Annotated in this window: 43 protein-coding genes (1 of these 43 running past the window's edge); 20 read left to right on the top strand and 23 right to left on the bottom strand. The window is 72.8% G+C overall.

The genetic code is table 11. The annotated features are described in order from the left end of the window. The 5 genes from ACGFMK_RS30365 to ACGFMK_RS30385 form a co-directional block, all read right to left on the bottom strand. Window positions 1–749, bottom strand: a 749-nt coding sequence (locus ACGFMK_RS30365) for a wax ester/triacylglycerol synthase domain-containing protein (RefSeq protein ID WP_392770287.1), incomplete at its 3' end; no start/stop codon positions are given. Between the two features lie 9 nt (window positions 750–758). Further along, window positions 759–1,448, bottom strand: coding sequence for a hypothetical protein (locus tag ACGFMK_RS30370; RefSeq protein ID WP_392770290.1), 690 nt, complete (start codon window positions 1,446–1,448; stop codon window positions 759–761). Window positions 1,449–1,450: 2 nt separating this feature from the next. Continuing rightward, a complete protein-coding gene (locus tag ACGFMK_RS30375) occupies window positions 1,451–1,690 on the bottom strand; it encodes an SHOCT domain-containing protein (protein ID WP_392770293.1) in 240 nt (79 codons plus the stop codon). A 13-nt stretch (window positions 1,691–1,703) separates the two neighbouring features. Next, on the bottom strand, window positions 1,704–2,723 hold the full coding sequence (locus ACGFMK_RS30380) for an Acg family FMN-binding oxidoreductase (RefSeq protein ID WP_392770430.1): 1,020 nt from the start codon (window positions 2,721–2,723) through the stop codon (window positions 1,704–1,706). 2 nt (window positions 2,724–2,725) lie between these two features. Next, on the bottom strand, window positions 2,726–4,279 hold the full coding sequence (locus ACGFMK_RS30385; protein ID WP_392770295.1) for an AAA family ATPase: 1,554 nt from the start codon (window positions 4,277–4,279) through the stop codon (window positions 2,726–2,728). Window positions 4,280–4,448: 169 nt separating this feature from the next. Here ACGFMK_RS30385 and ACGFMK_RS30390 point away from each other — a divergent pair, with 169 nt between their 5' ends. The 5 genes from ACGFMK_RS30390 to ACGFMK_RS30410 all read left to right on the top strand — a co-directional run bounded on the left by ACGFMK_RS30390 (window position 4,449) and on the right by ACGFMK_RS30410 (window position 8,133). Then, entirely contained in the window at window positions 4,449–5,174 is a 726-nt protein-coding gene (locus ACGFMK_RS30390; protein WP_392770298.1) for an ABC transporter ATP-binding protein, read from the top strand. After that, complete coding sequence (locus ACGFMK_RS30395) at window positions 5,171–5,905, top strand: ABC transporter permease (protein WP_392770300.1); 735 nt, start codon at window positions 5,171–5,173, stop codon at window positions 5,903–5,905. Before ACGFMK_RS30390 ends, ACGFMK_RS30395 begins: the two co-directional genes overlap by 4 nt. A gap of 107 nt (window positions 5,906–6,012) precedes the next feature. Beyond that, complete coding sequence (locus ACGFMK_RS30400) at window positions 6,013–6,420, top strand: Hsp20/alpha crystallin family protein (RefSeq protein ID WP_392770302.1); 408 nt, start codon at window positions 6,013–6,015, stop codon at window positions 6,418–6,420. A gap of 243 nt (window positions 6,421–6,663) precedes the next feature. Beyond that, window positions 6,664–7,128 (top strand): DUF6292 family protein, encoded by a 465-nt coding sequence (locus tag ACGFMK_RS30405; protein WP_392770305.1) that lies wholly within the window; start codon window positions 6,664–6,666, stop codon window positions 7,126–7,128. A 27-nt stretch (window positions 7,129–7,155) separates the two neighbouring features. Next, entirely contained in the window at window positions 7,156–8,133 is a 978-nt protein-coding gene (locus tag ACGFMK_RS30410) for an Acg family FMN-binding oxidoreductase (protein ID WP_392770307.1), read from the top strand. Here ACGFMK_RS30410 and ACGFMK_RS30415 read toward each other — a convergent pair. Then, window positions 8,067–9,056: a galactose-1-phosphate uridylyltransferase gene (locus tag ACGFMK_RS30415; RefSeq protein ID WP_392770310.1), complete on the bottom strand. Its 990-nt coding sequence runs from the start codon at window positions 9,054–9,056 to the stop codon at window positions 8,067–8,069. The genes ACGFMK_RS30410 and ACGFMK_RS30415 overlap by 67 nt on opposite strands. Beyond that, window positions 9,053–10,462, bottom strand: coding sequence for a glycosyltransferase (locus ACGFMK_RS30420; RefSeq protein WP_392770313.1), 1,410 nt, complete (start codon window positions 10,460–10,462; stop codon window positions 9,053–9,055). The genes ACGFMK_RS30415 and ACGFMK_RS30420 overlap by 4 nt, the downstream gene beginning before the upstream one ends. Before the next feature lie 194 nt (window positions 10,463–10,656). Between ACGFMK_RS30420 and ACGFMK_RS30425 the strand changes: the two genes are divergently transcribed. Then, the gene (locus ACGFMK_RS30425) at window positions 10,657–11,280 is read left to right on the top strand and encodes a hypothetical protein (protein WP_392770315.1); all 624 of its coding nucleotides are present in this window, start codon (window positions 10,657–10,659) and stop codon (window positions 11,278–11,280) included. A 239-nt stretch (window positions 11,281–11,519) separates the two neighbouring features. Here ACGFMK_RS30425 and ACGFMK_RS30430 read toward each other — a convergent pair whose 3' ends face one another. After that, window positions 11,520–12,605, bottom strand: coding sequence for a DUF1648 domain-containing protein (locus ACGFMK_RS30430; protein WP_392770318.1), 1,086 nt, complete (start codon window positions 12,603–12,605; stop codon window positions 11,520–11,522). Then, a complete protein-coding gene (locus ACGFMK_RS30435; protein WP_392770321.1) occupies window positions 12,602–12,994 on the bottom strand; it encodes a GntR family transcriptional regulator in 393 nt (130 codons plus the stop codon). Before ACGFMK_RS30435 ends, ACGFMK_RS30430 begins: the two co-directional genes overlap by 4 nt. A 176-nt stretch (window positions 12,995–13,170) precedes the next feature. Here ACGFMK_RS30435 and ACGFMK_RS30440 point away from each other — a divergent pair, with 176 nt between their 5' ends. The 3 genes from ACGFMK_RS30440 (at window position 13,171) to ACGFMK_RS30450 (ending at window position 15,812) form a co-directional block, all read left to right on the top strand. Further along, complete coding sequence (locus ACGFMK_RS30440) at window positions 13,171–14,193, top strand: FG-GAP repeat domain-containing protein (protein WP_392770322.1); 1,023 nt, start codon at window positions 13,171–13,173, stop codon at window positions 14,191–14,193. 225 nt (window positions 14,194–14,418) lie between these two features. Continuing rightward, a complete protein-coding gene (locus ACGFMK_RS30445; protein ID WP_392770325.1) occupies window positions 14,419–14,817 on the top strand; it encodes a MerR family transcriptional regulator in 399 nt (132 codons plus the stop codon). 71 nt (window positions 14,818–14,888) lie between these two features. Beyond that, a complete protein-coding gene (locus ACGFMK_RS30450) occupies window positions 14,889–15,812 on the top strand; it encodes an NADP-dependent oxidoreductase (protein ID WP_392770328.1) in 924 nt (307 codons plus the stop codon). Between the two features lie 80 nt (window positions 15,813–15,892). Here the strand turns inward: ACGFMK_RS30450 and ACGFMK_RS30455 are convergent, their stop codons facing one another. Next, complete coding sequence (locus ACGFMK_RS30455) at window positions 15,893–16,570, bottom strand: GntR family transcriptional regulator (RefSeq protein WP_392770330.1); 678 nt, start codon at window positions 16,568–16,570, stop codon at window positions 15,893–15,895. 86 nt (window positions 16,571–16,656) lie between these two features. On the opposite strand from ACGFMK_RS30455, the gene ACGFMK_RS30460 reads away from it, so the two are divergent. Continuing rightward, window positions 16,657–17,172, top strand: a complete 516-nt coding sequence (locus ACGFMK_RS30460) for a YbhB/YbcL family Raf kinase inhibitor-like protein (RefSeq protein ID WP_392770333.1) — start codon at window positions 16,657–16,659, stop codon at window positions 17,170–17,172. Next, complete coding sequence (locus ACGFMK_RS30465; protein WP_392770433.1) at window positions 17,169–18,008, top strand: hypothetical protein; 840 nt, start codon at window positions 17,169–17,171, stop codon at window positions 18,006–18,008. Before ACGFMK_RS30460 ends, ACGFMK_RS30465 begins: the two co-directional genes overlap by 4 nt. A gap of 180 nt (window positions 18,009–18,188) precedes the next feature. Here the strand turns inward: ACGFMK_RS30465 and ACGFMK_RS30470 are convergent, their stop codons facing one another. Then, window positions 18,189–21,323: a LamG-like jellyroll fold domain-containing protein gene (locus ACGFMK_RS30470; RefSeq protein WP_392770335.1), complete on the bottom strand. Its 3,135-nt coding sequence runs from the start codon at window positions 21,321–21,323 to the stop codon at window positions 18,189–18,191. Between the two features lie 608 nt (window positions 21,324–21,931). On the opposite strand from ACGFMK_RS30470, the gene ACGFMK_RS30475 reads away from it, so the two are divergent. After that, a complete protein-coding gene (locus ACGFMK_RS30475; protein ID WP_392770338.1) occupies window positions 21,932–22,768 on the top strand; it encodes a carbohydrate-binding protein in 837 nt (278 codons plus the stop codon). Between the two features lie 29 nt (window positions 22,769–22,797). Here the strand turns inward: ACGFMK_RS30475 and ACGFMK_RS30480 are convergent, their stop codons facing one another. The 10 genes from ACGFMK_RS30480 to ACGFMK_RS30525 all read right to left on the bottom strand — a co-directional run bounded on the left by ACGFMK_RS30480 (window position 22,798) and on the right by ACGFMK_RS30525 (window position 42,847). Next, entirely contained in the window at window positions 22,798–22,974 is a 177-nt protein-coding gene (locus tag ACGFMK_RS30480) for a hypothetical protein (RefSeq protein WP_392770341.1), read from the bottom strand. Between the two features lie 37 nt (window positions 22,975–23,011). After that, window positions 23,012–24,217: a glycosyltransferase gene (locus ACGFMK_RS30485; protein ID WP_392770343.1), complete on the bottom strand. Its 1,206-nt coding sequence runs from the start codon at window positions 24,215–24,217 to the stop codon at window positions 23,012–23,014. Between the two features lie 11 nt (window positions 24,218–24,228). After that, window positions 24,229–25,716 carry a serine hydrolase gene (locus ACGFMK_RS30490; protein ID WP_392770346.1) on the bottom strand — a complete coding sequence of 496 codons (1,488 nt, stop codon included), beginning with the start codon at window positions 25,714–25,716 and terminating at the stop codon, window positions 24,229–24,231. Beyond that, window positions 25,713–26,399, bottom strand: a complete 687-nt coding sequence (locus tag ACGFMK_RS30495; RefSeq protein WP_392770349.1) for a hypothetical protein — start codon at window positions 26,397–26,399, stop codon at window positions 25,713–25,715. Before ACGFMK_RS30495 ends, ACGFMK_RS30490 begins: the two co-directional genes overlap by 4 nt. Beyond that, the gene (locus ACGFMK_RS30500; RefSeq protein WP_392770352.1) at window positions 26,396–27,616 is read right to left on the bottom strand and encodes a cytochrome P450; all 1,221 of its coding nucleotides are present in this window, start codon (window positions 27,614–27,616) and stop codon (window positions 26,396–26,398) included. The genes ACGFMK_RS30495 and ACGFMK_RS30500 overlap by 4 nt, the downstream gene beginning before the upstream one ends. Window positions 27,617–27,629: 13 nt before the next feature. Beyond that, window positions 27,630–28,502 (bottom strand): TauD/TfdA dioxygenase family protein, encoded by an 873-nt coding sequence (locus tag ACGFMK_RS30505; protein WP_392770354.1) that lies wholly within the window; start codon window positions 28,500–28,502, stop codon window positions 27,630–27,632. A 24-nt stretch (window positions 28,503–28,526) separates the two neighbouring features. After that, window positions 28,527–37,007 carry an amino acid adenylation domain-containing protein gene (locus ACGFMK_RS30510; protein ID WP_392770356.1) on the bottom strand — a complete coding sequence of 2,827 codons (8,481 nt, stop codon included), beginning with the start codon at window positions 37,005–37,007 and terminating at the stop codon, window positions 28,527–28,529. Next, window positions 37,004–40,780, bottom strand: coding sequence for an amino acid adenylation domain-containing protein (locus ACGFMK_RS30515; protein ID WP_392770358.1), 3,777 nt, complete (start codon window positions 40,778–40,780; stop codon window positions 37,004–37,006). Before ACGFMK_RS30515 ends, ACGFMK_RS30510 begins: the two co-directional genes overlap by 4 nt. A gap of 217 nt (window positions 40,781–40,997) precedes the next feature. After that, window positions 40,998–41,945 (bottom strand): SMP-30/gluconolactonase/LRE family protein, encoded by a 948-nt coding sequence (locus tag ACGFMK_RS30520; protein WP_392770361.1) that lies wholly within the window; start codon window positions 41,943–41,945, stop codon window positions 40,998–41,000. Window positions 41,946–41,986: 41 nt separating this feature from the next. Beyond that, window positions 41,987–42,847, bottom strand: a complete 861-nt coding sequence (locus ACGFMK_RS30525; RefSeq protein WP_392770362.1) for an SDR family oxidoreductase — start codon at window positions 42,845–42,847, stop codon at window positions 41,987–41,989. Window positions 42,848–42,974: 127 nt separating this feature from the next. On the opposite strand from ACGFMK_RS30525, the gene ACGFMK_RS30530 reads away from it, so the two are divergent. The 4 genes from ACGFMK_RS30530 to ACGFMK_RS30545 all read left to right on the top strand — a co-directional run bounded on the left by ACGFMK_RS30530 (window position 42,975) and on the right by ACGFMK_RS30545 (window position 50,854). After that, entirely contained in the window at window positions 42,975–43,370 is a 396-nt protein-coding gene (locus ACGFMK_RS30530) for a winged helix-turn-helix transcriptional regulator (RefSeq protein ID WP_392770365.1), read from the top strand. A gap of 230 nt (window positions 43,371–43,600) precedes the next feature. Beyond that, complete coding sequence (locus tag ACGFMK_RS30535) at window positions 43,601–48,223, top strand: DUF6531 domain-containing protein (RefSeq protein WP_392770367.1); 4,623 nt, start codon at window positions 43,601–43,603, stop codon at window positions 48,221–48,223. A 326-nt stretch (window positions 48,224–48,549) separates the two neighbouring features. Then, a complete protein-coding gene (locus ACGFMK_RS30540; RefSeq protein ID WP_392770370.1) occupies window positions 48,550–49,572 on the top strand; it encodes a S1 family peptidase in 1,023 nt (340 codons plus the stop codon). Between the two features lie 112 nt (window positions 49,573–49,684). Next, window positions 49,685–50,854, top strand: a complete 1,170-nt coding sequence (locus ACGFMK_RS30545; RefSeq protein WP_392770373.1) for a TetR/AcrR family transcriptional regulator — start codon at window positions 49,685–49,687, stop codon at window positions 50,852–50,854. A gap of 8 nt (window positions 50,855–50,862) precedes the next feature. Here ACGFMK_RS30545 and ACGFMK_RS30550 read toward each other — a convergent pair whose 3' ends face one another. Further along, a complete protein-coding gene (locus ACGFMK_RS30550; protein WP_392770377.1) occupies window positions 50,863–52,074 on the bottom strand; it encodes an oxygenase MpaB family protein in 1,212 nt (403 codons plus the stop codon). A 181-nt stretch (window positions 52,075–52,255) separates the two neighbouring features. On the opposite strand from ACGFMK_RS30550, the gene ACGFMK_RS30555 reads away from it, so the two are divergent. Next, window positions 52,256–53,419, top strand: a complete 1,164-nt coding sequence (locus tag ACGFMK_RS30555) for an acyl-CoA dehydrogenase family protein (RefSeq protein ID WP_392770380.1) — start codon at window positions 52,256–52,258, stop codon at window positions 53,417–53,419. Here ACGFMK_RS30555 and ACGFMK_RS30560 read toward each other — a convergent pair. Continuing rightward, window positions 53,416–53,877, bottom strand: coding sequence for a MarR family winged helix-turn-helix transcriptional regulator (locus tag ACGFMK_RS30560; RefSeq protein ID WP_392770383.1), 462 nt, complete (start codon window positions 53,875–53,877; stop codon window positions 53,416–53,418). The two genes, ACGFMK_RS30555 and ACGFMK_RS30560, sit on opposite strands and share 4 nt — an antisense overlap. A gap of 88 nt (window positions 53,878–53,965) precedes the next feature. Between ACGFMK_RS30560 and ACGFMK_RS30565 the strand changes: the two genes are divergently transcribed. From ACGFMK_RS30565 to ACGFMK_RS30575, 3 genes are all read left to right on the top strand, one after another. Further along, the gene (locus tag ACGFMK_RS30565) at window positions 53,966–54,529 is read left to right on the top strand and encodes an NADPH-dependent FMN reductase (RefSeq protein ID WP_392770386.1); all 564 of its coding nucleotides are present in this window, start codon (window positions 53,966–53,968) and stop codon (window positions 54,527–54,529) included. Window positions 54,530–54,535: 6 nt separating this feature from the next. Then, window positions 54,536–55,525: an amidohydrolase family protein gene (locus ACGFMK_RS30570; protein WP_392770388.1), complete on the top strand. Its 990-nt coding sequence runs from the start codon at window positions 54,536–54,538 to the stop codon at window positions 55,523–55,525. A 92-nt stretch (window positions 55,526–55,617) separates the two neighbouring features. After that, window positions 55,618–57,671 carry the 5' portion of a DUF6351 family protein gene (locus tag ACGFMK_RS30575; RefSeq protein WP_392770390.1) on the top strand. The gene runs 91 nt beyond the window's last position, so only the first 2,054 of its 2,145 coding nucleotides appear in the window; the start codon lies at window positions 55,618–55,620; its stop codon lies off the right edge, out of view.

Raw genomic sequence — 57,671 nt, forward strand, 5'->3', positions numbered from 1 at the left:
ACGTCGGTCAGGGCCACCGAGGCGATCGAATACCGGCGGTCGTGGCCCAGCGGCCCGGTCAGCGGCGTCGGAGAAGCGGGCAGCAGCGCCGAGGTCAGGGCGGCGAGCCCGCGCGCGGCGTCGCTCACGCGGCGGGCCAGCACGTTCGGGTGCCGCAGCTGCTTCGCCAGCAGGCCGGCCTGGTCCCACGGGTTCCGGAGCAGCGTGCCGACCGAGTCGAGCAGCAGCTTCGCCGCGCCGGGGTCGACGGCCTCTTCGAACGGAGCCGGCGGCCCGTCGGGCGGGTCCCCGAACAGGGTGGTCTGCAGTTCGGTCGCCGCCAGCCCGTCGGCCAGCGCGTGGTGCACCTTGGACAGGATCGCCCAGCGCCCGTCGGGCAGTCCTTCGACGACCCAGAACTCCCACAGCGGCCGGTCGCGCTCGAGGCGTTCGCCCATGAGCAGCGCGACGAGGTCGCACAACGCCTGTTCGTCGTGCGGCGGCGGGAGCGCGATCCGGCCGAAGTGCGCGGCGGGGTCGAAGTCCGGGTCGTCCACCCAGACCGGCGCCCCGAGGTCGAACGGGACCGTCCGGACCTTCTGGTGGTAGCGCGGGATCGCGTCCAGCCGCCCGGTGACGGCGGCGACGAACTCCTCCTGCGTGGGTGCGGGCCCCTCGACGACGGCCACCGAAGCGATGGCGAGTGACGCGTGGGGGTCTTCGTCCTCGATCTCGAGGAAGGCCGCGTCGAGCGGGCTCAGCCGGTCCATGACGTCCTCTCAGTGTGCGATGTCGACGACCACCCGGCGGATCCGGTCGGCGCCGAACTGGGTGAAGAGGCGGAACGGGACCTTCGCGCGCACGCCGACGGCGAACGTGGTCTCGCCTTCGAAGGAGCCGCCGAAGCGCACTCCGCGCAGGGAAGGCCAGCCGGCCACCTGAGCCGCCGGGACGACGTAGTCGCCGGTCGCGGCGAGCACCCGGCCGGGCTGGTGGCCCGCGTCGTCGCTGCCGAGCGCGGGCGCCCGGACGATGAGCTCGAGCGTCGCGCCGCCCGGGACGGGCAGGCGGTCGCCCTTGGGGTCGGTGATCACGACCGGCGCGTAGCGGATGGCGAAGCCGACGGCGGCCGAGCCGTTGAGGGCGAAGACGACGCGGTCGTAACACGCGTGCCGCCCCGCCCGGACCAGGTAGAGCGCGTCGCGGCTCATCGGGCCGCCGCTGCGGTCGTCGGTGCCCCAGCGTGCCGTCTCCGCCCCGCAGGAGGCGGCCGGGACGCGGGGCGTGGTCGTGGCGGGCATGGTGCGCGGCGGTGCCGAGGGCCGTGTCGCCGAGGGCGCCGTGGTCGACGGCAGGGCCGTCGTCGCCGCGGGGGTGCTGCTCGCGGCCGGTGCCGCGGCCTGGTCGTTCCCGCAGCTCGCGAGGGCCAGGCCGCACACCAGCGTCACGAGGATCGTCCTGGCACGCACGGCTACCTCGACCGGCTCAGCGCTTCGCGGCGGCTTTCGTATTCTTCCCGGTCGATCTCACCGCGCGCGAAGCGCTCGTCGAGGATCCGCCGGGCGGTGTCGTCCGAGGTGGGTGGCTGCTGCCACCGGCGTGCGAGCACGACCGCGACGACGATCAGGGCGGTCAGCAGGAGACCCATCAGCACCAGCATCCCGAGGCCGCCCACCCAGCCGAAGTTTCCCATGTGGTTCCAGTACGGCATGACACGATCCCTTCTAGTGGCTCTGGTAGCGGAACTGGTGCTGCGGCGCCGCTTCCAGCGGCTGCAGGACCTCGGCGAGGTCACGCCGCGGCGTCGCCGGCAGCGGGTCGGCGTTGGCCGGTGCCCAGCCGATGCGCAGCACCATCTGCGGGTACGAGCCGCCGGTCACGTGCTCGGTGACGGACTCGCGGACGTCGGCGATCTCCAGCGGCTCGGTCAGCGGGCACGACGAGAGGCCGAAGGCGGTGGCGGTCAGCAGGACCGCGCTCGTCGCCTCGCCCGCGCGCAGCCGCGACATCCGGTCGTCGGAAGCGGTGCTCAGCACCAGCAGCACGGTCTCGTCGTCCTCGGCCTTGGCCTCGGGCGGCTGGGGCAGCATCGGGTCGGCGAACGGCCGGGCCCGCAGCGCGCCCGGGGTGTCGTCCGCCGCCGGGGTGTTGCGCGACGGGACGCCGTCGGGCGCGACGTGGCGCCCGCTCCAGGCCGCGAGTTCGGTGCGGTAGGCGGGGTCGTCGGCGTGCCGGTGGGACGCCTCTTCGATCGCGGTCGCCAAGTGGTAGCGGGACGAGTCACCGGCCGCCTGCAGGACGGTGCCCTCCAGCGCCGCGGCCCGGGCCATCGCCTCGACGTGCCCACGCGGCACGGCCCACGAGCTGTGGCGGCGCCGGTCGGTGCGCCGGCGGGGGATCGCCGCGGCCATCGCGACCTCGTCCTGCGACGGCTCGTGCTGCCGCAGGGTGATGGCGGCGAGGTGGTCCGGTTCGTCCGGGTTGGGCAGCCGGTGCACCTCGGCGGTCCAGCCGAGGGCGGCGAAGCCGACGCGGAGGTGGTGCAGGGCCGCGCCGCAGCTGAGCATCAGGTCGCGGCCGTCCGGGTCGGTCTGGGGCAGCTGCCGGGCCGGGTCGGCGTAGAGGTGCAGCGTGCTGTGGCCGATCCGCCAGTACCAGGGCTGGGTGTTGTGCACGGAGGGGGCGCGGACGGCCATGGCCACCGCGGTCTTGACGGTGAACTCGTCCGGGAATCCTCGGTCCATCATCAGCCTGCCTCGCGATCGGTGTCGATTTCTTCTGACGGCTCGACCGTCGCACCGGAAGCACCCGGGCGGGGAGGGCCGGAGGGCCTCTGGGCGGGGGACTTTCGGTGCTCGGGCACCAGGCACGCCACCGCCAGGGCGATCGACTCCCATGGTGTGCCGGTGGTGGTCAGCGGGTGCGCTTCGGGCCACGGGTCGGCGTCGGCGGCCAGCCGGTGCGCGATCTCCGGGGTGGCGTCCGACAGCTCCGCCTTCCGGGTCTCGATCCGTTGCGCCGCGACGGTTTCCGGCGCCTCGCAGCAGAGGGCCTGCATCGGGCTGCTCGCGCGTTCGGCGGCGTCGGCGGCGAGCCGGCGATGCCGGGCGAAGGACCACGAAGCGTCCAGCACGACGGTCTCGCCCAGCGCCAGCAGCGCACCCGCGCGGCGCACGAGCTCGGTGTAGGTCGCCTCCGTGTGCGTGTCGTCGTAGAGGCCTCGCCGGTAGGGCTCGGCGGGCCGCGGCGCCGGCTCGAGCCCGGCGAGTTCCTTGCGCAGCCGGTCCGACTGCAGCAGCGTCGCGCCCAGCCAGTCGGCCAGCCCGCCGGCGATCGTGGACTTGCCGGTGCCGGGCGCGCCGCCGACGAGGATCAGCCGGACCCGGCCGAGCCGCAGGTGCCGCAACGCGATGCCGGCGTACTCGCGAGCCAGGTCGGCGGCCGCGGCGTCGCCCTGGGCCGAGCGCAGGCAGGCGACCTTGACCCGGACGAACGCGCGGTAGGCCAGGTAGTGGTGCAGCAAAGCCGGGGGAGCGGGGTCGCCGGCGAACTCGCGGTAGTCGCCCACGAGCCGGCCGGCGAGTTCCGGGGCGCCGAGCCGCTCGAGGTCCATCGCGAGGAAGGCGACGTCGTCGAGCACGTCGACGTGGCGCAGGTGGTCGTCGAACTCCAGGCAGTCGAGCACGCGCGGGCCGTCGTCGAGGCAGAAGATGTCGTCGGCGAGCAGGTCGCCGTGCCCGTCGACGACGTGCCCTTCGGCGATCCGCCGGTCGAACAACGCCTTCCGGCCGGCGAGGAAGTCTTCGGCCAGCGCCTCGATCTCGATCGCGGTGGCCGCGTCGAGCACGGTGCCGTGGAAGGGCCGGACCTGCTCGAAGCTGTCGCGCCACCGGGCCCGGACGGCGTCACGGGTCTCGTCGGCGTCGATCGCGGGCCCGCGATCGGCTCCCGCGTGGAACGCGGCGAGCTGCCGGGCCAGCCGCCGGATCGTCGGGTGCAGGGGCGTGCCGCGCCGGACGAGAGCGGAGAGGCGGCGGTCCTCCGGCATCCGGCGCATGACGATCAGGTGGTCGCACACCGCGCCGTCCGGCCCGGTGACGTCGGAGACGCCGAGGTAGACGTCCGGGGCCAACCGCCGGTTGAGCTCCACCTCGCGGTGGCACACGCGTTCACGGGTCTCCCGGGCGGAGAAGTCGAGAAACCCGAGATCGACCGGCTTCTTGAGCTTGTACGCGAGGTCTCCGAGCAGGAAGACGACGCCGATGTGGGTCTCGTGCACAGCGGCCCAGGGTGCGTCCATGCCTCGAGGGTCCGCCGCCGTCGGAGCGCGGCGAAGGGCGTTAGGTCCCCGGCCGCGTGCCGGAAGTCCCCGGCCGGGGACCTAAGTCATCACGAAGCGGGACCGCGGGCACCTGCCCCGGCGGCGGGGAACGCCCACGATGGGCCGACGGGTGCGGAAGGAGCGTGTCGTGGACGAACCGGCGATCGTGGTCGAGGACCTGCGGGTCCGCCGCGGCGGACGAGAGGTGCTGCGCGACATCGGGTGCGCCGTCCGGCGCGGCACGGTCACCGGCCTGCTCGGCCCCAACGGGTGCGGCAAGAGCACGCTGATGCGCTCCATCGTCGGTGTCCAGGTCGTCGAGTCGGGCTCGGTGACCGTGCTCGGACGGCCCGCCGGCCACCCGGACCTGCGGCGCCGGATCGGGTACGCGACGCAGGAGCCGGCGATCTACGCGGATCTCACGGTGACCGAGGCCCTGCGCTACTTCGCCGCGGTGCTCGGCACGCGTCCGTCCGATGTGGACCGGGTGATCGCGGAGACCGGCCTCGGGTCCTCGGCCCGCACCCTGGTCGGCCGGCTCTCCGGCGGCCAGCGCGGCCGGGCCAACCTGGCCGTCGCCCTGCTCGGCACCCCCGAACTGCTGGTACTCGACGAGCCGACCGTCGGCTCCGACCCGGAACTGCGCGACGAGCTCTGGAGCCTCTTCCACGGCCTGGCCGCGGCCGGCGTCACGGTGCTGATCTCCAGCCACGTCATGGACGAGGCCGCCCGCTGCGACGAACTCCTCCTGCTGCACCAAGGAAAACTGCTCGCCCAGGACACCCCGGAGGGCTTGCGGTCCCGCACCGGCGCCCCCGATCTCGAGCAGGCGTTCCTGCGGCTGATCAAGGGCCGGGAAGGAGCGAAGCGATGAGCGCCGCGATCACTTTTGCCACCACCCGCCGGATCCTCACCCAGCTGCGGCACGACCCGCGCACGGTCGCGCTCATGATCGGTGCGCCCAGCCTGCTGATGATCCTGCTGCGCTACGTCCTGAACTCCGAACAGCGCTTCAGCGCGCTCGCCCCGGCGCTGCTGGGCATCTTCCCGTTCACGATCATGTTCCTGCTCACCTCGATCACCACGCTGCGGGAGCGCACCACCGGCACGTTCGAACGCCTGATGACGCTGCCGATCGGCAAGCTCGACCTGCTCTTCGGGTACGCGCTCGCCTTCGGCCTCCTGGCGGCGCTCCAGGTGTTCGTCGCCTCCGGGATCTCGCTGACGTGGCTCGGTCTGGACATCGCCGGGTCGGTCTGGACCCTCCTGCTGATCGTCCTGGTGGACGCCCTGCTCGGCACCGCGCTCGGATTGTTCGTCAGCGCGTTCGCCCGCACGGAGTTCCAGGCCATCCAGTTCCTGCCGGTGTTCGTGCTGCCGCAGTTCCTGCTCTGCGGCCTCATCGCCCCGCGGGGTTCGATGGGCTGGGTGCTCAACGCGATCTCGGACGTCCTGCCGCTGTCCTACGCGGTGGACGCCCTCACCCACGTCACCCGCTCGGCCACGATCGACGGCACGCTGGTCCGCAACGTCGCGATCATCGCCGGCTGCGCGGTCCTGGCCCTGCTGCTGGGCGCGGCCACCCTGCGCCGCCGGACGCCCTGAACCCTGGGGACGTTGGTCCCCGGGATCGGGGAAGTACGGCCGCATCGGCGCCCGGCTCCGGGTGGTTGCCTCGAACCGAGGGGGGAGAACCCGAGTGAGGAGGACCGATGACATCACTGCTGCCGCGGACGGGACCGAGGGTCCCTGTGCTCGGTGACCTGTTCGACGCGGCTTGGCCGTTCGGTGAGCACAACCTGGTCCGGATCGAGGAGGCGGCCTTCGAGGGCAAGTACGTCCTGCGCGCCGAGCTCCCCGGCTTCGACCCGGAGAAGGACGTGCACGTGTCGGCGGAGCACGGCCTGCTCACCCTCTCGGCCACTCGCGAGGCCCATGCCGAGCACAAGGGCCGCAGCGAGTTCCGCTACGGCACCTTCACCCGGACGGTGTCGCTGCCGAAGGGGGCGGAGACCGCGAAGATCGCCGCCGTCTACCACAACGGGATCCTCGAAGTGACGGTGCCGGTCGCGAAGACCGAACCGGCGGGCCACGTCGAAATCCCGATCACGAAGGACTGACCGCGATCGCGGCGGGTGGTGCGGCCGGCGGCCGTGCCGCTCGCTTCGCCAGGCCCGCGGACCACCGCTCACCGATCCTGGCCGTCCTGCTCGCCGGTGGGCCGGGCTGCGCCGCTCAGGTGACGAAAGTCCTCCGGGGAGAGGACGAACGCCGCCGGACCGCGAGGGGACCCGGAACGTAGCTTCGGGGCATGGCCGGAAAACGTGCTCCTGGCGTGACTGGTGAACGGCCCGGAACGACGGATGGTGATTCCCCTGCTGACCGGTATCGACCGTGAATACGGACTGCTGAGCGGGCTGACCGGCTACCTCACCGCGGTGGCTGCCGCCGTGGGGGTCGGTGACGAGTCCTGCACGCTGGACGTCGACGTGCCCGTGTCGGCCTACATCGCCCTCGACGGGCGGCTGGCCCGCCACCCCGGCCGGGACGTGGCGCTGCTGTGGGACGAACGGCACGGGTGGTCGTTCGCGATGGAGACCCACTCCGGCGAGGACCTGCTGGTGCTCGCCTACCTCGGGCACCAGCTCGCGCCCGAGCCGGCCCGGGTCCGCGCGTTCGTGGCCGCGACCCGGTCGTTCGGCGGCCCGTTCGCCACCCCGGTCCCGCCCGACCTGCGGGAGGGCCGGGGCGACCTGCTTTCCCGCTTGGCGCGGTACCGCCGGGACTCGTGGACCACCGGCGCGTCGTTCCTGCACCTGGTGGGGTGACCGCTCGTCCACTGTGGAGGGAACGCGATGACCGAGGACTGGACCAAAGCCGAGACCGAGGTGCTGGCAGGGTCGCTGATGAGCGCGCCGTCGGTGCACAACCTCCAGCCGTGGTTGCTCGACGTCGGCCCCGACGAGCTCCTGGTCCGCGAGCGCACCGAGCTGCGCCTGCCGCACCACGACCCGCTCGGCCGCGACCGCGCCGCGTCGTGCGGCGCCGCCGTGGCCAATCTCGAACTCGCCGTCCGGACCCTCGGCCGGGCCGCGGACGTCGAGTTCCTGCCCGACCCGGCGCGCCAGGACGTCGTGGCCCGCATCGCGGCCGGGGCCACGTCGCCGCCGACCACGGCGGAGCTGCACCGGTACGGCGCGATCGCCCGCCGGGCCAGTCATCGCGCCCCCTTCGAGGACGCCCCCGTCCCGGCGGCCGCGCTGCTGCGGATCGGCGAAATGGGGGCGGCGCCGGGCGTCGAGGCCCGGCCCGTCGCCCCCGGCCGGGAAAACGCCCAGGTGGCGCGGCTGCTGCACTTCGCCGCGGAGCAGTACCGGAGCGACGGCGGCTACCAGCGGGAGCTCTCCCTCTGGACGATCCGTGACGAACGCGCCCACCGGCACGGTGTCGGCCTGCCCGCGAGCCGGGTACCGGCGGGTTCGGTGCCGTGGGCCGGGCTGATCCGCCGCGCCACCGAGGTACTCGGGCGCCCCGACGTCGAAACGCGGCTGGCGGCGGAGTCGCTGCTCGTCTTCGAGACCGTCGACGACACCCGGCTCGACCACATCCGCGCCGGGTACGCGATGGAACGCGCCTGGCTGACCGCGGTCGACCTGGGACTGGCGGCGGCCGTGCTCACCCAGCCGCTGCACCTCGAACCGGTCCGGTCCGCTCTCTGCGTGGAGCTGGCGCTGAGCGGGTTCCCCCAGGTCCTGATGCGGGTCGGCTACAGCATCGCCCCCGATCCGGCGTCCCCCCGCCGAGCGGTGGAAGAGGTCCTGCGCAAGCCCTGAAGGTGGGGGCCGAGGGCGGTGCGGAGCCGGGCGGCGGCGTGCTCCGGGGTCACCGTCGTGACGGGGACCCCGGTCGCGAGCTCGAGACCGGCCGGGATCTCCAGGCGTGGCACCAGCTGGAGCGACCACGCGAGGAACGGCGCGGTCTCGAAGCCGGCCGGTGCCGTCCGTACGACGATGTTGTAGGCGGGATCGCCCAGCTCGGCCCGCATCGCGGCGAGGACCGCCCGCAGGCAGCGCGCGATCGCGTGGACCTCCTCGGCGGGCGCGGCGGCGAAGTCGGGCCGCCCGGCTCGCGGCACGAACCGGACCTCGTAGGCGGCGATCGGCGCGAACGGGGTGCAGGCCACGACGTCTTCGTCGGTGTACACGATCCGCTTCCCGTCGCTCAGCGTCGCTTCGAGCAGATCGTCGGCGAGCCGGCGGCCGTGGTCGCGGTGGTGCGCGCGGGCGGCGTCCAGCTCGCGCCGGGTCGCCGCGGACAGCACCGGCAGGCCGGCCACCTGCGAATGCGGGTGCGCCAGGGATATCCCGGCCGCGTCACCGTGGTTGCGGAACACGACGACCTGCGCGGCCGCGGGCCGCAACGCCCGGTGCCGGTGCTGCCAGGCGCCGAGCACGTCCGCGACCTCGTCGTCGGTCCCCGTGGCCAGGTCCCAGTCGTGCCGCGGCGACTCGATGACGATCTCGTGCCGGTCCGACAACGCGTAGCGGTTCGGGACCGCGCGGACCCGCCAGCCCGCTTCGCCGCCGGGCAGCCGCCACGTCTCGGGCGGGGTGTCCTGATCGGCGCCGGGGCAGAACGGGCACGCGGCGCCGGCCGCGCTGTGCGGGCGGGCCCGGCGTCCGGGCGCGAGCACGGTCCAGCCCCCGGTCTCGGCGTTCCACCGCAGCTCCCCGCCGTGCCAGGACCGCGTCGTCACGACGCTTCGTCCAGGAAGGCCGACCGGCACCGGTGCGAGCAGAACCGGTAGCCGTGGCCGTCCCGGACCGCCGTCGGCGTCCCGGGGCCGGGCGGGGTGGTGAGGCCGCAGACCGGGTCGCGGTGGTCGGAGCGGGTCATCAGGGAGCCGGGCGGGTCGCCGTGCGCGAGGCCGTCGAGCAGCGTCAGCTCGTCGAGCAGGAGCCGGGGGAGCAGGAAGTGCCGGCGGACCCGTTCCCGGCCGGACGCGGCCAGTGCGGCCGACCGCGCGGGATCCCCGAGCAGCTCGAGGAGTGCCGTGGCGCAGCCGTCGGTGGAATCGACCAGCAGCCCCCCGGCGTCGTCGGCGACCTGCAACGGGATCCCGCCGGTCCGCCCGGCGACGATCGGCGTGCCCTTCCACAGCGCCTCGGACACGACGAGCCCGAAGCCCTCCCGGATCGACTTCTGGATCATCACGGAGGAGAACCGCTGGAAAGCGTTGACCTCGACGTTGCCGACACCGGTCAGGTTGGTGAAGACGTGGATGTCGGGGTCGGTGCGGCTCGCGTCGCTGATCCGGCGGTAGACGTCCCAGCCCTCGGGGTCGTCGAGCGCCATGGACCCGACCAGCGCCAGCTGCAGGCCGGGCACTTCGGGTCGCACCAGCCGGTACGCCTCGATCACGCCCAGCGGGTCCTTCCACGGGTCTAACCGGGAGACCTGCGTGACGAGCGGGCGGTCGGGCTCGATGCCGATCCAGTTCAGCACGGCGTGCGCGGTCCGGTCGTCCAGTGACATGTTCTTGGGACTCAGCGGGTCGATCGCCGGGCAGATGATGTCGGCGCGCTCGGCGGACAGGGTCGGCGGTACGAAGCCGGCCATGGTGAACACGGTCGCGTCGTACCCTTCGACGAACTTGCCGAGGTAGTCCCAGGCACCCGGGGCCGGCTGGGAGGTGTCGATGTGGCAGCGCCACACCGACTTGCCGCCGCGGAAGTCCGAAAAGGACAGTACGGCCGCGGGCTGCGGGTCGTGCACGAACACGAAGTCACAGCCGGCGAAGTCCGGATCGGCCGAGAGCTGCTCGGCGTTGCGGCGGGAAGTCTCCTCGTACAGGCGGATGTCCGCTTCGGTGATCGGTTCGGTGCCGCCCTGCAGCGCGTTGTGGAGTTTCTTCGTCACGGTGAAGAAGGCGGGGTCGCCGTTGATGATCTTCCAGGTCGCCCGCACGCCGAGGTCGTTGTAGAGCGGCACCGCCGAGCGCAGCAGCTCGGACACCCCGCCGCCGTAGGGGGTGGCGCTCAGGTGGATCACGCGCGCGCCGCGAAGCCGCTCCGCCACGGCCAGCAGCGGTTCCACGATCCAGTCCGGCGCGACCTTGCGGTACGCGGAGACGGACAGCTCACCGACATCCACCGTCTGCATCTCGGACCTCTCGCTCGGCGGGCGGGGTTCCAGGTTCGGCCGCCGCGACCGGTGCCGCCAGGGCCCAAAGTCACCGGTACCCGCGGCCGAATACGGGACTGTGTGCCCCGTCGCGGGGTACGTCGTGCTCTCCGGTTCGACGGTGCTCGTCGGCGAAGCTGGGCACACCCGTTCCGGATGAGAAAGGCAGGACGATGTACCCGAAGTTGCGGTGGACCCGGCTGTGGCACAGCCTCCTGCCCGCGCGCGGGCTCGCCCGGCCCTCGGACCGGGTCCAGGCGGTGCTGCTGCGGTTCGTGCTGCTGCTGTCGCTCGTCGCGGCCGCCGGCGCGGTCCTGTTCGGGGTCGGCCTCCACGCCGGCCAGGCGGCCGAGTCCCGCGAGCAGTTCGCGTCGCGCTACACCGCGACCGCGGTCCTGCTGAGCGACGGCCCGGCTCCCGGTGAGGCCGGCCGCACCGGCATCCCGGGCGAAGCCGGCCCAGCCCGGGCGACGTGGACGACCCGGGACGGCCAGGTGCGCACCGGCGAAGTGGACGCCCCGTCGGGATCGGTCACCGGCGACGAGGTCACGACCTGGCTCGACGCGGCGGGTTCGCCGGCCCAGCGGCCCCTGACGCCGGTGTCCGCGGCCGTCGACGCCGTCGTGCTCGCGGTGAGCTTGTGGGCCGCCGTGGTGTTCGTCTTCTGGCTGGCGTACCGCGGTGTGGTGCTGGCCTTGGATCACTTCCGCCTCGCCGCCTGGCAACGGGAGTGGACCGCGCTGCAGACCCGTCGCGGGCGCACCCGGCGGGATGACCAGAGTCCCGCGGGCTCGTGACGCCCGGCCCCAGCTCCCGCGTCACCGACGACCCGGGGCCGTGGGGAAGGGCTCGGCGGCAAACGGGGGGTCTTGCCGCCGAGCCGACTGCCGATGACCGGGACGGTCGGGGGGCGTGCCGGACCGATCACCTCAGCAACGGGGAAGAGGGCCGGACGCCGACGTGATGACGGCCGAGCCTGGAGATCACCGAAACGGGTGACGCACCGGCGCCAGGTCACGGCCGCCGAAGCTGCTGATCAGCCGGTGAACCGGAGGGTGATCACCAGCCCGATCAGGGCGACCACACCCGCCAGGAGCATCCCGGTTCTGGGGTTGCCGAGGTTGAGCGTCCACCCGAGGCCGAAGCGGCGGGGGACCCACAGCGCGTGGTCGTCGCGGTTGACGTAGAACAGGCCGCCCCGCCAGTACTTGTCGTCGTCGCGGTGGGTCAGGCCGGTCTCCGGCTCGCCTTCGTCGCGCGCGCGGGAGTTCTTGGCCAGGAGCACGATGACCACGACGACACCGGCCAGGACCGGGAGCACGACCACCAGCGGCGCCCACGCCGTGACCGTCCCGGTCCACATCAGCAGCGACGACCCCAGCATCCCGAGGTCGATCATCGCGACCAGCCCGAGCAGAGCCTTGGCCGTCAACGACAGGTACCGGCGGTGCCAGCGGGCCGAGCCCACCGGGCGGGCCGGGTCGAGGTCGAACCGGCCGCCGCGGACGATGGCCACCGCGATACCCGCGAGCAGCGCGGTCACGCCGAGCTGCACGAACACCAGGGAGAACGCGGTGCCCACCGACTTGGCGGCCTCCCGGTCGGGCACGCCGTTCGCGCCGTAGTGCACGACGAGCGTCTCGGGCATCGACGCGTAGCTCAGCACCCCGATCACCGCCGTGGCGAGGGTGACGGCCAGCGCGGGCGCCAGCCAGAGCCAGGGGAACCGCGGCGGGTCGGTGCGCCGCCCGGTGTCCACCGCGACGCCCTGGCGCACGCCGTCGTACCAGCCACCGGCGGCCTTGGCGGCCCGGATTTCGTGGTTGGCCAGGAAGAAGCAGCCGTACCAGACGCCGATGATCACCAGCACCGTCAACGGCAGCACCAGGGTTTCCCCGGTCACGCCGTAGAGCACGACGCCGAGCGCGGCGGCGGCGATCCCGCTGACGAGCACCCGCCACCGGTAGACGCGGGTCTGCCGCAGCACCGCCGGTTCGCCGGCCCGCCGGGCCGGTACCCGGACCCCGAAGGGCACGGACGGGCTGGTGATCGCGGGCAGTACCAGCGCGAGCAGGAGCACCAGTGCGGACAAGGCGGCACTGAAGATGATGGCGACGGTCATGGCGTGTCCTCCGGCGGTGCGGATCCGAACGAATCGAGCACGGACCGGCAGGTCGCGAGGACCTCGTCGGCCGGCATCCCCTTGGCGACGGCCTCGGCCAGCAGCGTCCGCGCCTTCGCGGCCCACTCCTCGGAGAACCGCGGGTCGGCGGCCGCCGGGGTCACGACCGCGCCGGACTTGCGGTTGAGCTGGAGCAGGCCTTGGCGGCGCAGCAGGTCGTAGGCCTTGTTCACGGTGTGGAAGTTGATCCCGAAATCCGCGGCGAGCACCCTGGTCGACGGCAGTGAGCTGCCCTCGGCCAGCACGCCGTCGGCGATCGCCTCGACGATCTGGTCCCGCAGCTGCTGGTAGATCGGCGTTTCGCCGTCCAGGTCGAGATTGAGGATCACCTGCCTGCCTCCTGCCTCTGTTCTACGAATTATAGAACAGAGCGACACCGGGGGCGAGGGGCAGGAAGGGCTCTGATCGCCTTTGATGCAGGCCCCTTGGAGAGGACGTATCACGACGTCGTTCGCCGGCTCTGGGTAACCGGCTCCCCCTCTGGGGGCCCGGCGAAGGAGGAACGGTGTTCCGGAAACTCAAGGCGATCCTCGGGATCGCGGCCCTGCTGCTCGGCACCGCGCTCGTGTTCCCGGCGACGGCCGGCGCGGTCCCGACCCACCCGGCCCCCGCGACCGGCCTGCTGTGGTTCGACACCGAACTGTCCGGCGACTATTCCGGGCAGCTGTCGCAGTGGACCCTCGACGGCACCGGAACCGTCTACGGGCCCGATCCGTGGGCGCTGGACTGCATCAACGGCACCCAGGCGTGCGTGGGGTACTACGACATGATCGGCGTCGCCGACTTCGACCGCGACGGGCGCAGCGACCTCATGACCTACGACAGCAACCACGCCGCCGTGGTGATCTACGGCGACGCCCGGTCCACCGCCGGCGCACCCCGGTACCTGGACCGGACGTGCACCCCGGCGTTCGGCTGCGGTGGCCAGGCGAGGCCGGTCGGGATCCGTGACGTCGACGGCGACGGCTATCAGGATCTGATGTGGTTCGACGCCGACTCCGGCGCGGTGTTCACCTGGCTGCTCGACGGTGCCGCGCACGTCGTGGGCGTCCAGACCGTGAACGTGCCCTGCGACCGCGCTTCCGGGTGCTCGTTCTCCTGGAAGCCCATCGCGGTCGGCGACGTGAACGACGACGGGCATGCCGACGTCCTGTGGTGGGATCGCGACTCGGGCATCGTCGGTGCCTGGCTGCTGGACGGCGCCGGCCACCTGATCACCCGGCTGGACCTGGACTGGAGGTGCTCGGGAGGAACCTTGGGCACGTGCGCCGGAGAGTGGCGTCCGGTCGGTCTCGGAGACCTCAACGGCGACGGGCACCAGGATCTGATGTGGTACGACTCGACGACGGGTGAGGTTTCGAGCTGGCTGCTCAACGGTTACGGCAACGTCGTCACCAAGCAGCCGCTGCAGTGGGCGTGCAGCTACCGCAGCACCTGCGCGAACCACTGGGTCATCGTCGGCATCGTCGACCCGGACCGCCGGGTTCCCGGCCTGCCGCCCGTCTGCCGGCTCTGCCGCGGCACCTGAGCTGGTGGGCGTCCTGGTCTGTCGGTACCGTGCCGAGCGGGAGCGGGTCGTCGAGACGCTGCCCTCCGGTGGCGGAGGCGGATGCCGACGACATGGAGACCGGTTCGTGGTCGCGGCCGGTGCCGGTCATCCGGCCGCTGGTGCGCCACACACCCGCCCGCCTGGGGCGCCGGTACGCCCTGCGTGCGGCTGAAGCCGGCTCCGCGGGTGGCGTAACTTCGGGGTATGCGGATCGGCGAACTGTCCCGGCGCACCGGCGTGAGTGCGCGTTCTCTGCGGTACTACGAGGCGCAGGGCCTGCTGGCCAGCGTGCGCTCCGAGGCCGGGCAGCGGCACTACTCGGACGCCGGGGTCCAGCGCGTGTCCCTCATCCGGCAGCTGTTCGACGCGGGCCTGTCCAGCCGGGTGATCGCGACGGTGCTGCCATGCGTGGAGACGCCCGGCGACGCGGGTGTCGTCGACTTCGCGTTCGCGGCGATGAAGCGCGAGCGCGACCGGATCGACGCCGAGATCGCGCACCTGGTCGGGTCCCGGGACGCGCTCGACCTCCTGCTCGACGCCAACAGCCGCCACCGGGCGGAGCTGGCCGGCGCTGTGAGCCCCGCCTCAGCCGGTTGCCCTTGACACCGGTGTGAGCGGTGACGATGGCCGCAGTGCCCGGAAACACCGGGCCGGTCGTCGGAAAGGCAGCGAAAATGGGACAGGCATGGGGTTTCGGCAGGCACGGCGGCCCGGAGGTGCAGGAGTTCTTCGAGCGCCCCGATCCCGCTCCCGCTCGCGGGGAGGTGCTGATCCGGGTCGACGTCGCCGGGGTGAACCCCCTCGACCACATGCTGCGCGCGGGCCTGGTCCCCGGGCTCGACGGCGGGCGGCCGTTCCCGCTCGTGCTGGGGATGGAGGCCGCGGGCACCGTGCTCGCCGTGGGTGAGGGCGTCGACGAGCTCGAGGTGGGGGACGCGGTCTTCGGGTTCGCGCTCACCGGTGGCGGCACGTACGCCGAGACGACGGTGCTGTCGGCGCCGAACGCCGCGCGGATCCCGGCGGGCCTGCCCGCGACCGTCGCGGCGACCTTGCCGGTCGCCGGGACGACCGCGGTGGACGTGCTCGACCAGCTCGCCCTCCCGGCCGGCGCCACGATCCTGGTCAACGGCGTCGGCGGCGGCGTCGGCCTCGCCGTCGCCCAGCTGGCCGCGGCGCGCGGCCTGCGGGTGATCGGCACCGGCAGTGCCGCCAAGCGCCGGTACGCCGAGGCCGCCGGCGCGCGGTTCGTCGACTACGCCGCCGAGGACGTCCTCGCCGCGGCCCGCGAGCTGGTGCCGGACGGCTTCGACGGGATCGTCGACCTGGTCGGCGGTGCCTCGCTGCGAGCGGTGGCCCCGCTGGCGCGCGACCCCCGCACCGTCGTCGCCGTGGGCGATCAGTCCGTGGGCGAGATCGGCGGCCGGTTCGTCGAGCGGCGCCTCGACCGCGCGAACCTGGAGCGCGCCGCCCAGCTGGCGCTCGACGGGGTTCTCACCCCGCCGATCACCGCGGTCCACCCGTTGTCCGACGCGCCGGCCGCGCTGGCCACCGTCGAAAACGGGCACAGCGCGGGGAAGGTCGTCATCAAGATCGCCTGACCGACCTTTGTGGACTTTCGGGTGCCGGACCGGCGACACACCGGGAGTTTCCGTCACTCGCGCCCGTACCAAGCTGCCGGTCAATCGGGCGGTTCGACGTCCAGGACCAGTGTCGACGTGAGGCCGATCAGGCGGCGCAGGGCGGCGTCGGCCTGATCGGCGTCGCGGGCCATGACGGCGTCGAGCAGGACGCGGTGTTCGTCGTGGCCCGCCGGGTCGTGCGGGCTCGGCGCCGCGGGCCGGAGCCAGCGGCGGTACAGCTCGGCCTCTTCCCTCAGTGAAGCGGCCAGGTCGCGCAGCCGGGCGTTGGCGCAGCCGGCCAGCAGCACGGTGTGGAAGTCGGCGTGGGCGATCAGCCACGCTTCGCCGGGCTCGTCACCCTCGTCGCCGGCCAGGGGAGTCTGCTCGAACGTGTGGTGCGCGGCCAGCACCTGGCCCTGCCACGCGAGGTCGCCCTCGTCGATGGCGCGGCGCAGGGCGAGCGACTCGATCTCGGCGCGGGCGTCGGTCAGGTCGGCCAGCCCGCGCGCGGTCAGGTCGGTGACCCGGAAACCCTGGTGGGCCTCGGAACTGACCAGGTTCTTGGCGACCAGCTTGAGCAGGGCTTCGCGGACGGCGCCGGTGCTCACCCCGTAACGCTCGCTGAGCTCGGGGAACTTCAGCCGCTCGCCGGGGCGGAGCCGGCCGCCCAGGATGTCGGCCCGGATGCGGTCGTGCACCGCCTCGCTGCGGGTCTGCTGCCCGGCTCCTCGCGCCATGAGACGAAGCCTACAACATTCGACAGCTGGGCAAACTTTTAAAAGTATGCTTCACTGTTGAAAGTAAGCGCGAGAAGGAGAACCTGATGACCAGCCCGTACGACTCCCTGCCCGCCGTTCCCGAGTTCGCCGTCACGAGCGCGGACGTCACCGACGGTGGACCGCTGCCCGCCGCGCACTTCGCCGCCATGAGCGGCGTCGCCGGCGCCGAGGACCGCGCCCCGCAGCTGTCGTGGAGCGGCTTCCCGGCCGCCACGCGCAGCTTCGTCGTCACGATGTACGACCCGGACGCCCCGACACCGTCCGGGTTCTGGCACTGGGCGGTCGCCGACATCGCGGCCGAGGTGACGTCCCTCGCCGCCGGCGAACTCCCGGACGGCGCGTTCCACGTCGCCAACGACCTGCGCGAGCCGGCCTACACCGGCGCGGCCCCGCCGCCGGGCACCGGCAAGCACCGCTACTACATCGCCGTCACCGCGCTCGACGTGCCGTCGGTGGCCGCGCTCGGCGTCACACCGGAGTCGACGCCGGCGGCGCTGAGCTTCCTCGCCCTCCAGCACACCCTCGCCCGGGCGATCCTCGTGCCGTGGGCCGGGGAATGAGCCGCTGCCACGCCGCCGTAAGTCCGTTGCACCAGGCGGTGTACTTCGCGCCGGAGCAGGCGGACGAACTCGCGAAGCTCGGCCTGGGCCGCGGGTCCACGGCGTACTTCGCGGGCCGCGCGGCCCCGCTCGGGGCGGTCGGCGCGGGCGCCGTCACGGCCACGTTCTCGAACTTCAACCACGAGCACGTCGCCCGGTCGCTGCCCGCCGCGTGGACCGTCACCACGCCGGAGGCGGTGCTCGACGCCCGGCTGCGCGGGGTGGACGGGATGCTGCGCCGGCTGCTCGGGCCGGAAGCGGTGCGGTCCAAGGAGATGGCCGAGGCGGCCGGGCTGGCGGTGCGCGCCGCCGAGGGCGGCCACCGCGAAGGGCGGCCCTTGTCCGCCGCCAACGCCGACCTGCCCGTGCTCGAGGAGCCGCACCTGGCGTTGTGGCACGCCGCGACGCAGCTGCGTGAGCACCGGGGTGACGGGCACGTCGCCGCGCTGGCGGTGGCGGGCCTGTCCGGGATCGAGGCCATCGTCCTGCACAACGCCACCGGCACGACCGTGACGTCGGCGCTGCTCAAGCAGACCCGCGGCTGGTCCGACGCGCAGTGGGCCGCCGCCCGCGACGGCTTGCGGGAGCGCGGCCTGCTGGACGAGGCTGGGGAGCTCACGGAGGCGGGCACGACCCTGCGCGCGGACGCCGAGGCGCTCACCGAGCGGCTGGACGCGGCGCCGTACGACCACCTCGGCCCGGCCGCCACCGCCCGGCTGACCGAACTGGCCGCCGGGTTCACCGCCGCGCTCCGCTCCGCGGGCGCCTACCCCGCAGCGGTCTTCGGCAAAGGGTGATTCTGGCCGCGGCCGCGGCCCCGCCGACAAGTGTCGATACGGCGACACACGTGAGGCCGGGCCTTCGTTCTCCTCGACGACGAGTGGCCGGCCCACGTCACCGCCGGAGCGACGCGGGTACCGCGCTTGGCAGCGCGGCACCCGCGTCGCAGGTGTGCCGGTCCCGGCACGGGAAGGCGTTCAAGAAAGCTGGGCCACCTCCGCGTCCGTCAGCGCCTTGCCGACCACGGCGACGTCGTCGACCGCGCCGTGCCAGAAGTCGGTGTTGCCGCCGTCGTACTTGGCCCGCCCGACCGTGAACGCGCCGGTGCCGGCGACTCCCGGTCCGGCCGGGGCCGTCGCGACCTTCACCCCGTCCACGTAGAGCCGGATCTCGTTGCCGGCCCGCACGCCCGTGAGCTCGTACCAGCGGCCGATCTCCGGCACCACCTCGTACCGGGCCCGGTTGCCGCCGGGCGTGCTGAACGCGAACGCGCCCTGCCCGTACTGCAGGTAGAACGGGCTCTCCCGCTCCCGGCCGTCCTGGCTCACCGCGGTCGCGTAGTTGCCGGGCAGCTCGTCGAGCCGCACCTTCGCGGACACGGTGTAGTCACCGGTCGTGTCGACGACCGGGCCGTAGGTGTCGGCGGAGCCGCCGGAGAACTGCAACGCGCCGTCCTTGAAGGCCGCCCCGGTGGGGGTGAGCGTCAGCGGATTGTGGCCGCCGCTCGAGTCCTTCGCGGTCGTGCCCCCGCGCTCGTCGAGGTTCCACGAGCCCTTCCCCGCGTACGGGTAGGGCTTACCGGCGTTGGCGCCGGCCTCGATCACGCGCCGGTTGATCTCGCGGACCGGACCGGGGTCGACCTTGAGGCGCTTGCGGTCGTAGGTCCAGAGCCCGTTGAGCTCGCCTTCCAGGTCGGTGACCTGCGTGTAGACCGAGGCCGACAGCTCGGCCCGCGCCTGCCCGAGGTAGAACGTGCGGGTGTTGTCGACGTACTTCGCCGTCAGCGCCGCCTTGTCCGCCACGCCGCTGTAGATCGCGATCGGCGCACCCGGCCACTGGTGACCCGGCGTCCGCAGCGTGAAGCCGCCGTGCTCACCGTCCATCGCGACGCGCTTGCCGTCCGAGCGGGCCGGATCGGTGTTGTTGTAGTCGTGGTGGTCGATGACGTCGCCCGCACCCGAGTCGCCCTTGGAGGCGCAGCAGTTCACCCCGCTGTGGGCGTTGACGATGCGGCTCGGGTCGGCGGCCTTGACCTGGTCGGCGATCCGGCCGGTGGCGGCCTTGTCCCACTCGCCCCAGCCCTCGTTGAACACGATCCAGGCGTAGACGGACGGGTAGTTCTGCAGCTGGTGCATCTCTTCGAGGCCCTGGCTGAGCCACGCCTGCTGCGCCGCGGGGTTGGTGCCGTCGTCGAGGGACACGAAGTCCTGCCACACCAGCAGTCCCAGCTGGTCCGCGTGGTAGTACCAGCGGGCCGGCTCGACCTTGATGTGCTTGCGGACGGCGTTGAAGCCGAGGTCCTTCTGCGCCTTCAGGTCGAAGACGAGGGCGTCGTCGCTCGGCGCGGTGTTCAGGCCGTCCGGGTAGAAGCCCTGGTCCAGCTGCATCAGGGAGAAGAACGGCTTGCCGTTGAGCGTCAGCTTGGGGACGCCGTCGACGGTGGTGATGCCGGTGGAGCGCATGCCGAAGTAGCTCTTGACCCTGTCGCCGCCCAGCTTGATCTCCAGCTGGTACAGGTACGGGTCGTCCGGCGTCCACAGGTGCGGGTTCGGCACCGCCAGCTTGAGGTTCGCGTTCGCCGGCCCGGTGACCGTGCCGACCTGCCGGCCGCGCGCGTCCTTGGCGACCGCCGTGACGGTGGCGTTGCCCGCGGACTTGACGTTCAGCGCCAGCGAGCTGGTGGTCAGGTCGGGAGTCGTCTTGATCTCGTCGATGCCCTTGTCCGCCACCGGTTCCAGCCACACCGTCTGCCAGATGCCCGACGACGGGGTGTAGAAGATGCCGCCGGGGTTGGGGGACTGCTTGCCCTTGGGCTGGTACGGGCCGGTCGTGTCGGTCACCGCGACGACGATCTCCTGCTCGTCACCGCGCTTGAGCGCGTCGGTGATGTCGGCGCTGAACGCCGTGTAACCGCCGGTGTGCTCGGCGACGAGCGTGCCGTTCACCCACACCTTGGCCTGGTAGTCGACCGCGCCGAAGTTGAGCTTGAGGCGCTGCCCGCCGCCGATCTTCCAGTCGCGCGGCACGGTGACCGTGCGGCGGTAGAACATGTGGTCCTCGTGCCGTTCGAGCCCGGAGAGCTGCGACTCGATCGGGTAGGGCACGACCACCTTCTCGGGCAGCCTCTTGCCGAACGTCGGCTGCTGGCCCTCCTTGGCGGCCGCGAACTCCCACGGGCCGTTGAGGTTGACCCACTTGTCGCGCTCGAGCTGCGGCCGCGGGTACTCCGGCAACGGGTGGCGTGTGTCCACGTTCTCGCCCCACGGCGTCCGGAGCCGTTCCGTCGAGGCGTTCGCGACCGTGCGTCCGGTCTTGCCGACCTTCGTGCCGTTCACCGCGAGCGCACCCGCGCCGTCGTAGTAGAGGGTGACGCGCTGGCCCTTCAGCACCCGCTCGGCCAGCCGGATCGTCGCCCGGTCGCGGCTCGTGGTGAGGGACGAGACCGGCATCGGCGTCGCGTCGACCTCGATCAGCAGGTGGTCGGCCAGGTCGCCGGTGCCCGAGACGCGGCCGTCGAAGCCGGCCGTGAGCGTGCGCCCGTCCGGGGACACGTCCGCCGTACGCGGGACGACGGCGAAGTCGGCCGGCGGCGTGAACGCCGACAGCGGCACGATCTGCTTCGCGATGGCCGCGCTCGACCAGCGCAGGAACATGTTGGCGCCGCCGGTGTCCTGGAACATCTCCAGCTTGAAGTCGTACTGCTTGCCGGCGCTCAGCGTGACCGGCGCGCTGGTCTGCTCGGAGTCCCAGTCCCCGACCCAGTGGTCGATCACCGGCGCGCCGTCGATGAACAGCCGGAACCCGTTGTCGCCGATGGCGTAGAAGGTGTAGTCGCCGGTCTGCGGCACGGCGAGCTGCCCGCTCCACCGGGCGGTCGTGTGCTCGGTGCGCCCGGCGACCAGCCCGAAGACCGAGGTCAGGTCGGGGTGGTTGACCTCCGAGTCGAGGGCGGTCCCGGCCAGGTTGGCGAAGTCGTGCGCATCCGGCGTGGACGGCGTGAAGTACTCGGCCTTCAAGCCGTGCACGGCCTCGGCGGCACCGGCGGGCGGCGTTCCCGACGCCACGCCCAGCGCCACCAGCAGGGCGAGGAGGACGGAAGCGGCTCTTCTCATCGGCGAGATCCCCTTCGTTTTTACAACGTTGTAAAACGCTCTTGGAGAGATCGAAGCAGACAAGTCGGACGACTATCTACCGCCGAATGGCGGTATCTCGAGGGCCGACTGCCGGGCTCCCGGGTGACCCCGGGCCGCCGCGGGCTCGTGCGTCGCGCGCCGACGCCGCGATCCCGGCGAAAAGCGTTGCCTGGCCCCGTGTTCGTCGCAGGGTGACGAGGGGAACGTCCGGTTCCGCGACAGAGACAGGAATCGGACAGGTTGGCGGAAAAGTCTAGACCACGGGGCAGCGCGTTCTCACACTGGTGGGTGAATAACTCCCTGTCCCCGGAGGTGTGTGGCCCGGCGCGTCGGCAAGAACTCCTTACCGGACAACGACTATTCCCATGTCCGCATCGGCGACGGCTGGTCCCTACCTCGGTGTGCGCCGCGCCCGGTGGTTCGTCCAGCTCGGGTAGCCGGGGACAGCGGTGACCGCACCTCCGGCGGGGACGCCTGGTTCCAGCCGGTCACCTCCTGATCGCGCGCGAGGCCACCGGTCACGTGCGCTCCGCTCACGCGCCCCGGACCCGGAGCCTGAGCGATGCCGTTTCGGACAAGGAGTTCTGATGCGCAAAACCCTCGTCGCGCTTTCGGCCGCCGTGGTGCTCAGCGTGCCGGCCACCGCGCTCGCGGCGCCGGCCCCGGAGGCGGGTACCGGCGTGGTCGGTGCGGTCGACGGCACCAGCCAGGTCGCCGCCGCCGACCGGTTCCGGGAGATCCGGACCGGGCAGGCCGGCCAGCGCACCCCGGCCACCAGCATCCACGACGACTGGGGCGTCTACACCGGTGGCAGCGCGGTCACCGGGCAGGACGCCGTCCAGGCGGCCTACAGCGACCTCAGTGTCTCCGGCGACACCCTCTACGCCCCGACGATGAAGGCCCCGGGGTCCTGTGTGGAGCTGGTGACCGCCTACTCCAACGGGGCCAAGCAAGTCTGGGCCTGGGACTGGTGCGTCGGTGTGCACGTGGCCAAGTCGGTCAACGTCGACGCCACCTTCCGCACCAACTACGTGACTTCGGTCAACGGCCACGACTCCTACCACGGCAAGGTGGAGCAGACCGACGCGAGCAAGAACACGTGGACGGCATCGCTGTTCAACTACCACGCCAACCGGTGGGACACGCTCTACACACAATCGGGCACCGACCAGTCCCGGGACAACCGCAGCTGGAACATCTTCGAGGTCTACGCCAGCGGCAGCACCACCGCCGCCTACTGCACCGCGCTGGGCACGCGAAACATCGAGAGCAGCAGCTACAAGATCAAGCTGAACGGTTCTTGGCAGGCCGCGGGCACCGGCAACACCTCGGTGCTCTCCAACTCCTCGACCGCGAACTTCCTGTGCCCGAACCTGTCTCGCACCGTGGTGCACGCCAACGACCAGTGGCAGGTCCACCGCTGACCGCGTGAAGTGCCCCGGGGAGCGCTTGCTCAGCGGAGGGTGTGGAGCAGCAGGTGGGCGGCCGCCGCGGCGCCGTCGGTGCGGATGTCGGCTCCCAGGGTCTTCGCCCGTTTCCGCGTTTCGGGGGTTAGCGTGGTTTCGAAGGCGGTGGTCAGGGACTTGTAGGTGGCCGTCGGGCCGTCGAGGGCCGCGCCGGCCAGGTCCACCACTGACCGCGTGAAGTGCCCTTCGGGGAGCGCTTGCTCAGCGGAGGGTGTGGAGCAGCAGGTGGGCGGCCGCCGCGGCGCCGTCGGTGCGGATTTCGGCTCCCAGGGTCTTCGCCCGTTCCCGCGTTTCGGGGGCCAGCGCGGTCTCGAAGGCGGTGGTCAGGGACTCGTAGGTCGCGGTCGAGCCGTCGAGGGCCGCGCCGACCTCAAGGGCCGCCACCTGGCCGGCCCAGTACGGGTTGTCCGCCACGCGGAGCGGGACCACCACCTGCGGGACGCCCGCCCGGGCCGCCGTCTGCGTGGTGCCCGCGCCGCCGTGGTGGATCACCGCGGCCAGCTCGCGGAACAGGCGCTGGTGGTTGACGTCGCCGATGGCGAAGCAGTCGTCCTGGCCGTCGACCAGGTCCAGGTCCGCCCAGCCGCGGGAGACCAGGACGCGGTACCCGTTGGCACGGCTGACCTCCACGGCCCAGCGGGCGATACCGGGTGCCGGGCTGATGCTCCCGAAGCCGACGTAGACCGGCGGCGGGCCCGCGGCCAGGAACGCCACCAGCTCGGCCGGCAGCGGGCGTTCGTCCACTGTGGTCCAGGCGCCGGTCTGGACCACCTGCAGGTCCTGGCCGTCCGGCCAGGGGCCCAGGACCGGGTCCGCCGCGAGCCACGGCCGATCCGAGTAGACGTGGTCGCGCACGTTGGTGACCGGGGCCAGGCCGAGCGCGGCGCGATGACCGTTGAGCGGCTCACGGAACTGCGCGTCGACCAGGCGGGCGTCGAGGTCCCAGCGCGTCTCGTTGCCGACGTCCGCCGGCTCCGCCCAGCCCGGCCGCGGGGGTGGCGCGTGGTGCGGCGACGGCAGGTTCACCGCCGAGTACGTCACGTACACGTAGCCGATGCCCGCGGCCTCGGCCACCGAGCGCGCGGCGATCTGCGCCAACCCGGCCGCCACCAGCGCGTCGCACCCGTCGGCCGCCGAGGGGAGGACGTCGAACTGCGCGTCGAGCAGCTCGGTGCGGTACCGGGACAGCTCCGCCGCCGACGGCGGGGTCGGGCCGCCCATCAACGCCCGGATCGGCGGCCCGACCGGGACCGCCGGGATCCCGAGGCCGGCCAGCCGGTCCGCGAACTCCTCGTCCGGCGGCGTGCACATCCGCACCTCGGCGCCGAGCGCCCGGAGCTGCACCGCGAGGGCCACCAGAGGTTCGACGTCGCCCCGCGTCCCGTAGGTCGAGAGCAGCACCCGCATCCGTGTCCCTTTCACCGTGGTGCCCGGGCGTAGAAGCCGACCGGCATCGTGACGTCCGCGCTCGAGGCCCCGCACTCCAGCATCCACAGCGCCGCGGCCGGACCGAGCTCCCGGCCCAGCACCCCGAGCGCGCCCGGATCCGGTGCCACCGCGCGCGCCTGCTCCACCCCGCGCCCGAACGCGTCCGGGTCCCAGCCGCCGCTGTCCCCGTCGCCGAGGGAGCGCGCGCCGCCGGTCAGCGCCGCGACCGGCAGCGGATCGGGCACGCCGAGCAGGCCGTGGGTGCGTTCACCGACCAGAACTCCCATCCAGCGCGAGCTTTCCGGCGTGGGCCGGGGACCGGTCCACCGGGGCCGCCCGTCCATGTCCGGGAGCTTCGCCGGGGCGCCGGAGCGCGCCCAGCGGCCGGCCCACTCCACGGCCAGGCCCGGCGCGCTGCGGGTGGCGGGGTTGTGGAACCGGGCCATGTCCCACCGGTTGCCGACCGCGACGGCGGCCAGGTCGCGGTGCGGCCAGACCCTTGCCTCCCACCAGAAGCCCCACGGGAACGCCGCCGTGTGCCCCCACCACCAGTCCTCACCCAGGTCCGGGTCGGCGAGCTCCAGCGTCAGGCCGGAAAACGAGCGGACGCCGTGCGGGCTCGGCCGCTCCGCGCGCGGGGTCACCATGGCCGCGAGCGAGTCCGGCCCGATCAGGCCGCGGTCGCCGCGGGCGGTGCGCAGCAGGGATTGCAGCAGCCGCGCGAAGTCCGCGGCGCTGGTGTACATCCCGACTCCCGGGTAGGCCGACGTCCGCAGGGGCGGGCTCGGCAGGCACCAGTCGCCGAAGGCCATGTACCCGGTCGCGGCGCTGTTCCGGTCCGGCGCCCACGGACTCCGCGTCCCGTCGTCGATGCTCGTGTCCGCCATCCCGGTCGGGGCGAACACGTCCCGGTGGACGCGGGCGCCGTACGGTTCGCCGGTCAGGTGCTCGACCACGCCGCCGAGCACCCCGACACCGAAGCTCGAGTACGAGTAGACCCCCGGCGGCGTCACCAGCGGCAGCACCCCGCCGTACTCGACGGCGCGGCCGATCCCGTGCCGGCGCCGGACGTGCTCGAGGATCGGCTCGGCCGGTGCCGTGGGCGCGGTGGCGGTGACGATGTCGCTGTAGTAGCCACCCTGGTGGGCGGCCAGCATGGCGGTGGTGACGGGTTCCGCGCCGGGACCGCGCAGGCCCGCGGGCAGCACCTCGTCGACCGGCGTGTCCAGCCCGGCCAGGCCCGCCTCGGCCAGCTGCATGAACGCCAGCCCCGTGACGGGTTTGGTGAGCGAGCCCGCCGGCGCGACGGTCCCGGCGGTCATCGGCACCCCGGCAGCCAGGTCCGCGAACCCGGTCGCGGCCGTGCGCAGCTCGTCGCTCGTCGCCACCGCGACGGCGACCCCGGGGGTGCCGGTGACCGCGGCCAGCCGGGGCAGGACGGTGCCGAGCGCCGTCATCACGTCGTCGAGCACGCTCATCCTTCGGTGGTGTTGTAGTTGACGATCCGCTCGACCATGAGGGCGCGCGCCCCGGCCAGCGGGCTGGCCGCGTCCCGTCTCGCCACCTCCGGCAACCGGTGGGCCTGCGTCTCGGCGACCGCCACGATGCCCCAGAGGGCGTTGAACCCCGCGGGGTCGGCCGGCTTCTCGGCGGCGGCCTCGACGATCACGGCGCCGTTCCGGCCCGCCACGGTGAGCGCGCCCATCTGCCGCAGCACGGCGGGATCCCGCTCCTTCGCGGCCACCACGCTCCAGCCCGTCACGTCCGTCTGCCGCAGGGCGTCGCGCAGGCTGCCCACGCTGCTGACGACGATGTCCGGCAGGACGAGGGCCACCGCCCCGCGCGTCATCGGCAGGGCGCACCGGATCGCTCCGTCGAGTCCCGGTTCGGCCTCGTCGTCCTGGTAGACGAAGACCAGCTGGAAGGTTCCGGCGTAGCGCGCCAGGTACTTCACGGTGTCCAGCTTGTGCGGCCCGAACACGACGACCACGCGCACGGCCAGGCCGCTCTTCGCCAGCTCGACGACGGTCTCCAGGCTGCGGTCGAGGATCGTGACCCCGGGCGCCAGGCAGTGCAGTTCCTTCGCGTACGGCGCGCCGAAGCGGGTCGCGAGCCCGGCGCAGGGCAGGATGATCGAAACGTCGGGAACGGGTGCGCTCACCGCAGCCGCACCTCCAAGGCGACCCGGTGGCGGGCGCGGGGCAACGGCACCCACTCCGGCTCGGCCGCCGGGTGCACCGCGGGGAACCGGTCGAACAGGCTCCGCAGCGCCACCTCGGCCTCCACCTTCGCCAGCGCGACACCGAGGCAGAAGTGCGGCCCCCAGCCGAATCCGACGCTGCCTTCGCGGCCGCCGTGCTCGGCCTGCCGTCGCACGTCGGCGTGGTGCGGGCAGGCGAACTGGGCGGGATCGCGGTTGGCGGCGCCCAGCACCGCCTGCACCGCGTCGCCCGCCTTGATCCGCACGCCGCCCACCTCGAGGTCGGTCGCGGCGTAGCGCAACCGGGCCAGCTGCACCGGGCCGTCGGTGCGGACCAGTTCGCGCACCGCGGCCGGCCACAGCTGCGGCTCGGCGCGCAGCAGCTCCCGGTGGGCGGGGTCGCGCATCAGCGCCAGGGCCGCGTTGGACAGCATGTGCGCCATGGTTTCGTGGCCGGCGAGCACCAGGAACACCACGAGCGCCACGATGTCGACGTCGGTGAGGCCGTCCTGGGCGACGACCTCGCTGAGCAGGTCCTCGCGCGGCTCGGCCCGGCGCTTGTCGACGAGGGCGTGGCAGTAGGCGAACATCTCGCCCAGCGTCGGGGTGATCCGCGCCGGGTCGCCCTCGACCAGCACCTTGCCCCAGCGGTACCAGTCGGCCCAGTCCGTTTCGGGGACGCCGACCAGTTCGCAGACGACGGCCATGGCCAGGGGATAGGCGTACTCCTCGAGCAGGTCCACGGTCTCGGAGCCGAGGCCGTGGACCTGCTCGAGCAGCCCGTCGACGATCTGCTGCACCCGCGGACGCAGCGTTTCGACGCGGGACGCGCCGAACGCGTGGCTGATGCTGCGGCGCAGCCTCGTGTGCTCGGCACCGTCGAGGCTCAGCAGGCTCGCCCGCAGGTACGGCAGGTGCTCCGGGGGCGTGCCCAGCGCGAGGAACGTCTCCTCCTGCGTCCGCGCGCCCGGGCCGGGCAGGCCGGTGGGATCGTTGCGCACGGCCGGATCGGAGAGCACCGCGCGGACCTCGGCGCTGCCGGTGACGAGCCAGCCCTCGGCGCCGCCGGGCAGCCGGGCCCAGCGGACCGGCGACTCGGCGAGGACGCGGTCGTACCCGCGCATCGGGTCGTCGAGGACGGCCGGATCGCGGACGTCCACCACGGGTTCGGACGACATGGTGGTGCTCCTGTCAGCCTTTGAGCGGGCCGCCGTTGATCGCGACGCGGTGGCCGAAGCGGATGTGCGGGTAGTAGTCGTAGACGGCGTGGTGCTGGACGCAGCGGTTGTCCCAGAACACCAGCGTGTTCGGCTCCCAGCGCACCCGGCAGGCCAGCATCGGCCGGTTCGGCACGACCGAGAACAGCAGGTCGAGCACGGCCTGGCTCTCGTCGGCCGACAGCTGCGGGATGCGCGCGGTGTAGGCCGGGTTGACGTACAGCAGCGGCTGGTCGGTCTCCGGGTGCCGCACGACCACGGGGTGCTCGCTGGCCGGGGGTTCGTAGCCCTCCGGGATCTTGTGGCCGCGGAAGGCGTGCGCGCCGTCGTGGATCGCGGTGAGCCCGGCCAGCAGCTCCTTCAGCTTCGGCGACAGCATGTCGTAGGCGAGGTGCATGTTCGCGAACAGCGTGTCGCCGCCGCTGCCCACCTCGGGCATCTGGGTGATGTGCAGCATCGAGCCCAGCGACGGCTCGGCGTCGGCGGTGCCGTCGGCGTGCCAGCCGTTGCCGAACACGTTCGCCGACTCCGGCGCGGTCGCGACCTCGAGGATGTACGGGTCGCCGTGCTCGGGCGGCGGGTTCACCGGGCGCAGCTCGCCGAAGCTCGCGGCGAGGCGCTTGTGGTCGGCCACCGAGATGTCCTGGTCGCGGAACACCAGCACGTGGTGGTCCAGGAACGCCGTCTTCAGCTCGGTGAGCTGCTCCTCGGTCAGCTCCTCGGTCAGGTCGAGGCCGGTGACCTCGGCGCCGATGACCGGGGTCAGGCCCCGCACCGCCAGCGTCCGGTAGTCACGCGGGGGCCGCGTCGTGATCCGCTTGACCGCGTCGAGTTCGTACTGCTCCATGGTTTCCTTTCCTCCCTGTGGGTCTCACAGTCCGATGGCCGCGGCGATCGCGGTGACGTGCGGGGTGCGCACGATGCCGTAGTGGGTGGTGGGCAGTTCGTGCCAGCGGCTCGGCTCGGGCAGCAGGGCGCGCCAGCCGGCGCGGTCGGCCACCGGCAGGCCGGGTTCGGGTTCGGCCGCGAGCCAGACGTGGCTGGGGGTCGCGGTCAGCCGGGGCAGCCGGTGGCCGGTCATGCTGGCCAGGTTGGCCCGGCACGCGCTCGCCAGCCGCCGGGCGTGCTCGCCCGCGGTGCCGCCGGAGGCGCCCAGCTCGCGTTCGAACACCGCTGCCAGCTCCGCGTCGCTGTAGTCCGCGGCGCTCGCGCCGGGCGGCGGCGGGTCGACGAGGTGCAGGGCCCGCACCGGCTGCCCGGCCGTTTCGGCTTCGGCGGCCATGCCGGCCGCGACCCAGGCGCCGAACGACCACCCGGTCAGCTGCCAGGTGCGCCCGGGCAGTTTCGCTTGCAGCGCAACGTGATAACGGCGGGCCCGGTCCGCGACGGACCACCCGGGCGGTTCCGGCAGGCCGAGCGCCGGGTCGGCGATCACGCAGACGCCGAGCCGGGGGTCCAGGGCCTCGACGAGCGGGCGGTACGCGTGGACGTCCCCGCCGACCGGGTGCACGAGGCACACGGCTTCGCGGCCCGTCCCCTCCCGCCAGACCTGCACGGTGACCTCGCCGGTGTCGCCGGCCGCGGTGAGCTTCGCCAGCAACGCCGCCATCGTCACCTCCGGGCCGAGCCACGCGAGGTCGAGGTCGACGCCGAAGAGGCGTTTCACCGAGTCGACGACGTCGAGCAGGGTGAGGGAGTCGGCGCCCAGGTCGTAGAGCGGGACGTCCGGGTCGAGCTCGGCGACGCCCAGGAGCGCGCGTACCTCCTCGGTCAGCTCCGCCGCGGCGTCCCCGGCCGGTTTCGCCGTCGCCGGCGTGGTGCCGCGCTCGTGGAACGAGCGCGCGTTCTCGAGGCCGGTCGTCGCGACCAGGAGCTGGGGCAGGCCCGATCCCAGCGCACGGGCGAAGGTACGGCGGCCTTCCTCGACGTTCAGGCCGACCGCCAGGTGGGCCTGGTGCCGGGCGTCGGTCTCCAGCGCCGTGACCGCCATGCCGGTGTCGCGCCAGACGTCCCAGCCGATCGAGAGGCGGGCGGTCGGGCCGTCGCGGTGGGCGAGCGCGTCGAGGAAGCCGTTGGCGGCGGCGTAGTCCAGCTGGCCGGTGCCGCCGAACTGGGCGGACAGCGACGAGCAGTAGACGACGTAGGCGGGCCGGTCGCGCTCGACGAGCTGTTCGATGAGCAGGGCACCGGCGAGCTTGACCGGCTGCGTGCCCCCGCCCCGGGTGGCGATCAGGCCGCCGCCGGGGTTTCCGGCCGCGTGCACGATCCCGGCGAGGGGAGCGCCGATCTCGTCGGGGGTGACGGTGGTGACGTCCGCGGCGAGCAGGTCGACGCGGTCCGCCCACGGTTTGAGGGCTTCGGGCAGGTAGGGGTGGCGGGCCAGCAGGACGACGCGGCCGGCGGTGCGGGTCAGCAGCTCCTCGGCGACGGCGGTGCCGATCCCGCCGGTGCCGCCGAGCACGAGGTGGGTCCCGTCGGTCAGGGCGGGCCGGCCGGCGTCGACGGGCGCGGTGTCCTGCGTCCACCAGAATCCGGCGCGCAGCGCGACGCGCTCCGGCGGCGTCGGCCCGGTGAGGAGGTCGGCGAGGGGGTCCAGGTCCGGGGCCGGGAGGTCGACCCAGTGGCCCGGCACGCCGCTTTCCTGCGGGCCGACGGCGGTCACCCCGGCGAGCAGCCCGGCTTCGGGACGGGTGACGGCGGTGTTCGCGGGCACGGCGCCGGCCGAGATCCACCACGTCCTGATCGGACGGTCGTGGCCGGCGCGCAGGAGGGCGGCGGGGGTGTCGAGACAGGCCCGGGTCGCGTGGTCCACCGACGTTTCGCCCAGCGGTCCGGTGATGCCGAGCGGGAGGGTGTGGAGCCAGTCGATTTCGGCGCCGGGCAAGGCATCGAGGATCTGGCGGAGGGACGCGGAGTCGGCGGGGTCGGCTTCGAAGGTGTCGGGACCGAGCCGGGCGAAGTGCCCGGCGGCGTGGACCCGGACGACGCGGGTGTACGCGGCGTCGAGGGCGGGCGCGGTCAACGGGCCTTCGCCGGAGATGACGAGGACGCGGTCGGTCCGGGTGGCGGCCGCCGTCCGGCGGAGCCGGACCCAGGTGGGCTGGTGCAGCCACTCGCCTTCGGGCCGCCGCGTGACCGCGGCCTGCCGCGGGAAGTCGAAGTCCCGGGCGTCGAAGGCGGGCGGCGGGAAGTCCCACGGCGCGGGGACGGCGGGGTGTCCCCAGTCGAGGTGCGCCCCGGCCAGCCAGGCCGCGGCCGGCTCGGCGGCGGACCGCGCGTCACTTTCCCGTGCCAGTGACGGGTTCGGCACTTCGCGGGGCTCGGCCGTGCGCAGCCACGCGACGGCTTCCGCGGCCGTTTCGCAGGCCGCCGCCAGGCGCCAGCGGCCGGCGGGCCGTCCGGACTGCAGGTGCCGCAGAACGTCCACATAGGACTCGGGGTGGGCGGTCAGGTAGTCCGCCACCCGGCCCGCCTCGATCCGCAGCGCCGCAGCGCCGCGTGCCGAAAGCACCAGGCACCGCAGCGGTTCCGGGTGCGAAACCGGAACCGGGCGCACGGTCTCCAGCACCACGTGGGCGTTCGTCCCGCCGATGCCGAAGCTGCTCACCCCGGCCACCCGCGGACCCGCCGGCCACGGCTCGGCCACCGTCGGCACCCGGAACGGTCCCAGCTCCAGCGCCGGGTTCGGCGCCCGGAAGTCCACCGTCGGCGGCAGCACGCCGTGGTGGATCGCCAGCGTCGCGCGGATCAGGCCCACCACCCCGGCCGCCGCGCCGAGGTGGCCGATCTGGCTCTTCACCGACGACAACGCGCAGCTCGCCGCATCGGGCATCGCCTCGCGCAGGGCCGCCACCTCGATCGGGTCGCCGAGGCGCGTTCCCGTTCCGTGGGTCTCGACGTACCCGACCTCGGCGCCCGTGCGCCCGGCCCGGCGCAGCGCGGCCCGGATCGCCTCCCGCTGCCCGGCCGGGGACGGCGCGCTGTAACCCTGTTTCACCGCGCCGTCGTTGGTCAGGGCCGAGCCCGTGATCACGGAGTACACCGTGTCGCCGTCGCGGCGGGCCGCCGAAAGCGGTTTCAGCACCACCACCCCGACGCCGCTCGCGCCGACGGTGCCGTCCGCGTCGTCGCTGAACGGGCGGCAGTGCCCGTCCGCCGAAAAGATGTGCTGCGGCCGGTACCGGTAGCCCTCGGCCAGGGTGACGTCGACGAGCACGCCGCCCGCCAGCATCACCTCCGCCTCGCCGCCGCGGAGCATCCCGGCGGCCTGGTGGACGGCGACCAGCGAACTCGAGCACGCCGTCTGGGTCGTCAGCGCGGGACCGGTCAGGTCGAGGTGGTAGGCGACCTTGGTGGCCAGGAAGTCCTTTTCGTGGTGCAGGGCGAGCTGGAAGCCGTCCGGCAGCGCGGCCGGGTCGGCTTCGCGCAGCAGCTGCTGGAAGTACGTGTTCTCCCCGCAGCCCGCGACCAGCCCGGTCCGGCGCACGTCGGTGATCCCGGCGTGTGCGAGCGCTTCGACGCAGGCCATCAGCAGCTGCCGCTGCTGCGGGTCCATCAGGGCCGCGTCGCGGTGGCTGATCCCGAAGTGCTCCGGGTCGAACGCCAGCGGCCCGTCGAGCAGGCTGCGCGCCCCGACCAGGCCGTCGGCGGCCGGGAACTCCTCGATGCCCCGGCGGCCGGACACGACCAGGTCCCAGAACGCGGCCAGGTCCGGCGCGCCGGGCAGCCGCACCGCCATGCCGACGACCGCCACCGGCTCGTCGGCCGCGACGACGGCCGATGCCCGGGCCGGCGCGGGGCCGGTTTCGAGGTGCCGCGTCAGGTCCCGGAGGGTGACGTGCTCGAAGAGGTCGGCCGCGGTGAAGCGGTAGCCCGCGTCCGCGCAGCGCAGGTGGAACCGCATCAGCGAGAGGCTGGTGGCGCCGGCGGCGAAGAACGTCTCGTCGGGACCGATCGGCGCCCCGGTCACCTCCTCGAACAGCGCGGCCAGCTCGCTCGACGGCGCCGCGGCCGTCCGCTGCAGGTCCTCGCCGGGGGTACGGGGCGCGGCGTCCCGGTCGAGCTTCCCGCTGGGCGTGCGCGGCAGGGCGGCGACGACGCGGAAGCGGTCGACCCGCGCGTGCGGCGGCAGCAGGGGCACGAGGTGCTCGCCCAGCTCCGCCGCGGTCGGCGTCCGGCGGCACTCCAGGAACGCGGTCAGCCGGTCGCCCTCGGCCGCGACGACCGCGTTGACGACGTCGGGGTGCCGCAGCAGCGCCGCCTCGACCTGCCCGAGTTCGAGGCGGTACCCGCTGAGCTTGACCTGCCGGTCGGCCCGGCCGTCGAAGTGCAGCACCCCGGCGCGGTCGAAGTGCGCGAGGTCGCCGCTGCGGTAGTACAGCTCGGGCAGCTCGGCGAACTTCTCCGACGCGGCGTCGCCGAGGTAGCAGCGGTTCGCCGCGAGCCCGCCGATGAGCAGCTCACCGGCCTGGCCCGGCGGCACCGGCGCGCCCGAGGCGTCGGCGACCCGCAGCACGGCGTTCGCCACCGGACGGCCGATCGCGGGCCGCTCGGGCCACGCCGCCGGATCGCCGTCGAGGGTCAGCGCGCTCACGACGTGGGTCTCGGTCGGGCCGTAGTGGTTGTGCAGGCGCGCGCCGGGCAGCCCGGCGAACCACCGGCGGATCGCCGGCGTGCACACCAGCTGCTCGCCGGCGGTGACCACGTCCCGCAGCCGCGACGGGTACCGCCCGAGCCGGACGCCGTGCTCGGCCAGCAGCTGCAACGCCACGTACGGCAGGAAGATGCGTTCGATCCCGGCGGTCTCCAGCCGGTCCAGCAGCGCCGGGACGTCGCGGCGCCACTCCGGCCGGACCAGGTGCAGCCGGCCGCCGCCGCAGAGGGTCGTGAAGATCTCCTGGAACGACACGTCGAACGACAGCATCGAGAACTGCTGGGTGGTCGCGGGCGGCATGTCCTGCCACTGCAGCAGGTTGGCCAGGGTGCGGTCCGGGACGCGCACGCCCTTGGGCACGCCGGTCGAGCCCGAGGTGAACAGCGTGTAGAGCGGCCGTCCGGCGTGCCGGGCCGCAACGTCCGGCACCGGCCCGCCGGTGAGTGTCACGAACCGCTGCTCGACGTCGGTCTCGAATGTCGACCCGGGCGCGAGCAGGACGCAGCTCGGCCGGGCCCGGCCGAGCATGTCGCGCAGCAGCGCGGGCGGGTACGCGGGGTCCAGGGGCACGGCGGTGATGTTCAGCCGCGCCAGCGCGAGGAGCGCGACGACGTGCTCGGCGGACGGCCCGAAGTACAGCGCGATGTCGGTCGCGTCCTCGGGGAGCGTGGCGGCGAGCCGGGCGGCGTGCGCGTCCAGCTCGGCGTAGGTCAGCGTCGTGTCGCCGGTCAACGCGGGGGCGTCGGGGGTCAGCGCGACCTGACGCGCGAAGCCCTCCGCCACGGTCTCCCACGTCAGCTCCGCCGCCGCACCGCGGCCGTGGTCGCGGCGGTACGGCTCGGCCAGTTCGGCCGGAGTCCTTGCGGCGCCGTGCAAAGCGCGGTCGAAGACGTCGCCGAGGGCCGCTGCCTCGGCTTCGGTGAAGTGGCCGTCGCCGTACTCCCAGAGGCAGTCGAACCCGTCCGGCCGTTCCACGACCGACAACGTGAGCGCGCACTTCGCCTCGGCCGCCTCGATCCACTGTGGACTGACCGAGCAGCCGGGCAGCGTGAGCGCGCCGAAGTCGGTGTTCTCCAGGACGAAGAGGTAGTCGAACGCCGCGTACCCCGGGTCGAGGTCGGCGAACGCGATGTCCTGGTGGTCCAGCGCCGCGGCCGACGCCTCGCCGAGCCGCCGCAGCTGGGTGTCCAGGTCCTCGCCGGCGTCCACCGCCAGCGGCAGCCGCACGGTGTTGGCGAACATCCCGACGCCGTCCTCGAACTCCCGCACCGGCCGGTTCGCCACCGGCGCGGCGATCCGCGGCCGGGTCCGCCCGGTCACCGCGTACAGGCTCCAGGCGAACACGCCGAGCAGGAGCTGGAAACGGGTCAGGCCCAGTTCGCCGGCCCACTCGTCCACCCGCTCGCGGCCGATCGTGGTGGTCCGCAGCCGCCCGGCGAGCGACGCGTCACCGAGCGGCTCGGCGTCGTCGGACCGGCCGGTCAGCTGAGCGCGGTAGCCGGGGGAGGCGAACCAGCGGGACTGCCACGCGGCGAAGTCGAACGGCGTGTGCGCCCCGGGCCGCGGCGAGGTGCCGGACAGCTCGCGGAACAGGACGTTCAGCGACCAGCCGTCGACCGCGATGTGGTGCAGGCACAGCAGGAACGTGCCGTCCGGCCGCCAGGCCGCGCGCAGGAGCACGCCCGACGCGAGGTCGAACGGCGCGGTGAAGAAGTCGTCACGGGCTTCGGTCCACGGGTCGTACGGCGCCTTCGCCACCTGGCGCAGGCCGTCGGGGGTCGCCTCGAACGCGGTGCGCAGTGCCGGATGGCGCTCGACCAGGCCGCGCACGTCCCGGCGCAGCGCGTCGAGATCGGGTGCGCCGGTGACGCGGAAGGCGAGCGGCACGTGGTAGGCCGTGGAAGCGGGATTTCTTTGCTGCAGCAGCCAAAGCCGTTGTTGTTCGCTGGTGGCCGGCGCCGTCGTCGCGGACGTCGGCGCGCCCGGCTCCGGGTACGCCGCCCGGCCCGCCGCCGAGACGGCGTCGGCGAGGTCGGCGAAGGTGCCGCGCTGCACCACCGAAGGCGCGAGGTCCACGCCCCAGCGTTCCCGGACGGCGAACCGCAGCCGCAACGCCTTGAGCGAGTCGCCGCCCGAGCGCAGCCACGTGTCCCCGGGGCGGGTGTCCGGCACGCCGAGGACGTTCTCGACGACGTCGAGGACTTCGCGCTCCCACGGGGTCGCGTCACCGCGGGTCTCCGGCCGCCACGGCGGGAACCCGCCGGCCAGGAGCGCGGCTTCGTCGACCTTCCCGTTCGCGTTGCGGGGCAGTTCCCCGACGCGGAAGACGAGGTGCGGCCGCATGTAGGCCGGCACGGTTGCGCTCAGATGAGCATCGAAGGCGTCGAAGGACAGCTCGCCGGCCACGAGGAAGGCGAGCAGTTCGGCCGTGGCCGCGCGGCGCACGGCCACGTGCGCCTGCCGGATCTCCGGGTGGGCGAGGAGCCGCTGCTCCAGCTCACCCGGTTCGATCCGGAACCCGCGGACCTTCACCTGCCGGTCGGTGCGCCCGGCGTAGGCGTAGCGCCCGCCCGGCAGGACGCGGACCAGATCGCCGGTGCGGTAGAACCGCGCGCGGCCCTCGTCGAGCCACGGCAGCCGGACGAACCGCTGCCCGGTCTCCGCCGGCAGGCCGCGGTAGCCGAGCGCGACCCCGGCCCCGGAGACGTACAGCTCGGCCAGCTCGCCCTCGGCGGCCACGCGCTCGTCCGCGGTCACCGCGACCGCGCCGGTACCCGGCAGCGGGCGGCCGATCGGCACGACGTCGCCGTCGAAGCCGCGCGGGATGGTGTAGCTGAGCGCGAACGTCGTCGTTTCGGTCGGGCCGTAGCCGTTCTGCAGCCGCGTCGGCGCGTCCGGGTTGGCCCGGTACCAGCGGCGGATCAGCGGGGCGTTGAGCTGCTCGCCGCCGATGACGACCCGCCGCACGGTCGCGAAACTGCCCGGCACGGTCTCCGCGACCGCGTTGAACAGCGTCGCGGTCACGAACATCGTGTCGACGCGCTCGCGCACCAGTGCGTCGGCGAACGCCCGCGGGTCCCGGACGGTGTCGTCGTCGAGGACGACGCACGTGCCCCCGGTCAGCAGCGGCACCCACACCTCGAAGCTGATCGCGTCGAACGCGGGGTTGGCCAGGCAGGCGAACCGCTTGCCGTGGTCGAGCCAGCCGGGTTCGGCGAGCCGCAGGACGCCGGCGTCGCGCACCTCCACGCCCTTGGGGCGCCCGGTCGTGCCGGAGGTGTAGAAGAGGAACGACGCCGGCGCGGGCTCCGCGGGCACGCCGGCTTCGGCGGACCCGGTCAGGAGGTCGGCGGGCGTCAGCGGCGGCAGGCCCGGGAGCCCGTCGTGGACGACGACGGCCGCCGCCGCGTCGGCCAGGATGACGTCGCGGCGCGCGGGTGGGCTCTGCCGGTCCAGCGGCACGACCTGGGCGCCGAGGCGCAGCACACCCAGCATGACCTGCACCAGCTCCAGCGAGCGCGGCAAGCCGACGGCGACCGCGTCACCGGGCCGAACTCCCTTGCGGGACAAGGACTCCGCGACGGCCGCGGCGCCCGCGTTCAGCTCGGCGTAGGTGAGCCGGCGGTCGCCGTCGGACACGGCGAGGGCGTCGGGGTGCCGCAGCGCCCGGTCGTGGACGCGGCGGGCGAGCGAGGTCATCGGGCCGCCAGCTCGGCCGTGATGACCTTGGCGACCAGCGGCAGTGCGTCGCTTTCGAGCATGTCCCAGTGCCCGCAGTCGGCCGGCACGACGTCGAACTCGCCGCGGACGCGACGGCGCCAGAACTCGGCCGTGCCCGGGAGCGTGTCTTCGCCGACGGCCTGCACGAACACCACCCGCGCCGCCGATCCACCGGGATCGTGCTCGCGCGCGGTCAGCCGGTTGTGGTTGTACGTGCGGTGGTACCGCTCGATCTGCGCGTCCTCGATGCCCGGGTACATCCCGTTGAACCGCACCAGCTTCTCGCGGAACTCGGCCGCCGGCACGGGTTCGATCGCCGCCTTGGCGGCCGGGTCGTCGGTGGCGGTGGTGTCGAGCAGGACGACGCTGACGCGCGGGTGGCGCTCGGCCAGCCGCCGGCCCATCTCGTAGGCGACCAGGCCGCCGTAGGAGAGTCCGCATAGGACCAGGGTTTCGCCCGGCCGCGGATCGACGAGCCTCAGGTACTCCTCGGCCATCGCCTCGACGCTCGGCAGCGGCTCTTCACCGGCGTTGAGCCCGGGGGACTGGATCCCGAGCACCCCGGCGTCCTCGGGCAGCGCGGCGCTGAGCGGCAGGTAGCAGAACGCCGTCCCGCCGGCCGGGTGCACGCAGACGACGCGCGCTTCGCCGGTGCCGCGGCGGAACTCGATCAGGCTGCCGCCGTCCGGCGTGCTGCCCGCGCGCAGCAGCGCGGCCTGCGCTTCGATGGTGGGGTGCAGGATGACGTCGCGGATCGGCAGCTCGCGGCCGAACTCCGCGCCGATGGCGTGCGCCAGCTTGATCGCCGAGATCGACGTGCCGCCGACGTCGAAGAAGTCGTCCGAGACGCCGATCGCGGGGTGCAGCAACAGGGTCCGCCAGATCCGGAGCAGCGCCAGCTCGACGTGGTCGCGCGGGGCGGCGGTGTTGACCGCCGCCGGTGCGCTCGCCCGGGCGTGCGCCAGCACGGCGTCGCGGTCGAGCTTGCCGCTGCGGTTCAGGGGCAGCCGGTCGAACTCGGCGAACACGGACGGGATCATGTAGTCCGGCAGCCGGTCGGCCAGCGCCGTGCGCCACTCGTGCGGGGTCCGGCCGCCGCCGCCCACGATGCCGGCGACGAGCCGTGGCTCACCCTCGCGGTCGACCAGCACGGCGGCCTCCGTGACCCCGGGGACGGCCAGCAGCGCGGCCGTCACCTCGCCGGGTTCGATGCGGAACCCGCGCAGCTTGATCTGGTCGTCGCGGCGGCCGGCGTACTCGGCTTCGCCGTCGGGCAGCCACCGGGCCAGGTCCCCGGTGCGGTACATCCTCTCGCCGGGCGCGAACGGGTCCGGCACGAACCGCTCGGCGGTCAGCTCCGGCCGGTGCAGGTAGCCGCGGGCCAGGCAGTCGCCGGCCAGGAAGATCTCACCCACCACGCCCGGCGGTACCGGGCGCAGCCGCTCGTCGAGCAGGTAAAGCCGTGATCCGGGCAGCGGCCGCCCGATCGGCGCCGGGCGCTCGGTGAGCTTCGGATCGAAGTGCGCGGTGGCGTAGAGCGTGGCTTCGGTCGGTCCGTAGCCGAAGCAGATCCGCAGGCCGGGTAGCGCGTCGGCGAACCGGGCGAGGGCGGCGTCGGGCAGCGGTTCGACGCCGGTGAGGACCTGCCGCAGCGCGAGCCCGGCCACCCGGGTGAGGTCTTCGTCGATCCACCGGACGTAGGCGGGGGGCAGGAAGGCCTGGACCACGCGGTGCTCACGCAGCCAGGCCAGGAACGCCGCGGGGTCGGGCCGGACGTCCTCGGGCACGACGTGCAGCACCGCGCCGGTCGTCAGGGGTAGCAGGAGTTCGTGCACCGACGCGTCGAACCCGATGCTCGACCAGGCCGAGGTCGCCTCGCCGGGGGTGGCGCCGAAGCGGTCGAGCCACTGGTCGAACAGGGCCAGGACGCTGTGGTGGGTCACGGCGACGCCCTTCGGGCGCCCGGTGGACCCGGAGGTGTAGATGACGTAGGCCGTTTCGCCGGGATCGGTCGCGACCGGTCTCCGGGTCTCGTCGCCTTCGGCTTCGAGGGCCGTGATGTCGCCGTCCAGGACCAGCACCGGGCGCGCGTCCTCGACCATCGCGGCCCGCCGGGCCGCCGGCTGGGCCGGGTCGAGCGGGAGGTAGGCGGCGCCGGTCTTCAGCACGCCCAGCACCGCGACGGCCAGGTCGGCCGACCGTCCACTGTGGATGGCCACGACGGCGCCCGGCCCGGCCCGGCGCCGGCGCAGGGCGTTCGCCAGCTTCGTGGCGCGGCGGTCCAGCTCGCCGTAGGTGAGGGTCCGGTCCTCGCAGACGAGCGCCGGGGCGTCCGGGGTGGTGTCGGCGTGCCGGGTGAACCGCTCGATCAGCCCGCCGGGGCGCCGGTTGCGGCGCGGGCCGGTGCTCCAGGTGGTGAGGATCTCGTGGCGTTCGGCGTCGTCCAGCAGCTCGTAGCTCGCGATGTCGGCCTCGGGGTGGGCGGCCAGCTGGTCGAGCAGCCGCTCGAGGTACCGGGCGTACCGCTCGGCGGTGGCGTGGTCGAAGAGGGCGACGGCGTAGTCGAGGTGCCCGCGGACGTCGCCGTCCTCGTCGGCGAGGCCGAGGGCCAGGTCGAACTTCGCGGGGGCGTGCTCGACGTCGAGGGATTCGACGGCCACGCCCGGCAGCTCCAGGACGTCGTGCAGGGTCGGCACCCAGGCGAACATCGTCTGGAACAGCGGGGTGTGCGCGGGGCTGCGCGGCGGGTTGACCAGCTCGACGACCCGTTCGAACGGCAGCTCGACGTGGTCGATCGCGCCCCGCAGGGCCGCGCGGACCTGCTTGAGCAGCACGGCGCCGGTGGGGGAGCCGCCCAGCTCGGCGCGCACGGCGAGCGTGTTGACGAAGAAGCCGATCGTCTCGGGGTACTCACCCCCGCCCCCGCGGTTGGCGGTCGGCACGCCGACAACGATGTCACGCTGCGCGGAAAGCCGGGAAAGCAGGATGAACCAGCAGGTCAGGATGGTCGAGTAGAGCGTGACGCCGTGCTCCCGGGCCACCGCCTTCAGCCGGGCCGTGAGCTCCGGCCCGAGAGCGACGGGCACCCGCGCGCCGCCGTGGTCCTGCCGGGCGGGGCGCGGCCGGTCGGCGGGCAGCTCGAGCACCGGCGGCACGCCGTCGAGCCGGTCCTGCCAGTACGTCTCGTGCGCTGCCGGGCCGGCTCCGGCCAGCCAGTCCTGCTGCGCCTGGGCGTGCTCGCGGTAGGGGCGCGTTTCCGGCAGCGAAACCGGCTTTCCGCTCAATTGAGCGGCGTAGAGGATGCCCAGCTCGCGCAGCAGCAGGGTGCGGGACCAGCCGTCGAACACGACGTGGTGGACGGTGATCAGCAGGACGTGCTGCTCGTCGCCGCCGACGAGCAGCCGGGCCCGGGCCAGCGGCGCCCGCGTCAGGTCGAAGGGTTCGAACGGATCGGTTCGCCGCAGCTCAGCCGCTTCCTCCGGTCGCCCGGTGACGTCGGTGACGGGGCAGGGAAACCCGTGCCCGGCGGGTTCGACGACCTGCACGGGAACGCCGTCTTCGACGACGATCCGGGTGCGCAGGGCTTCGTGGCGGTCGGCGAGGGCGTCGAAGGCCCGTTGCAGCGCTTCGCGGTCGAGAGGCCCATCGAGGACAAAAGCCATGGTCTCGTTGTAGGCCGGCCCGGCCCCGTCCAGCTGGGAGACGGTCCACAGGCGCTGCTGACCGGACGACAGGGGTGCGGACACTCGCATCGAAGACGGCCTTTCCGGGCGGGGGCGGGCGAACCGGTACTGCTTTGTGCCGTCGCAGCCGAGGTCGGGAAACGCTCTCTGTCTGTCTCGACAGTTAACACCACACCATCGGGTGATGACGAGGGGTGACCGAAGTTTTGCCCGGAAGTCCCTTCAGCCCATCCCCGGACCCCGAGCCGCGAGTGGTACCGCCCCACTCGACCGGGGCGATCCGGAATCAACCCAGTGGAAGGCTTTCGAGGGTGAACACCGGGCTGGTCAGCGGGGTGCCGTACAGGTACGTGTCCATCTGGGAATTGGTCACCAGCAGCCGGTCCCCGCTGAGAGCGACGCCGGTCGTCGTGTCGGCGCCCGGGTAGGTGCGCTCGGAGACGACGGTGGCCCGGCTGCTGTCGCCGGAGAGCCGCACGGTGTCGACCTTGTTGTCGACCGAGCGGGCGATGTAGAGGGTGTTTCCGCGCCGCGCGATGCCGTCGGCGCTGGGCAGGGCCGGTGCGTCGATCTTGCGGACCTCGCCGGTGGCGAGGGTGAGCCGGTAGAGCGCGCCGCTGTACCAGTAGCCGATGATCAGCGACGTGCCGTCGGGGGTGGCGACGATGCCGTTGCCGTTGGATTGGCCGGCCACGTAGTCCGGCAGGTGGTAGGCCACTTCCAGGGTCCGGTGGGTGCCGGTGGCGGGGGCGTGCACCTCGGTGGCCGGGATCCGGTAGACGACGGCGCGGAAGGAGTCGGTGATGTAGACGTCCCCGTCGGGGGTGACGGCGGCGTCGTTGACCAGGGTCGGTTCGCCCGTTTCCGGGACGGTGTAAGCGGAAACGAGGTTTCCGGCGGTGGTGTAGGTGAAGAAGCGTCCGGTGAAGGCACCGGCGACCAGGAGGCGGTCGCCGGCGACCTTGATCCCGGTGGCCTGGGTGCGGCCGTCCTGACCGGCCGGGAGGAACGGGTCGAGGGTCTTCGCTCCGGTGCGTCCGCGGTAGACGGTGCCGTCGCCGATGCTGGTGGTGTAGACGTACCGGCGGTCGGCCGCGACGCTTTCGGGGAAGGCGTCGGTCCCGTTGATCGTGATCGGGTGGGCCCCGCTTTCGTGGGCGGTGGCGGGAGCGGCGAGGGCGACCAGTGCGGCCGCCGTGGTGGTGAGGGTGAGCAGCGCGGTGCGAGTGGACATCGTCGGTTTTCCGTTCTGGTGCGGGGAAGGGTGGCCGGGGGTCAGCGCAGGGCGTCGGCGACCGCGTTGGCCAGGGACGTGGTCGGGCGCCCGATCAGGCGGCTCAGATCGCCGGACCCGGTGAACAGCTCACCGCGCCCCAGCCCGAGATCGGCGTCGGCGAGGATCGCCGCCAGTGGGGCCGGGACGCCCGCGCCGGTCAACGCGCCGGCGAGCTGATCGGCCGGCAGATCGGTGTAGGCGATCGGTTTCCCGGTGGCGGCCGAGATCGTCGCGGCGAGCTCGGTGAGGGTGAACGCGTGGTCGCCGCCCAGCTCGTACACCGCGCCGGCGTGGCCTTCGGTGCTCAGCACGGCGGCCGCGGCCTCGGCGTAGTCGGCCCGGGTCGCGGCACTGACCCGTCCGTCGCCCGCGGCCCCGATGACCGCGCCGTGCCGGACGACCGAGGGCAGGGAGTCGGTGTAGTTCTCGAGGTACCAGCTGTTGCGCAGCAGCACGCTGGGGACGTCGCGCTCCCGCAGGTACTCCTCGGTGGCCCGATGGGTGGCGGCGAGGATCGTGGCCGCCGTGCCGGCGTGTGCCATGCTCGTGTACGCCAGCAAGGACACGCCCGCGGCCCGCGCGGCGTCGATCGCGCGCCGGTGGTGGGCGACGCGCTCGTCCACCGGGGCCGAGGCCGAGATCAGGAGCAGCTTTTCGGCTCCGGCGAAGGCCGACTCGAGGCTGTCCGGGTCGCCGAAGTCGGCCCGGCGCACCACGACGTCGCGGTCGGCCAGATCCTTGAGCGGCGTGAGGTCCCGGCCGGTCGCGACGATCCGTGCGGCGGGAATCCCGCGGCGCAGCAACGCTTCGACGGTGAGCCGGCCCAGCTGGCCGGTGGCTCCGGTGACGACGATTGACATCGATGATCCCTCGTTTCCGCCGCGGCCTCCCGCGGCACGGGTCAACGATGACGCCATGGCTTACCGTCGGGAAGTAGCCACCTTTTGGTAAGGTAGCCACCCGGCGGAAAGCGAAAAGGTGGACGCGGTGACGACGAACGAGGCTGTGACCGGAACGACAACGTCGTGGGATCCGTACGAGCGCGGCTGCCCGTCACGGAACCTGCTCGACCGGATCGGCGACAAGTGGTCGATCCTCGTGCTGGGCGAGCTCGGCAAGGAGGGGCCGTGCCGGTTCACGCAGCTGCGCAACCGGCTGTCGGGGGTGAGCGAGAAGATGCTCACCCAGACCGTCCGCGCCCTTGAGCGCGACGGTCTCGTCCGCCGAACGGTCTACCCGGCGGTGCCGGTGCGCGTGGAGTACGCCCTCACGCCGCTGGGCCAGACGCTCCGGGCGCCGTTGAAGGCACTCACGGACTGGTCGGTGGAGCACCTGACGGAGGTCCTCGCCGCCCACGAGGAGTACGACAACCGCTCCAGTTGACGGCTTCCCGTGCGTGCTGGCGCGAACGGGCTCTTCCGGCGGGACTTCCGCGCAGTTTTCGCGTTGTTCACCTCTGGTTGGTGCCGATGACTCGCTAAGGTCACCGTGGTGGGGGATCGACGCTGCCCGGTCACGAGAGTCGTCAGCGGCACCTGGGTGCGCGACGTCGTCACGGTGGATTCCGGTGGTTGCGGCGGTCATCGAGTGAACCGCGAGAAGGAACGCACGCCATGGCGAACCCGCTGGTAGCGCAGCGCGAAGATTCCACCACGGCCGTTTCCGGCGTGCCGTTGCTGGAGTCCGCGAACGATCTCAAGCAGGGGATCGAGAGTGGCGACTGGGCCTCGGTCGCGATGGGGGCCGTCGGGGTCGCGCTCGACGCGCTGTCCATGGCCATGGATCCCTTCGGGTCGATCCTCGCCGCGGGGGTCGGGTGGCTGATGGAACACGTCGGCCCGCTTTCCGCGGCGCTGGACGCCCTGACCGGGGACGCCGACCAGATCAAGGCCCAGTCCCAGACTTGGGCGAACGTCGCCAAGGAACTCGGGGCGGTCGGCGGTGACCTGGCCGACATGGTGAAGGCCGACCTGCAGTCGTGGAGCGGGAACGCCTCCGACCAGTACCGCCGGCGGGCCGCCGACACCGTCGACATCCTCACCGCCGCCCAGAAAGGCTGCGAAGGGGCCTCCAGCGGCGTCAAGACGGCCGGTGAGGTCGTCGCCGCCGTCCGGATGCTCGTCCGCGACATCATCGCCGAACTCGTCGGCCACCTCATCAGCTGGGCGCTGCAGGTGGTGTTCACCCTCGGCATCGGCCTGACCTGGGTGGTGCCGCAGGTCGTGGCGGCGGTGGCCAAGACCGCGTCGAAGATCGCCGACATCACCAAGAAGCTCGTCAAGGCGCTCAAGGCCCTCATGCCGCTGCTCAAGAAGGCCGGGACGCTGTTCGACGACGCCGCCAAGGCGCTGCGCAAGATCAAGCCCGGCAAGGTGGACGCTCCGCGGCCCATCAAGGAGAAGGGCGGCCCCAAGAAGGGTGACGGCGGCCCCGAAGGCAAGAAAGGGGACGGCGGGCCGGACGGCAAGAAGGACAAACCGGACGACGACTCCACTTCCGCCTCGAGCGCGGGCCACGGCGACGGCAAGGGCGGCGACGGTCACCAGAGCGGCGACGGCGGCGCCGGCAAGGGCGGCCACAAGAACGACGGCGACCAGACGAACCCCAGCGGCGCCGGGAACAGCGGCGGCAAGGGCGGCAAGAACGACGCTAAGAACGACACCAAGGCGAAGGACAACCCCGACCGTTCGGCGCCCGACAAGTCGAAGAACTACTGCGGCGACCCGATCGACGTCGCGACCGGTGAGGTCGTGATGACCCAGGTCGACGTCACGCTGCCCGGCGAGCTCGCGGACCTGGAGATCTCCCGGACGCACCTGTCGTCCTACCGGGCCGGCCGGTGGTTCGGTCCTTCGTGGACGTCCACCTGGGACCAGCGGCTGGAGCTCGACGCGAACCGGGTCCGGTTCCACGCCGAAGACGGCATGGTGCTGGACTTCCCCGTCCCGGGCGACGAGCCCGTGCTGCCGGTGCAGGGCCCGCGGCACCGGCTGCGCCGCGGACCACAGGGTTTCCGGCTCTCGCTCGGCGATCGCGAGCTGCACTTCTCCGGCACCGGCGGCGTTCTGCCGGTCACGGCCATCGAGCAGGACGGCGAGCGCACCGAAATCGACTACGCCGCCGACGGATCACCCACGAGGCTCCGCCGGCCCGGCGGCGTCGAAATCCTGGTCAGCACCGCGCGCGGGCGGATCGTCGCGCTGGGGGCGCCGGGGCAGCCGCCGGTGGTGCGGTTCTCGTACAACCGGCACACCCAGCTGAGCACGGTGACCGACTTCGCGGGCCGCTCGATGGCGCTCGACTACGACTTCGACCACCGGCTCGTCGGCTGGCAGGACCGGGTCGGCACCTGGTACCGCTACGTCTACGACAACGCGGGCCGCTGCGTCCGCGCGGTGGGCGCGAACGGCTACTACAACGCGGCCTTCGCCTACGAACCCGGCGCGACCCGGCACACCGACGCCCTCGGCCACACCTGGACCTACCGCCTGAACGCGGCCCACCAGCTGGTCGAGCGCATCGACCCGCTCGGCAACTCCCGGCGCTACGCCTGGAACCGGCGCGACGAACTACTGTCCCAAGTGGACGAACTGGGCCGCGAGACCCGCTACGACTACGACGACGACGGGCTGGTGGCCGTCCACCGCCCCGGAGCGCCCGCCGTGCGGCTGACCCCGGCCGAAGACGGCGCGGTGTGGCTGCAGGCCGGCGAAGGCGACGAGGAGATCGAGCGCCTGGTGTCCGAGTTCGACCCGGCCACCACCCTGCTCGGCAACGGGCTGCCGGTGGACGTCCTGGAGGCGCCCGACCCGTTCGAGGACGCTCCCGTGACCGACCGGGCGGCCCGTCCCGGCGACCGCGACCGGTACGGCCGCCCGCGCCTGGCGCACACGGCGTCCGGCGGGGCCGCGCGGCTCGGCTGGACCGCCGACGGCCGCCGCGCCTGGCGCCTCGGCCCGCACGGCGGCCGCGAGACCTGGGTGCACGACGCGGAAGGCAACGTCGTCGAATACCGCGACGCGGGCGGTGCGCCGCGGCGCCGCAAGCACGGCCCGTTCGGCCTGGTGCTGGAGGAGACCGACGCCGCGGGCGCGCGCACGCTGTTCACCTACGACGGGGAGCTGCGGCTCACCTCGGTGACCAACCCGGCCGGCCTCACCTGGCGCTACGTCCGCGACGCCGCCGGACGGCTCGTCGAAGAGACCGACTTCGACGGCCGCCGGACCACCTACGCCCACGACGCGGCGGGACAGCTGCGGCGCATGACCACCGGCGCCGGCCAGGTGGTCGAGTACGACTACGACCTCGAGGGCAACGTCGTCGAGCGGCGGACCCCCGACGACGTCACGAGCTACGGCTACGACGCGCTCGGCCGGCTGGTCGCCGCCGAGAACGCCGAGTCGCGGGTCGAGATCCGCCGCGACGGCGGTGACCGGGTCATCACCGACACGATCAACGGGCTCGGGGTGTGCTGGCGCGACGAGGGCGACGCGATCATCCGGCGGACTTCGTCCGGTGTGGACAGTGAGTGGCGCCTGACCGAGTCGGGCCTGCCCCGATCGCTGCGGATCGCCGGCCACGACGTCGAATTCGGCTACGACGACGCCGGGCGTGAGGTCGTCCGCAGCGTCGACGGTGCGGTGGTGCTCCGGCGGCGGTTCGACGAGGAGGACCGGCTCGCCGAGGAGGACGTCGCCGGGGTCGGGCGGCGCACCTACCGCTACCGCCCGGACGGCAGGCTCGCCGGCGTCGACGACACGATCCGGCCGTGGCAGCTCGCCTACGACGCGGCCGGCCGGGTCAGCGAGGCGCACGGGCCGGGTGTGGTGGAACGGTTCACCCGCGACGCCGCGGGCAACATCACCTCGGCGACGGCCCCGTCGCCGGCGGGCTCGCGCGACTACGAGCGCAACCGGCTCGCCCGCATCGGGGACATCCACTTCGACGGCGACGCCCACGGCCGCGTCACCGGCTGGCGCCACGCCGACCGCTCGTGCGGCTACGCGTGGGACCACCTCGACCGGCTGCGCTCCGCGCGCACGCCCGACGGTGCGCTCTGGACCTACCACTACGACCCGATCGGGCGGCGGTTCGCCAAGCGCTGCTGGGTGACCGGCCCGGACGGCGAGCCCGAGCTCGCCCTGGACGTCCGGTACCTGTGGAGCGAGCTGAACCTCGTCGAGCAGGTGGAGCACCGCCCGGCGGACGGGTCCCACCGGTTCCTCACGTGGGAGCGCTTCGACGACGATCGCCCCGTCGTGCAGGTCGAGCACACCGGCGTCGTCGAACAGGCCCGCTTCCGGGTGGTGATCACCTCGCCCGCCGGGACGCCGACCGAGCTGCTCGACGAGCACGGGACGCTGGTCTGGCAGGACCGCAGCAGTTTCTGGGGCGTGCCGCTGGCCGGGGCCGACACCGCGGCGATGCCGCTGGCGTTCCCCGGTCAGTGCCGCGACGAGGAGACCGGGCTGCACTACAACGTCTTCCGGTACTACGACCCCCGGACCACGCGGTACCTCAGCCAGGACCCGCTGGGCCTCGCCGCGGCGCCCAACCCCGTCGGCTACGTCGACCAGCCGCTGCTCGAGAGCGACCCGCTCGGCCTCGCGCCCCAGCGGTGTTTCAAGGGGAAGGTCAAGGACCGCGCGAAGCGGCTGCGCGACCGGAACAAGAAGAAGCAGGCGGCCCAGCCGGCGACGCGGAAGAGCCCGCGGAAGCAGCCCATCCGCATCGACAACATGACCAAGGAAGAGTTCGAGAAGTTCAAGCCGGAGCTCGACAAGATGCTGAAGGCCGACAAGCACTTCTTCTGGTCCGGCGGGCACATGGAGCGGGTACCCGGGAAGACGAACCCGGACAAGTACCTCGGGTCGATGGAGGACAAGGCCACCCGGATCGCGAAGCAGCACGGCGGCAACACCCTCGAAGGCACCCTCAAGGACAACAACGTGAAGATGCCCGGGTGGATCAAGGACCCCAACGACCCGAAGCGGCCGCTGGTCCAGGAGAAGTGGGACTACGTCTCCGAGACCTTCGCCAAGAACTCCGAGGCCGGCAAGACGCACGTGGTCTTCCCCAGCCACCCGGGCAAGGGCCACGAGATCTACCCGTACCGGCGCCCGGACAACGTGTTCGACGTGACCGAGTACCCGCGTCTCAAGCAGGACGGCAAGGGGGACATCACCAAGTTCCACGACCGGACGGACTACGAGCGCCCGTACCGCGCGCCCCAGTGAGGTTTTCTCGGTCGGGCCGGGCCGGTGCGTGTTGTCCTGCGATAGGCGTGAGGCCGCGCGCAGCAAGCGGGTCGTCGGGGGTGTGGTGGCGATCCGGCGGTCGACCCGCCCGACGACGAGTCACTTCGGTGAGGACCACGACGCACTTCGTGGCGGATTTACCGCACTGATTTCTTCTTTGTCCGTTTTCCAAGTGGGCATTCTGTTGAAAACAAACCTTCGTCGGTGGTGGATCACCCGCGGAAGCTGGATCGTCACGCAGTGTTCCACCGTGGCAAGCACCCCTCACGCCAGTCTTCCCCCCAAAGACGACCCGGAGGATTTTGATGACTTCCCGGAAACTCGCCGGCTTCACGGCCTTCGCCTCGGCCGCGCTGGCCTGCGCGCTCTGCGTCCCCTCCGCCAACGCCGCGCCCCTGTCGGCCGAGGCCGCGTTCACGCTCGCCCAGAGCACCGCCATGACCCAGGCCGACCAGGTGACCGGCGCACTGGGTGCCGCGTCGGGCGGCTACTACCTCGACAACGGCAAGGCGATCGTCAACGTCCTCGACGACGCCGGCGCACGGAAGGTCGAGGCGGCCGGTCTCACCGCCAAGAAGGTCGCGCACAGCTTCGCCGAGCTGACCGGCGTCAAGGACGCCCTGGACAGCGTCCGCAACGTCCCGCAAACCTCCTGGGGCATCGACACCTCCACCGACCAGGTCGTCGTCACCATCTTCTCGGCCGCCACCAAGGCGACCGCGGACAAGGTCGCCACCGCCGCCCAGCAGTACGGCGACCGGGCCCGCGTCGAGTACAAGACCGGCAAGCTCGAGCTCTACATCGCCGACGGGGACGCCATCCAGAACAGCAGCGCCCGCTGCTCGCTCGGGTTCAACGTCAAGAGCGGCAGCACCCCGTACCTGCTCACCGCCGGGCACTGCACCAACCTCGGCGGCACGTGGTCCGGCGGCGACGTCAGCGGCGCGCGGGTGGTCCGAAGCGACTGCCCCGGCGCGGACTCCGGTCTGCTGACCCGCCCGAACGGTTCCGGTCCCGGCCGGATCAACACCGGCCAGGCCATCACCAGCGCGGCCGCGCCGCAGGTCGGTGAGCGCATCTCCAAGCAGGGCTCGACCACCGGCGGCGGCACCGGCCAGGTGACCTCGGTCGACCAGTCGGTCAACTTCGACGTCGGCGTGCTCAACCACGAGTTCGGCACGACCGCCCACACCGACCACGGTGACTCGGGCGGCCCGGCCTACGACGGTTCCAAGGGCCTCGGCACCCTGTCGGGCGGGAACACGACCGTCAGCTACTTCTACCCGCTGACCCGTGAGCTTTCCGCCTACGGCCTCACCCTGGCCTGATCCGCCACCGAGGCCACCGAGCTGTCCGCGGCGCCGTCTCCCCTCGGGAGGCGGCGCCGCGCCCGGCTCGTGATTGACTGGCACGCATGGCCCTGTTCCCGCGCCCGCTCGCATGACCGCCGAGTCGCCCGCGGCCACCCGGCCGCGCAACCGCAAGCAGCTCATCGTGGACGCGGCGGGCCGGGTGTTCAGCGAGCGTGGCTACCACGCCGCGTCCATGGAGGAGATCGCCACCACCGTGGGCATCACGGCGGCGGCCCTGTACCGGCACTTTCCGAACAAGTACGCGCTGTTCGCCGAGTGCGCGAACGTCATGGCGGACCGGCTCGTGACCGCGGTCGACGAGGTGCCGCCCGGGGCGGCCGTGGCGGACCTGCTCGCCGCCGTCACCCGGGTCACCGTCGCCCATCGCGCGGCGGGCGGGCTGTACCGGTGGGAGGCGCGGTACCTCGACCGCGGCGACCGCCGGGCCCTCAAGGCGAAGTTCGCCCACGTCGTCGCGCGGGTGACCGATGCGGCGCGGCGCGAGTACCCGCTGCCGGACGAGCACCTGCGGGCCGCGGCGGCCCTCGGCGCGATCGCGTCCATCACGATGCACCACACCTCGATCGCCCCGCGCCGGGCCGAGGACCTGCTGCTGGCGTCCGCCTTGCGCGTGGTCGCGACCAGCCCCGCGGAGCCCGTCGGGCGCACGCCTTCCGTCGAACTGCCGGTCCTGCCCGTGCCGCGCACCCGGCGCGCGGTGATCCTCGCCGCCGCCATCCCGCTGTTCGAACGGGACGGCTTCGCCACCGTCACGAACGGCCGGATCGCCGAGGCCGCGGGGCTGGTCCCGTCGACGATCTACCGCCATTTCCCGGGCAAGGCCGACATCCTGGCCGCGGCCTGCCTGCAGGCCGCGGGACTGCTGACCCAAGCGGTGGAACAGAACCTGCACGGGGTGGCCGGCCCGCACGACGCCGTGGTCGCCCTGGCGGCGACGTACGTGGCCTACAGCTTCGAGCACACCGCACTCACCAGCGTCGCCGACGCCGAGGTCGCCGGCCTGCCGGCCGATCTGCAACGCCCCTTGGCCGTCGCCCAGCGCGAGCACATCGCGATCTGGGAGCAGCAGCTGCGGCTGGTCCGCCCGGACCTCGACCCGCGCCAGGCCCGGGCCCTGGTGCACGCCGGGTTCGGCGTGGTGGTCGAGGCCGGACGACGACTGCGGTGGCAGGACGGCCCGGACCACCGCGCCGCCGTCACGGCCCTGGTCGTGGGAGCTCTGGGGCTCCCGGCGTGACGCCCGGGTCAGGCGCCGGGCCGGTTCGCGGTGGGGATCACGATGGTGGTGCTGGTCGGTGAGGTCCCGTTGTTGAGGAACAGCATCGCCAGCGCGCGCACGAACTGGTCGAACATGGAGAACCCGACGGGCGCGACGGGCAGCAGCCCCTCGCGGAACGCGATGTAGGCCGGCCACCCGGTGCGGACCAGGGCGGCCGCCGCGTAGTCGCGGGGCAGCGAGAGCCAGTCACCGATCTTGTCGTTCAGCACGTAGCGCACGAACTCGTCGAGGAACCCGCGGGTGACGCCCAGGTCGACCTGCGCGGTCAGGCCGAGCAGGTCCTTGGCCAGTTCCTTGCCCTCGGTCGTCGGGGCGAGGATCGGCGTGAGCGCGTACGCCGACTGCGCGTCCGCGTCAGCCCACGTCTGGGGGATGAACTCGTCTCGCACGCCGAGCAGGTGGATGGCGACCTGCCACATGTGCAGGAAGGCGTCCTCCTCCGCGGCCGTCATCGGAACCCGCCATTCGAGCAGCTTCCGGTGCACGAAGGTGCCCAGGCTGTGGAAGGTGACCAGGATGTCGCCGTTGCTGATCGGGATCCGCGTGTCCGTGACCGCCCGCCAGTGCGCCGACTGCGGCAGCAGATGGCGCACGGCGGCGTGCACCAGCCGCGTCTTGTTGGCGGTGACCACGAACTGACCGGCAGGCTCGTAGGCGGTCAGCTCGCTCAGGTCGTAGCCGAACGTGAAGGTCTTGGCCGCGCGGTCCTTCATGTTCGCGCCGCCCGCGGACCAGTAGACCGACTCGGCCTCCCGCGGGATCACCGTGCTCATGATGCCGCTGCCGAGGCCGTACAGCATGAACAGGTAGGTGTCCTTGCGCCGGTTGAAGTCGGCGGCGAGCCGGAGCTTGGCGCGGTCGGCCCAGGAGGGCAGGGCGGCGGCCTGCTGGAGGTGGGTGGCGAGAGCGGCCGGCAGGCCGGCAGGCAGCGAGTCGTTGTTGTTCGCCCACGACGCCAGCGCGGCGTTGACCGCCGGAACCTGGCCGTTGTCGAGCAGCGCCGCCAGCAGGCCGTCGACCGGGTCGTCCCAGACCTGCCACGGGTCGGCTCCCGTGCCGGTGCCGGCCACCGAGCCCGCCGGCGACCAGGCCCACGCCGGGGCGGCGGTGCTCGCCACACCCGCGAGCCCCAGGGCCGCGCCGAGGGACAAGACACTCCTTCTGCTGAGATTGCTCATTTACATACCTGCTTCCTTGGAGGTATCGCCGTGCATCTCTGCTGTCTGGCCGGGACTTGGTGTCACGACGTCGGGCCCGAGCTTGTCCGATGGTGCGATTTCTCGTTAACATATCGAAGCCGGGTGCCGGTCAGCAAGGGCGGCACCGGCCGGAACCGGTTCGCAACGTCGAGGAGTTCGCGTGACCCCTGTCTTCCCTGTCAAGCGGCCGCTCTACGAGGACGACCACGAGCTCCTGCGGGACACGGTCCGCGCGTTCGCCGACAAGCACGCCGCGCCCCACGCCGAGCGGTGGAAGGCGGCGGGCAAGGTCGACCGCGAGCTCTTCCGGGAGGCCGCCCGCGCCGGGATCCTCGGCTTCTCGATCCCCGAGGAGTACGGCGGGGGCGGCATCACCGACTACCGCTTCAACGCCGTGATAGGCGAGGAGTTCTCGCGTCACCCGGTGTCGGACGGGCTCGCCTGCGTGGCGCTGTCCAACGACATCGTCGTGCCCTACTTCACCGACCTGACCAATGCCGAGCAGAAGGCCCGCTGGCTGCCGGGGATCGCCGCCGGAGAGCTCGTCGTCGCGGTCGCGATGACCGAGCCCGGAACCGGGAGCGACCTGGCCGGGATCAGCACCACCGCCGTCCGCGACGGGGACGGCTACGTGGTCGACGGCAGCAAGGTCTTCATCTCCAACGGCCAGAACGCCGACCTCGTCGTCACCGCCGTCCGGACCGGCCCGGACCGCCACGGCGGGCTCAGCCTGCTGGTCGTCGAGGCCGATCGCGCCGGCTTTTCCCGTGGCCGCAACCTGGAGAAGATCGGCCTGCACGCCCAGGACACCAGCGAGCTGTTCTTCGACGGCGTCCGCGTGCCCGCCGCCAACCTGCTCGGCGAGGAGGGATCGGGCTTCCTCGGCCTGATGCGCAACCTGCCCCAGGAGCGGATCTCGATCGCCGCCAACGCCGTGGCCTCGTCCGAGGGCGTGCTGGAGCGCACCCTGGACTACGTCAAGCAGCGCACGGCGTTCGGCAAGCCGATCGGCTCGTTCCAGAACACCCGCTTCGAACTGGCGGAGATGGTCACCGCCGTGCGGGTGAGCCGCAGTTACGTCGATGACCTGCTGGCCAGGCACGTCCGCGGCGAACTGTCCTCTGTGGACGCCGCGGCGGCGAAGTTCTGGACCACGGAACAGTACGTCGACGTCGTCGGGCGGTGCCTGCAGCTGCACGGCGGCTACGGCTACATGCTCGAATACCGCATCGCGCACGACTACCTCGACTCGCGCGTCTCCACCATCTACGGCGGCACCACGGAGATCATGAAGGAGATCGTCGGCCGCGACCTGGGGCTTTAGTCCCCGTCGATGCGCGCGAGCACCGCTTCGGAAATCCCCTGCAGCGTGCGCAGCTCGTCGGGCGTCAGAACGTCGACAAACAGACTCTGCACCTGGGCGACGTGTCCGGGGGCCGCTTGCGCGAGGTAGGCCTGGCCCGCGTCGGTCAGGACCGCTCGGGTGTAGCGCCCGTTCGCGGGGTCGGCTTCGCGGTAGACGAACCCGCGTTTCTCGAGCCGGCCGATCAGGTGGGACAGGCGGGACAGTTCCGTGTTGGCCAGGACGGCGAGCTCGCTCATCCGCAGGCGGCGCCCGGGCTGGTCGGACAGGTGGGCCAGCACGTAGTACTCGATGAAGCTGAGCTTCGAATCCTGCTGCAGCTGCGACTCCAGCGCGGCGGGCAGCCGCTGCAGGAGTCGCATGAACCCGCGCCACGCCGCGAGCTGGTCGTCGGTGAGCCACTGTTCCCGGGCGGACATGAGCAGGAGTGTACTGACTTGAACTTTCAAGTCGAGCTCGCTAGGTTGACTTGAAGATTCAAGTCAACCGGACTCCGGAGGTCCCGCCATGAGCGATCTGAAGCTCGCCGTCATCCTCGGCAGCACCCGTCCCGGCCGCAAGGGCGCGGCCGTGGCGGACTGGGTGCTGGCCAGGGCCAAGGAGCGCACCCGCGCCGGCTACGAGCTGATCGACCTGCTCGACCACCCGCTGCCGCACCTGGACGAGGCCGTGCCGGCGAGCCGGGGTGCCTACGCCGGCGAGCACACGAAGGCCTGGGCCGCCAAGATCGCCGAGTACGACGGCTACGTCTTCGTCACCCCGGAGTACAACCACTCCACTTCGGGGGTGCTGAAGAACGCCATCGACTACCTCTACGCCGAGTGGAACAACAAGGCCGCCGCCTTCGTGTCGTACGGCGCGCTCGGCGGCACGCGGGCGATCGAGCACCTGCGGGCGATCGCGAGCGAACTGCAGCTGGCCCACGTGCGCCAGCAGCTGTCGTTCTCGTTGTTCTCCGACTTCGAGAACTTCTCGGCGTTCACACCCTCCGCGACGCACGACGACGCCGCGACCGTCCTCTTCGACCAGCTCGAGTCCTGGGCCGGCGCGCTCAAGACCGTCCGTGGCTGAGTTCCGATGAAGCTCTACGCCCTCGAAGAGCACTTCGTCACCGAAGACGTGATCGACGCGTGGCGGCGGCGCGACCCCGGCCTCACCGAGCCGATGATGCGGTGGGCCGTGGCCAGTGAGCTCACTCCGGCGCTGCTGGATCTCGGTGACGGGCGCGTCGCCGCCATGGACGACGCCGGGATCGACACGTCCGTGCTGTCCCTCACGACGCCGGGCCTGCAGAACCTCGCCGCGGCGGAGGCGGTCGCCCTGCAGGCGCCCACGAACGACCTCGCCGCCGCCGCCGTGCGCCGTCACCCCGGCCGGTTCCGGGGGTTCGCGGCGCTGGCCACCCCCGCCCCGGCGGCCGCCGCCGACGAACTGCGGCGCGCGGTCGGCGAACTCGGGTTCGACGGCGCACTGGTCAACGCGAACTCCGGCGGCCGGTCGCTGGACGCACCGGAGTTCTGGGACATCTACGAGGCCGCCGAGGATCTGCGTGCCCCCGTCTACCTCCACCCGAGCGTGCCGTTCCCGGCCGTCACCGAGTCCTACTACCGCGGCTTCGGGACGCCGGTGGACGACATGCTGTCCACCGGCGCGTTCGGCTGGCACTACGACGCCGGGCTGACCGTGCTCCGGATGATCCTCGCCGGCGTCTTCGACCGGTTCCCCGGGCTGCAGCTCATCCTGGGCCACTGGGGCGAGGTCGTGCTGTTCTACCTCGACCGCGTCGCGGCCATGGACCGGCTCGCCGGCCTGCGGCGCCCGATCGCGGAGTACTTCCGGGCCAACATCTTCATCACCCCCGGCGGCATCTCCAGCCCCAAATACCTGCGCTGGAGCCTGGAGACGGTGGGGGCCGGGCGGATCATGTACGCCTCCGACCACCCCTTCAACCGGGAGCACGCCGGGTCCGCCCGGCGGTTCCTGGCGGAGGCGCCGATCTCCGATGAGGACCGCGCGCGGATCGCCCACCGCAACTGGGAAGGGCTCGTCGCCGGCATCCGGCGCTGACCGATCGATGGTGGTCCCGCCAGGCCGCAAGTGCTATACCGGCAGCTGCGGGTGTCGCGACGACGCGATGCCACAAGCGAGCGGAGTGTCTGGTGGCCGACCGTCCTTTGCGCTCATCTCTCGTGGTGGCGGTCCTGACCGCGCCCGTCCTGTTGCTGGGGACCGCGACCGCCGTGGCCGCCCCGCCGGGGCGGCAGCTGACGATCGAGACGGTGTCGAACCCGCGGCCGGCCCTCGTGAGCGGGGGACAGGTCCTGGTCAGGGTCGTCCCGCCGGAGCGGACGCGGGTCAGCGTCAGCGACAACGGCCACGACGTCACCTCGAGTTTTCGCGCCCAGCCGGACGGCAGCCTGCTCGGCCTGGTGACCGGCCTGCGCGACGGCGCCAACGAGCTGAGCGCCCGGACGAGCGGGCCCGGCCGGGACCAGCGGGCGAGCCTGCGCGTCACCAACCACCCGATCACCGGGCCCATCTTCTCCGGCTCGCAGCAGCGCCCGTTCTACTGCGAGACCCAGGCGTTCGGCCTGCCCGCGGCCTCCCCGCCGCTCTGCAGCGCGCCGACCCGGGTGAGCTACCAGTACAAGACCACCGCCGGGGCGTTCGCGCCGCTGGCGGACCCGGCGGCCCGGCCCGCGGACCTCGCGACGGCCACAGTCGGCGGGCGCGCGGTGCCGTACGTGGTCCGCGTCGAGCGCGGCACGATCGACCGCGCCGTCTACGAGATCGCGGCGCTCTACGACGGCGCGCCGTCGCCCGTCGCGACCGACCGCAGCTGGAACGGGAAGCTGGTCTACACCTTCGGCGGCGGCTGCAACGCGGGCTACCACCAGGGCAACTCCACCGGCGGGGTCGTCAACGACCTGTTCCTGGCCCAGGGCTACGCGGTCGCGTCGTCGACGCTGAACGTGCTCGACAACAACTGCAGCCCGATCATCTCGGCCGAAGCGGCGATGATGGTCAAGGAGCACTTCGTCGAGACCTACGGCCCGGTCGCCCACACCATCGGCTGGGGCGGCTCGGGCGGGGCGATCCAGCAGTACGACATCGCCGAGAACTACCCCGGCATCGTCGACGGCATCATCCCCGGCGTCTCGTTCCCGGACCCGCTGAGCGTGGGCGGCCCGGTGTCGGACTGCCGCCTGCTGGACCGGTACTTCGCCGGGCCGGGCGCGTCGTTCACCGCGGCGCAGAAACAGGCCGTCGCGGGCTTCCCCACCTACGACACCTGCGTCTCGTGGGACCAGACCTTCGCCAGCCGCGCCACCGCGACCGGCAGCTGCAACGCGGCCATCCCGGTCTCGGCGCGGTGGGATCCGGTCACCAACCCGCTCGGGGTGAAGTGCAACTCCAACGAGCAGCTGGTCAACCAGGTCGGGCGGGACCCGCGGACCGGGTTCGTGCGCAGCACGCTGGACACCACCGGCGTGCAGTACGGCCTGGCCGCGCTGAAGGCCGGGACGATCACCGCGGCGCAGTTCGCCGACCTCAACGCCGCCATCGGCGGCCTCGACCACACCGGAACGCCCGTGGCGCAGCGGACCGCGGCCGATCCGAAGGCGCTCGACGCGGTGTACGCCGACGACATCGTGAACTCGGCGTCGCAGGGCCTGCGGGAAATGCCGATCATCGACCAGCGGACCGACCTCGACCTCGCCGGGTTCGGCAACGACATCCACACCACCGAGTGGTCTTACGTGATGCGGCAACGGCTTCTGCGGGCCAACGGCACCGCGGCGAACCAGGTCATCATCGAAAACCACGCCACCGGAGCCGAAGCGGCAGCGGCCGGCGTCTACGAGCTCGACGCGATGGATCGCTGGCTCACCGCGATCGACGCCGACGGCTCGCACCGGAGCCGCCAGCAGAAGGTGCTGGCGAACCGGCCGCACGATCTCGGCGACGGGTGTTACCTCTCCGCCGCGTCACGGGTCACCGAGAAGCTGACGTACCCGGCGAGCGGCCAGTGCGGCGCGCTGTACCCGGTGGCGGCCAACACGCGGATGGTCGCGGGGGAGGGCCTGGCCCTCGACGTGCTGAAGTGCCGGCTCAAGCCGCTGAACTTCCGCGACTACCCGGTCGCCTTCACCACCGCGGACCAGAAGCGGCTGCGGGCGGCGTTCCCCGGCGGTGTGTGCGACTACAGCCG

Origin of the sequence: Amycolatopsis sp. NPDC049252 (assembly GCF_043197175.1) — a bacterium.
Classification (GTDB): domain Bacteria; phylum Actinomycetota; class Actinomycetes; order Mycobacteriales; family Pseudonocardiaceae; genus Amycolatopsis.

What these genes read in the sequence shown, in the direction of transcription:
- ACGFMK_RS30445 (WP_392770325.1), top strand. Translation starts at nt 14,419, where the DNA reads ATGCGGATCGGCGAACTGTCCCGGCGCACCGGCGTGAGTGCGCGTTCT.
- ACGFMK_RS30545 (WP_392770373.1), top strand. Translation starts at nt 49,685, where the DNA reads ATGACCGCCGAGTCGCCCGCGGCCACCCGGCCGCGCAACCGCAAGCAG.
- ACGFMK_RS30560 (WP_392770383.1), bottom strand. Translation starts at nt 53,877, where the DNA reads ATGTCCGCCCGGGAACAGTGGCTCACCGACGACCAGCTCGCGGCGTGG.
- ACGFMK_RS30425 (WP_392770315.1), top strand. Translation starts at nt 10,657, where the DNA reads ATGTACCCGAAGTTGCGGTGGACCCGGCTGTGGCACAGCCTCCTGCCC.
- ACGFMK_RS30540 (WP_392770370.1), top strand. Translation starts at nt 48,550, where the DNA reads ATGACTTCCCGGAAACTCGCCGGCTTCACGGCCTTCGCCTCGGCCGCG.
- ACGFMK_RS30455 (WP_392770330.1), bottom strand. Translation starts at nt 16,570, where the DNA reads ATGGCGCGAGGAGCCGGGCAGCAGACCCGCAGCGAGGCGGTGCACGAC.
- ACGFMK_RS30465 (WP_392770433.1), top strand. Translation starts at nt 17,169, where the DNA reads ATGAGCCGCTGCCACGCCGCCGTAAGTCCGTTGCACCAGGCGGTGTAC.
- ACGFMK_RS30385 (WP_392770295.1), bottom strand. Translation starts at nt 4,279, where the DNA reads ATGGACGCACCCTGGGCCGCTGTGCACGAGACCCACATCGGCGTCGTC.
- ACGFMK_RS30505 (WP_392770354.1), bottom strand. Translation starts at nt 28,502, where the DNA reads ATGGAGCAGTACGAACTCGACGCGGTCAAGCGGATCACGACGCGGCCC.
- ACGFMK_RS30515 (WP_392770358.1), bottom strand. Translation starts at nt 40,780, where the DNA reads ATGCGAGTGTCCGCACCCCTGTCGTCCGGTCAGCAGCGCCTGTGGACC.
- ACGFMK_RS30375 (WP_392770293.1), bottom strand. Translation starts at nt 1,690, where the DNA reads ATGCCGTACTGGAACCACATGGGAAACTTCGGCTGGGTGGGCGGCCTC.
- ACGFMK_RS30430 (WP_392770318.1), bottom strand. Translation starts at nt 12,605, where the DNA reads ATGACCGTCGCCATCATCTTCAGTGCCGCCTTGTCCGCACTGGTGCTC.
- ACGFMK_RS30410 (WP_392770307.1), top strand. Translation starts at nt 7,156, where the DNA reads ATGACCGAGGACTGGACCAAAGCCGAGACCGAGGTGCTGGCAGGGTCG.
- ACGFMK_RS30485 (WP_392770343.1), bottom strand. Translation starts at nt 24,217, where the DNA reads ATGCGGGTGCTGCTCTCGACCTACGGGACGCGGGGCGACGTCGAACCT.
- ACGFMK_RS30450 (WP_392770328.1), top strand. Translation starts at nt 14,889, where the DNA reads ATGGGACAGGCATGGGGTTTCGGCAGGCACGGCGGCCCGGAGGTGCAG.
- ACGFMK_RS30470 (WP_392770335.1), bottom strand. Translation starts at nt 21,323, where the DNA reads ATGAGAAGAGCCGCTTCCGTCCTCCTCGCCCTGCTGGTGGCGCTGGGC.
- ACGFMK_RS30400 (WP_392770302.1), top strand. Translation starts at nt 6,013, where the DNA reads ATGACATCACTGCTGCCGCGGACGGGACCGAGGGTCCCTGTGCTCGGT.
- ACGFMK_RS30500 (WP_392770352.1), bottom strand. Translation starts at nt 27,616, where the DNA reads ATGTCGTCCGAACCCGTGGTGGACGTCCGCGATCCGGCCGTCCTCGAC.
- ACGFMK_RS30405 (WP_392770305.1), top strand. Translation starts at nt 6,664, where the DNA reads ATGGTGATTCCCCTGCTGACCGGTATCGACCGTGAATACGGACTGCTG.
- ACGFMK_RS30395 (WP_392770300.1), top strand. Translation starts at nt 5,171, where the DNA reads ATGAGCGCCGCGATCACTTTTGCCACCACCCGCCGGATCCTCACCCAG.
- ACGFMK_RS30535 (WP_392770367.1), top strand. Translation starts at nt 43,601, where the DNA reads ATGGCGAACCCGCTGGTAGCGCAGCGCGAAGATTCCACCACGGCCGTT.
- ACGFMK_RS30520 (WP_392770361.1), bottom strand. Translation starts at nt 41,945, where the DNA reads ATGTCCACTCGCACCGCGCTGCTCACCCTCACCACCACGGCGGCCGCA.
- ACGFMK_RS30380 (WP_392770430.1), bottom strand. Translation starts at nt 2,723, where the DNA reads ATGGACCGAGGATTCCCGGACGAGTTCACCGTCAAGACCGCGGTGGCC.
- ACGFMK_RS30475 (WP_392770338.1), top strand. Translation starts at nt 21,932, where the DNA reads ATGCGCAAAACCCTCGTCGCGCTTTCGGCCGCCGTGGTGCTCAGCGTG.
- ACGFMK_RS30565 (WP_392770386.1), top strand. Translation starts at nt 53,966, where the DNA reads ATGAGCGATCTGAAGCTCGCCGTCATCCTCGGCAGCACCCGTCCCGGC.
- ACGFMK_RS30525 (WP_392770362.1), bottom strand. Translation starts at nt 42,847, where the DNA reads ATGTCAATCGTCGTCACCGGAGCCACCGGCCAGCTGGGCCGGCTCACC.
- ACGFMK_RS30490 (WP_392770346.1), bottom strand. Translation starts at nt 25,716, where the DNA reads ATGAGCGTGCTCGACGACGTGATGACGGCGCTCGGCACCGTCCTGCCC.
- ACGFMK_RS30420 (WP_392770313.1), bottom strand. Translation starts at nt 10,462, where the DNA reads ATGCAGACGGTGGATGTCGGTGAGCTGTCCGTCTCCGCGTACCGCAAG.
- ACGFMK_RS30460 (WP_392770333.1), top strand. Translation starts at nt 16,657, where the DNA reads ATGACCAGCCCGTACGACTCCCTGCCCGCCGTTCCCGAGTTCGCCGTC.
- ACGFMK_RS30570 (WP_392770388.1), top strand. Translation starts at nt 54,536, where the DNA reads ATGAAGCTCTACGCCCTCGAAGAGCACTTCGTCACCGAAGACGTGATC.
- ACGFMK_RS30550 (WP_392770377.1), bottom strand. Translation starts at nt 52,074, where the DNA reads ATGAGCAATCTCAGCAGAAGGAGTGTCTTGTCCCTCGGCGCGGCCCTG.
- ACGFMK_RS30510 (WP_392770356.1), bottom strand. Translation starts at nt 37,007, where the DNA reads ATGACCTCGCTCGCCCGCCGCGTCCACGACCGGGCGCTGCGGCACCCC.